This window comes from Corynebacterium mendelii (assembly GCF_017307055.1).
Taxonomy (GTDB): domain Bacteria; phylum Actinomycetota; class Actinomycetes; order Mycobacteriales; family Mycobacteriaceae; genus Corynebacterium; species Corynebacterium mendelii.
The window spans coordinates 289,894-332,652 of the sequence record NZ_JAFLEQ010000003.1 but is presented as its reverse complement, the minus strand read 5'-3'; the positions used below and the strand labels follow the sequence as shown (position 1 = coordinate 332,652).

The 42,759-nt window shown below is 63.4% G+C and carries 25 protein-coding genes and 1 pseudogene; 6 read left to right on the top strand and 20 right to left on the bottom strand.

Annotation, left to right across the window (positions count from 1 at the left end):
• The 4 genes and pseudogenes from JZY06_RS12115 to rimP form a co-directional block, all read right to left on the bottom strand.
• Positions 1-575, bottom strand: a 575-nt coding sequence (locus JZY06_RS12115; protein WP_330617052.1) for a translation initiation factor IF-2 N-terminal domain-containing protein, incomplete at its 3' end; no start/stop codon positions are given.
• Positions 576-934: 359 nt separating this feature from the next.
• Complete coding sequence (locus tag JZY06_RS01285) at positions 935-1,258, bottom strand: YlxR family protein (RefSeq protein ID WP_207117764.1); 324 nt, start codon at positions 1,256-1,258, stop codon at positions 935-937.
• A gap of 803 nt (positions 1,259-2,061) precedes the next feature.
• Positions 2,062-3,090: pseudogene (gene nusA / locus JZY06_RS01280) on the bottom strand (transcription termination factor NusA); the annotation flags it as partial.
• A 38-nt stretch (positions 3,091-3,128) separates the two neighbouring features.
• Positions 3,129-3,764 carry a ribosome maturation factor RimP gene (gene rimP, locus JZY06_RS01275; protein ID WP_207117758.1) on the bottom strand — a complete coding sequence of 212 codons (636 nt, stop codon included), beginning with the start codon at positions 3,762-3,764 and terminating at the stop codon, positions 3,129-3,131.
• Positions 3,765-3,882: 118 nt separating this feature from the next.
• Between rimP and JZY06_RS01270 the strand changes: the two genes are divergently transcribed.
• From JZY06_RS01270 to JZY06_RS01260, 3 genes are all read left to right on the top strand, one after another.
• Positions 3,883-4,923, top strand: a complete 1,041-nt coding sequence (locus JZY06_RS01270) for a hypothetical protein (RefSeq protein ID WP_207117755.1) — start codon at positions 3,883-3,885, stop codon at positions 4,921-4,923.
• A 915-nt stretch (positions 4,924-5,838) separates the two neighbouring features.
• Positions 5,839-7,167, top strand: coding sequence for an FTR1 family iron permease (locus JZY06_RS01265; protein ID WP_207117753.1), 1,329 nt, complete (start codon positions 5,839-5,841; stop codon positions 7,165-7,167).
• A 120-nt stretch (positions 7,168-7,287) separates the two neighbouring features.
• A complete protein-coding gene (locus tag JZY06_RS01260; RefSeq protein ID WP_207117750.1) occupies positions 7,288-8,160 on the top strand; it encodes an iron transporter in 873 nt (290 codons plus the stop codon).
• 346 nt (positions 8,161-8,506) lie between these two features.
• Here the strand turns inward: JZY06_RS01260 and nagB are convergent, their stop codons facing one another.
• From nagB to JZY06_RS01245, 3 genes are all read right to left on the bottom strand, one after another.
• On the bottom strand, positions 8,507-9,286 hold the full coding sequence (gene nagB, locus JZY06_RS01255; RefSeq protein WP_207117747.1) for a glucosamine-6-phosphate deaminase: 780 nt from the start codon (positions 9,284-9,286) through the stop codon (positions 8,507-8,509).
• Between the two features lie 177 nt (positions 9,287-9,463).
• On the bottom strand, positions 9,464-10,435 hold the full coding sequence (locus tag JZY06_RS01250) for an ROK family protein (RefSeq protein WP_207117745.1): 972 nt from the start codon (positions 10,433-10,435) through the stop codon (positions 9,464-9,466).
• A 306-nt stretch (positions 10,436-10,741) separates the two neighbouring features.
• Positions 10,742-12,511, bottom strand: a complete 1,770-nt coding sequence (locus tag JZY06_RS01245) for a proline--tRNA ligase (RefSeq protein ID WP_207117742.1) — start codon at positions 12,509-12,511, stop codon at positions 10,742-10,744.
• Positions 12,512-12,606: 95 nt separating this feature from the next.
• Here JZY06_RS01245 and yaaA point away from each other — a divergent pair, with 95 nt between their 5' ends.
• Entirely contained in the window at positions 12,607-13,356 is a 750-nt protein-coding gene (gene yaaA / locus JZY06_RS01240; protein ID WP_207117740.1) for a peroxide stress protein YaaA, read from the top strand.
• 41 nt (positions 13,357-13,397) lie between these two features.
• Here the strand turns inward: yaaA and JZY06_RS01235 are convergent, their stop codons facing one another.
• The 4 genes from JZY06_RS01235 to cobA form a co-directional block, all read right to left on the bottom strand.
• A complete protein-coding gene (locus JZY06_RS01235) occupies positions 13,398-15,731 on the bottom strand; it encodes an ATP-binding cassette domain-containing protein (RefSeq protein WP_207117737.1) in 2,334 nt (777 codons plus the stop codon).
• Between the two features lie 2 nt (positions 15,732-15,733).
• Entirely contained in the window at positions 15,734-16,414 is a 681-nt protein-coding gene (locus JZY06_RS01230; RefSeq protein WP_207117733.1) for an ECF transporter S component, read from the bottom strand.
• Positions 16,415-16,691: 277 nt separating this feature from the next.
• Complete coding sequence (locus JZY06_RS01225; RefSeq protein WP_330617001.1) at positions 16,692-18,299, bottom strand: MFS transporter; 1,608 nt, start codon at positions 18,297-18,299, stop codon at positions 16,692-16,694.
• Positions 18,296-19,054, bottom strand: coding sequence for a uroporphyrinogen-III C-methyltransferase (cobA, locus tag JZY06_RS01220; RefSeq protein ID WP_207118295.1), 759 nt, complete (start codon positions 19,052-19,054; stop codon positions 18,296-18,298). The genes JZY06_RS01225 and cobA overlap by 4 nt, the downstream gene beginning before the upstream one ends.
• Positions 19,055-19,387: 333 nt before the next feature.
• On the opposite strand from cobA, the gene JZY06_RS01215 reads away from it, so the two are divergent.
• Both JZY06_RS01215 and JZY06_RS01210 read left to right on the top strand, forming a co-directional pair.
• A complete protein-coding gene (locus JZY06_RS01215) occupies positions 19,388-20,398 on the top strand; it encodes an FtsX-like permease family protein (RefSeq protein ID WP_207117730.1) in 1,011 nt (336 codons plus the stop codon).
• A gap of 66 nt (positions 20,399-20,464) precedes the next feature.
• Positions 20,465-21,202 (top strand): ABC transporter ATP-binding protein, encoded by a 738-nt coding sequence (locus tag JZY06_RS01210; protein ID WP_207117727.1) that lies wholly within the window; start codon positions 20,465-20,467, stop codon positions 21,200-21,202.
• A 117-nt stretch (positions 21,203-21,319) separates the two neighbouring features.
• On the opposite strand, the gene JZY06_RS01205 is transcribed toward JZY06_RS01210, so the two are convergent.
• The 9 genes from JZY06_RS01205 to JZY06_RS01165 form a co-directional block, all read right to left on the bottom strand.
• The gene (locus JZY06_RS01205) at positions 21,320-22,882 is read right to left on the bottom strand and encodes a hypothetical protein (RefSeq protein WP_207117724.1); all 1,563 of its coding nucleotides are present in this window, start codon (positions 22,880-22,882) and stop codon (positions 21,320-21,322) included.
• A gap of 320 nt (positions 22,883-23,202) precedes the next feature.
• A complete protein-coding gene (locus tag JZY06_RS01200; RefSeq protein ID WP_207117720.1) occupies positions 23,203-24,591 on the bottom strand; it encodes a cobyrinate a,c-diamide synthase in 1,389 nt (462 codons plus the stop codon).
• Positions 24,585-25,205 carry a cob(I)yrinic acid a,c-diamide adenosyltransferase gene (gene cobO, locus JZY06_RS01195; RefSeq protein ID WP_207117717.1) on the bottom strand — a complete coding sequence of 207 codons (621 nt, stop codon included), beginning with the start codon at positions 25,203-25,205 and terminating at the stop codon, positions 24,585-24,587. Before cobO ends, JZY06_RS01200 begins: the two co-directional genes overlap by 7 nt.
• Before the next feature lie 309 nt (positions 25,206-25,514).
• The gene (locus tag JZY06_RS01190; RefSeq protein WP_207117715.1) at positions 25,515-28,097 is read right to left on the bottom strand and encodes an HtaA domain-containing protein; all 2,583 of its coding nucleotides are present in this window, start codon (positions 28,095-28,097) and stop codon (positions 25,515-25,517) included.
• A 367-nt stretch (positions 28,098-28,464) separates the two neighbouring features.
• A complete protein-coding gene (locus JZY06_RS01185; RefSeq protein ID WP_207117713.1) occupies positions 28,465-34,302 on the bottom strand; it encodes a Rib/alpha-like domain-containing protein in 5,838 nt (1,945 codons plus the stop codon).
• A gap of 587 nt (positions 34,303-34,889) precedes the next feature.
• Entirely contained in the window at positions 34,890-37,790 is a 2,901-nt protein-coding gene (locus JZY06_RS01180) for a hypothetical protein (protein ID WP_207117711.1), read from the bottom strand.
• A gap of 66 nt (positions 37,791-37,856) precedes the next feature.
• Positions 37,857-39,308: a Rib/alpha-like domain-containing protein gene (locus JZY06_RS01175; protein ID WP_207117709.1), complete on the bottom strand. Its 1,452-nt coding sequence runs from the start codon at positions 39,306-39,308 to the stop codon at positions 37,857-37,859.
• A 91-nt stretch (positions 39,309-39,399) separates the two neighbouring features.
• Positions 39,400-41,850: an HtaA domain-containing protein gene (locus tag JZY06_RS01170; protein ID WP_207117707.1), complete on the bottom strand. Its 2,451-nt coding sequence runs from the start codon at positions 41,848-41,850 to the stop codon at positions 39,400-39,402.
• 337 nt (positions 41,851-42,187) lie between these two features.
• On the bottom strand, positions 42,188-42,759 hold a 572-nt coding region (locus JZY06_RS01165), incomplete at its 5' end, for a vWA domain-containing protein (protein WP_242516424.1).

Below are 42,759 nucleotides of genomic sequence, written 5' to 3'. Positions count from 1 at the left end.
GGGTTGTTGGCCACGCGCGGGGCGCGGGCGCCCGGCTTGGGGCCGGGTTTGGCCATCGGCCGGGGCGGCCGGTTGGCATCGGAAGCGTGATCGGCGGACTTGTCGCCGTCTTTTTTCGCTCCGGCGGCAGCGGCCGGGCTGGGTGCGGATGCTGCCGCACCGGGCTTCGGGGCGGCAGTGCCGCCAGACGGGGCCGGCTGGGCGGTTGCCGCAGCCGGGGCTGCCGGGGCTGCCGGAGTCGGCGCGGCCGGGGCCTCGTCGGCTTTTTCCGCCTGTTTTTTGGCGGTGGCCGGGGTCGGTGCTGCCGCACCGGGTTTCGGGGCCTGCTTTTTCGCGGCCGGTTTGGCGGCGGGTGCCTCCTGCGCGGGGGCGTCTTTTTTGCCGCCTTTGTCCTCGGCGGCGGGTCCTATCCCCTTTTCGCCGTAGTAGGCAACCATCTTCTTCACGACGGGCGGCTGCACCGTCGAGGAAGCGGTTTTAACGAATTCTCCCTGCTCTTTCAGCGAGGCGAGAAGTTCCTTGCTCGTAATTCCGAGTTTTTTCGCAAGCTCGTGAACACGTAACTTTCCGGGCACTGTACTCCTTGGTTTTTTCTTGCCCGGCTTCACTGCCCTCCGGCGGAAGCCACCACAGCCCCACCGCTTTTGTGAATCTTTCACAAAAGCCGGTGCTGGATGGGTGGTCGGTCCCCTGACTGTCCCGGGGCGCGGTGCATGCGTGCATGTACCGCGGCTGGTTCCGTCGACAGCCCCGCCGCAGGGACCTTAAAAAGTCTTGTTCTAGGTTTCTAAGGCTTGTCCGGGCACCGCACTGGGTGGCCGGACCTGCTGCAGGATGGTGGGGACTTCTCCGCCGGCGGGGATCGCCGGGGTTGGTCTGTTGCCGTTCATCGCTGATGCTTCATCGTGCGCTCATCAGTTGTCGGTCATCCTTTTCACTTATTGTTCATTTCGTGTCCGCACACCGTGGTGTCCCTCGATTCGAGGTACGCCAGCACGGCGGACGCATCCACCGGGGTGGATACCTTGAACGCGCGGTTGAATGCACGTTTTTTCACTGCCAGCCCGTAGGCCTGTGCGCTTGGGGTCAACCAGGCTCCCCGGCCGGGGAGCCGGTGATCCGGATCGGGAACCACCACAGTGACAGTACCGTTGGCGGCACTGGCAGCGGTGTCAACGACCACGCGGACCAGCTTGTGGCTTCCTGTTTTGCGTCGGGACGCAATACAGGTGCGCTCAGGCACATGACTTGATGCCATTGGCCTCACCACCCAAGCTTCCGGATGCGGCGACAGATGGTGAAAAGCCCGCACGCGGCGGCGATCATCTGTCTAGCGGTGCTGGACACATCTGTGCGCCGGGCTGACCCGACACACAAATCAACGGTACCGCATCACGCGGTACCGGCCAGCCCGATATTACGCCATTACCGGCGAAAATGCGAAATAGCACCAACGGGCACCGTCGGCCGTCCCCGGCTGCGGCCGCCGCCGAATCACACCGGTGAATTTTCCGTCACCCCACCGCCCCGGCACGACGTGGGGAAAGTCGGGTTCACGGCAGGCCCTGCCGCAGGCTGTGGCCCCGGGCGCAGCCGGGAAGTCCGTGGACGGCTGCGCCCGGTGACACCACAGCGGGGTTGCTCGTTGTGCCAGTGCGGCCTTTGTGCATTCAGCCTGACGGCAGGGCCTGCCGCACCGTCCGCGTCGCCGCAGTTGAGAAATAAGGGGGATTGCCTCCCCCACGGTGCGGGCGACACAGTATCAGGCCCCGGATCGCGCCGGTGATGCCGGGGCGCACAGCAGGCCACCGCTCCCGGCCCGACCGGGCGCAAGACCCTGTCACGGACTTTTTCACGGTGTTGCCCGGGTGCCCGTTACCGGGCCTGGTCCGGATTGTCTTCTGCTGCGGGGTTGTCGGCATCCGCGGGGCTTGCGGCAGCGGCACCGGCGGCAGGGGCCGGGGTCTCGGCCGGTGCAGCCGGAGCAGCCGGTGCAGCCGGGGCGGCCGGTGCAGCCGGAGTTGCCGGTGCAGCCGGGGCGGCCGGGGTGTCGGCCTGTTTTTCGGCATCGGAGTGGATGTCGATCTTCCAGCCGGTCAGCCTGGCGGCCAGGCGGGCGTTTTGTCCTTCCCGGCCGATGGCCAGCGACAGCTGGTAGTCGGGCACGGTGACCCGGGCTTTTTGCTCTTCGGCGTCGATGACCTCAACGGTGACGACTTTCGACGGGGCGAGCGCATTGCCGACGAAGGTGGCCGGATCCTCGTTGTAGTCGATGATGTCGATTTTCTCCCCGGCCAGCTCGTTCATGATATTGGTCACCCGCTGGCCGCGCGGTCCGATGCAGGCGCCTTTGGCGTTGAGTCCCTTGGTGGTGGCGGCCACGGCCACCTTCGAGCGGTGCCCGGCCTCCCGGGCGATACCGACAACCTGGACGTGGCCGTCGGCGACTTCGGGGACCTCGAGTTCAAACAGTTTGCGGACCAGTTCCGGGTGGGTGCGGGAGACCTGGATCTGCAGTCCACGGTGCCCGCGGCCCACGCCGACGACGTAGCATTTCACACGCTGGCCGTGGGTGAGTTTTTCCCCGGGGATTTGTTCGGCGGGAAGCAGAACCGCATCCTGGCCGTCAGTTTCGGTGCCGATGCGCACCACAATGATGCCGCGTTCGTTGGCCCTGGCGTCAGCCTGCACCAATCCGGTGACGACGGTGCTTTCATAGGCGGAGTATTCGCCGTAGGCCCGCTCTGTCTCGGCTTCCCGGAGCTTGCGCAGGATCGCTTCCCGCACCGCATAGGCGCCGATGCGGGAAAAGTTCACCGGGGTGACGTCTTCCTCGTCCGGCCGGGGGCCGGCCGGGGTGTCGGCGACCGGGTTGTCCTGCCCGGGCACCGGTGCGGGTGATTCGAGCACCGTCACCGAGCCGGACTGCTTGTCGATGACCACCCGCACCCGGGTGTCTTCCCCGGCATGGTCACCGTGGCTGTCCAGGAATGCCTGGCGCAGGGCGTGCGCGATGGTGTCGAGCATCTCGTCGGTGGGGATACCTTTTTCGTCCTCGATGCTTTTCAGTGCGGCAACGTCGATGTTCACGTGTGTGTTCCTTGGGATCAAACGCCCGTGTGGGTTTTTTACTTGTCGGCCCCGAGAGCGTCGAAGTCGAGGCGGGCCAGTTCGGCTTCGGTCTCGCACGCGGGGTTGAACTCAACTTGTACCACCGCGCGGGACTGCGCGCTAAGCCGGTTCAACGAGAAGTGTTCCACATTTGTCCCGGCGGCGCCCACCGGGGAGGCCTGGGAAGCGGAACCGGATTTGTTTTTCTTTTTTTTCTTTCCTTTTCCCCCGCCTGCCGGGCGGGGGTTGATCAGCACGACTTGGTCGCCGTCGTCACTGGTCGCCCCGATACGGGCCAGCGTGTCGGGCATCCCGTCCACCCCGCGGATTTCCACCAGCCGCCCCCTGTTGCGGCGCCAGTGGCGGGCACGGGTCAGCGGGGTGTCCACACCCGGGGTGGACACGGTCAGCTGGTAGGCCTGGGAGCCGAAGTCGAGCCGGCCGGCTTTTTCGGCATCGTCGAGGACCTCCGACAGCAGGCGGGACAGCGCCTCGAGGGCATCGAGATCCGGCGGGGTGTCACCGTCGATGGTGATCTCCACCGCGGAATGGGGACCGGCTTTTTTCACCGTCACCGATTCCGTGTCGAAGCCGTGCTGCTCAACCGTCGGGCCAAGAGTCTCGGCAATATCTTGTTCACTGGGGAAAGCCATGGTCGCCCATCATAGCCACGGCAGCCCTTCGGGCAGGAACCGCCACCGTGGCCGCCGGCCACCGGCACGGCCCGGCCGCCCACACCTGCGGTGCCGGACCTCGGCTATGATCCCGGGCGTGAACAGACGACAATTCCTCACGCTGTGCGCGGCCGCCGTTGTCGCGGCCCCCGCCGCCGGCCTGGCCGGCTGTTCATTCACCACTTCCCCCACCCCGGATTCCACCCTGGCGCAGCTGGCCTCCGCCGCCCGCCGCCGGGCCATGCTCGCACAACCCCACGACCCGCCGCTGGCGGAGCTGCTCGACGGCCAGGCCGGGGCACTGGCGGAAGAAATATCCCGGCTGTGCGGGCACACCGCGGACGGCGCACCGGTGGACACCTGCAACAGTGACGCGATTGCCGCGGCCACGGATCCGGGCGCCGGAACCGCGGCCGACAACGACGGCACCCCCTCCCCGGCCGCGGCCGGCGCGGATCCCGTCCCCCCGGCAGCCGACGCGGACGGGGAGGCCCTTGCCGGGTTCACCGACGTGCTGGCCGCAGCCCAGCAGGAAGCACTCATCGCCGCGGTGGCAACAGTCAACCAGGAATCGGTGATCGTGCTCGCCCGCCAGCACGCCGCCCTGGCAGCCGCGCGCGGCTGGTCGGGCCCGGCCGGGCCGGCCCTGTCGGCCGCCGACCGGGACCACGGGGCGGCGCCCCGTCAGGTCCCCCCCGTCCCACCGGAGGGCATCGACCGCGTCCGGGAGAGCCTGACCCGCCAGTTTGGAACCGACTACGCCCTGGGGGTGGCACTGGCCTGGGCCGATGACAGCCTGTACCCCCTAATCAGCGGCGCCATCGCCGAACACCGGGTCGACACCGCCAACCTCCGGGCGGTGATGGACGCCGGGGAAACCGGCACCGGGGAAGACATTCCCACGCCGCGCCCCGGTTATCTTCTGCCGGAACTGACCATCACCAGCAGTGAGCAGGCCGCTGACGCGGCCGGAGAACTGGAAGCCAACCAGGCGGCATTTCTGCAGGCCCAGGCAGCCGGATCGGCTGACGGCGGGCTGCGCCAGCTGTTTGTGCTGTCAGCGTCCCGGGCGGCCGTGCGGGCCGAACAGTTCCTCCGCGCCAGCCCGCACACCCCGGCCACCGCGGTCTACAAGTAGCACACCCCACCCCCGGCGCAGGCAGTGCCGCCCGGGTGGGATCAGCACCCCGGCAGGGACAACCCCGGGGACAATACCGGCGGCCCCGGGGAGGAAAACAGGCGCCGCCGCCACCTGGCCGACCCACGGGGAAGCCCCGCCTCCCACCCCATTCGGGGGCACATTTTCGTCACGGAAAAAGCGTCCCGGCACGGGACGGAAACTCCGTTAAACGCACTGATCACCAATAACTCCACTGTTGGAAATCAGTGGCATTTCGCCACCATCACACCCACTGCTTCAGATCACCGTTCGGTAACAATCCGGCCCCACCCCTTTTACGTTGCCGCGTAGTTTGCCGCCTTGCGGCAGGCGGGCATCCAACATGCCAGTTCGCAGTGCCACGGCAAGCAATACAGCCACTCGCCGCCGCTGTCGCGTTCCGCTTTTGCCTCCCCTTCCCGCACCCCACCCGGGCAGCCAGTCTGTGTCAACAGCTATCAAACCGTTACCGGCACCGCCGCCCCGCACACACCCCGGCACGCCGGAATCCACCGGAACACCGGACACAGCAAACCCCCAGTTCGTCGACATTCGTGAACGAGTTTCCTTATTGAAAACGCACCCTCGAAAAACGTCAGTAGCTCTTTCACCGCACTCCATCTTTAGGTTGACCCGTCACCTTCACAAGGATTGACTTACCTTTCAGCGGCCACTGATGCCGCGGTGGCCGGTTGCCGGAAAAGACACCGTCCCGGCTGCCGGTTGCCCGCATCAGGTGGCCGTTGCGCCGTGACCGGATTCCGGCGCCCCTTTTCAACCGGAAAGAAAGAAGGATCTGCTCCCATGGTCACCGGCCGACGAATTCCACATGTGGGCCACCGAGTGGCGGGATTGGCCGCGGCAGTATTTCTGCTTATGGTTTTCGCCCCCTGCATGACCGCCTCTGCGCAGCAGGCCCCCACCACCACCCCGGTGCGGGTGGAAAAGGATCTGCCGGTGTGCACCAAGGGCGTGAGCAACCCGGACGGGTCGACACGGACCTACCAGGACTACGCACTGTGCATGGCCGCGGAAATCAACAAGGCCATCGACAGTTTCGGCGCCGGCAACTACGAACAGGCCGTGGAAGACATCAACGAGGCTTATTTCGGCTGGTACGAAAACGCCCTGGAACCGCCGTCGATGACTCTTCCCGGCAACCGGAAGGTGAAAATGGAGGGCCGCTTCACCCGCGTCAAACTCGCCATCCGCAACAACCCCTCTGATCCGTCAATCCCGGACAAACTCGATCTGATCAAAACGGCCGTCGCCCGCGACGCCATGGTGCTTGACGGGGCCCTGCCGGACAGTTCCCCGGAATCCGCCGGGAAAAAACTGCTCACGGAGAAGAAAAAAGAGCCGGTCGACGAATCGAAGATGAACTCGGTTGATTTCATTACCGCGTTCACCCTGCTGCTGCGTGAAGGCCTGGAGGCACTGCTGGTGGTCACCGCCATCATCTTGTATCTGGTCACGTCCGGAAATAGGAAACTCTGCAAGGCCGTCTATCTCGGGGTTGCGGCAGCGGTGGTCTTGTCCTTCGTGCTGGCGTGGGGCATGCAGAAAATCGTCGGGGGCGCCGGAGCCGCCTCGGAGATGATCGAGGGCTTCACCATGTTCATCGCGGTGGCCATGCTGTTTTACGTCTCGAACTGGATGCTGGGCAAAACCTCCGGGCAGAACTGGCAGCACTACATCCAGGGCATGGTGACAACCTCGGTGTCTTCCGGGGCCGCGAAAGCCCTCGTGTTCGCCGCCTTTTTGGCGGTGATCCGGGAAGGCGCTGAACTGGTGCTGTTCTACACCGCGGCGTTTGCGGGTGGGGGACACAATCCTTTGTGGATTGGCCTCGGCTTCGGCGCCGGCATTGTCGTGCTGGCGGTCATCTTCGTCATCTTCCGCTACGGCGGTGCCCGGATGCCGGTGCGCCCGATCTTTATGGGCACCTCGATTCTGCTGTTCATCATGTGCATCAGCTTCGTCGGAAAAGGTGTGCAGGAGTTGAAGGAAGCAAGCTTCATTCTCGGCGACACGAACCTGCCGTGGATGAAGTACTACTTCCCCGAGTTGGGCATCTACCCGCAAGCCGAAACCATCCTGCCGCAGCTGATCCTGCTTGTTGCCAGTGTGTGGATCATTGTCCACCACACCATGTCCAACCGGTCCGCCAGCCGGGACCGGGACACCGCCGGGCAGAAGAACCCAACGGCAACCCCCGTCTGATACCGGCAAACGGTGGATCAACCGGCCTTCTCAGTCACAGACCCCATAACTTCATACACACCATCGGTGCATCCCAGCCGGGAAACATCCGAGAAACAAACACACAAGGAGATATCTTCCATGACCATCAAACGCACTGTGCTCGCACTGACCGCCGCTTCCACCATGGCTCTGGTGGGGCTTTCCGCCTGCGCCGAAAACAACGGCGACACCGAATCCGCGACGACCACTGCCGCAGCACAAACCTCTTCTCCGGCCACCGAAGCCGATACAACGATGACCGGGGAAACCACCAGCGACAAGGCCGCGCCCGCCGAGGACGCACCCGAAGGGGCGGCCGGCGTCAACGCCCGCCCCGATGAATGCGGCCTGCAGGAGCAGCAGGGTCCGGAGGCTTCCTTCGGCCCCTTCGACGTGTCCATCCACTACTTCCAGCCCGGCGAGATGCTGCCCAACCCGGATGCGGATATGACCATGGCGTCCTACGCCGATTCCCAGATGCACCTGGAGGTGGACACCAAGGTCAACGAATTCGGCACGAACTGGGGCTGGTCAGTGGATGAAACCCCGGCTGATTTGCGTATGTTCTACAAGCTGGAGGATCCGGAAGGCAAACAAGTCGCCGCCGGCATGATGATGGAAATGAACGCCATCGACGGCTCCCACTACGGCACCAACCTGGTCAACGACACCATCACCGGCCCCGGCGAGTACACCATGACCCTGACGGTCTACCCGCCGAAGAACTACTCCCTGCACGGCGACTACATCACCGGTGTTCCGGCCGAAGGCTGGTTCAAACCGCTGACAGTGGTCATGCCGTGGAAGCTCACCCAGGACAACCTCGACATCGTCAAGGAAAACAAGCGGGAGAATCCGATGACGGTCCCGGACAACTGCAAGGACTACCCGGTCAAGCAGTTTTCTGACCCGACCGCGGAAGCAGCCATGAAAAAGGCCGAGGCTGAAGCCCCGCTGCCGATGATGGGATAATCGGCACCCCGCGGCTGCCGCAAGGGCATACGCCCGGCACCCCTTCTCCGCGCTGTCACACACGGCCGGACAAGGGGTGCCGGTGTGCGCGCAGCCCGCACCCGCCCCACCACGTATGCCAACCGCAACGCCCCGCCCGATCGCTGACGGGAGCCGAAAAAGCAGATCCGCTTGCGGACACCGACGGTAATGTCCGGTTGTTTCCGGGCGGAGGTTCTTCGACTTTTTCCCCGCTACAACCGACAATTCCCGGCCGCGGCAGCGGAGGGGAACAACGCCCCGTTTTTCCTGCTGCCAGCGCCCGGGAGCATCGTGGTCCGGTCGTTGCCACCTGGTGGCGGGAAGACTAAATCTCCTGCCAGTCCGGTTTGTTGTCGTAGGCGTAGCGGTAGTACTTGGTCAGCTTGAGTTTGCTGGCCGCCGCCTCATCACAGATGACGGTGGCATGCTGGTGGAACTGCAGCACACTGGCCGGGCACACGGCTGCGACCGGGCCTTCGACCGTCATGGCCACGGCATCGGCTTTGCCTTCACCGGTGGCAAGAAGCAGCAGGTGCCGGGCTTCGCTGATGGTGCCCAGCCCCTGGGTGAGCACATGGTGCGGCACCTTTGATTCGTCGCCGTCGAAAAACCGGGCATTATCGGCGATGGTCTGCGGGTGCAGGGTCTTCAACCGGGTGCGCGACGTCAGTGAGGAACCCGGTTCGTTGAATCCGATATGCCCGTCGGTGCCGATGCCCAGCAGCTGAATGTCCACCCCGCCGGCCTCGTTGATCATTGAGTCGTAGGCGATGCCGGCGTCGGTCGGATTATCGGCCAGACCGTCCGGGGAGAACACCTTGTCGTCGTCGATGTCGATTTTCGAGGTGAAGTTATCGCGGATGAAGCGGTAGTAGGACTGCTCGTGGGTGCGCGGCAGTCCGACGTATTCATCGAGTAGGAACGCGGTGCACCCGGCGAATGACAGCCCGGACTCGCGGTGCCGGCGGATCAGTTCGTTGTAGAGTGCCAGCGGTGTCGAGCCGGTGGCAAGCCCCAGGGTGTGTCCTTTTTTGATGTGGCTTTCGAAAACATCGGCGGCAAGTGTGCCCACGTCTTCGGCTGTGTCACGGATAATGACCTCCATCGTCGGGTCAGTGTCCTTTCTGTGGTGAGTATGTCTGTCACGCCCGGGTGCTGTGCCGTGGTCGGTGTCCAACCCCCGGGACAGGGTCTGTTATGTGGTTGTCACGGTGAGCAGGTGCGGTCATCCGGCCCGGACGGTGGCCCGGGCCTGCGGTGGACGGGGCCACCGCAGGCCGGATTATTTCGGTGATGTGTGTTCCAGCGCGGTCCCGGCCAGGCAAGCGGCACCGATCAGCGGGGCGTCGGTTCCGAATTCGGTGGTGGTGACAACCATGTCGTCCATGCCGTCGAGCAGATCGGCCCGGAATGCTTTTTCCAGCGGAGCGATGATCGGTTCCCCGATGGTGGCCACCCCGCCGCCGATGACGACCGCGGACACATCCAGTGCGTTGACGTATCCGGCCAGGCCGCGGCCGGTGCATTCCATCGACTCCGCGATGACGTCTTTGGCGGTCTGGTCCCCGTCATACCAGCGGCGCATCACTTCCCGCAGATCGACTGACGGATCGGTGATGCCTTTCCGCTGGCGGTAGCGTTTGGCCAGGGCGGGCCCGGATCCGGCGTTTTCGATGATGTCGCAGTTACCTTCCGGCTGGGGGCACGCCAGGTAGGCGATCTCCCCGCGGGAGTGGTGCGGGGAGGGATCGAGTGCACCGTTACGCACCACTGCCCCGCCGATTCCGGTTCCGATGGAGACAAACAGCACATCGGCAAAGCCCTTTCCCGCCCCGTAGACGGCTTCCCCCAGGCCCATGACCCTGACATCGTTGTGCACCGCCGCGGGCAGGCCGGTGATTGTGGTCATCGCCGCTTTGACATTGGTTCCCGCCCAGCCGGGCATGGTTTGCCCCACATTGACCACCATGCCGGTATCGGGATTGATCACCCCGGGAGATCCCAGGCCGACGGCTGCAGGCGTGTAACCGGCTTGTTCGGCTGAGGCAATCAGCTCGGCGAGCACCTTCGACAACTGTTCGATCACCGTTGCCGGGCCGTCCATGGCCAGCGTGGGCTGCTGGGTGCGGCCGTGGACAACCGTGGGTTGTTCGGGGTCGATGTATCCTCCGGCGATCTTGGTTCCCCCGAGATCCACCGCCAGCATGCACGCACGCTCCACTGTCATTTCCCACTCCCCTGTCTGTTGTGACACACGTTGGTTGAGTTTTTTCAAAAATACCGGTTTCCCCACCGGCAACGGTTTTCCCACCGCCACCGGACAGCCGGGTGTTTCCGGGGTGTCCGCCCACCCCCACCCGGGCACGGCGGACGGGGCGCACACTGTTGAATGTAGCAGTCTGCGCGACAATATGCCACGAATTGATCAGACAACTTCACTTTTGCCTGGAACCGGAAAAGCCACCTCAGATGACAGGCGCCGGTGGTCGCGGGAACACCGGCACCCATCCACCCAAGGTGACTTGTCAGACAGGTGCTTGACCGGGGGTTAAAAACTCACCTAGCTGCGGGCTTTCCGGACGGCCGCGGTGATGGTGTCGACTGCCGCGGTGTAGTCGATCTCCGACTGCTCGCCGCCGCGGCGACGCAATTCCACTGTGCCGTCGGCGAAACCGCGGCCGACCACCACCACAAACGGCATGCCCAGCAGTTCGGAATCCTTGAACTTCACCCCGGGGCTGACTTTCGGCCGGTCATCGAGCAGCACATCAAGCCCTGCCGCCGACAGGTCGGCGGCCAGCTCTTCGGCGGCCTGCCGGGCTGCATCATCTTTGTTGGCGATGACAACATGCACCGTAAAGGGGGCGACGGCAACCGGCCAGTTCAGTCCCTTGTCGTCCAGGGTCTGTTCGGCGATGACACCGACCAGGCGGGAGACACCGATGCCGTAGGATCCCATGGTCGGCGTGGCCAGTTTGCCGCTTTCGTCGAGAATCTTCAGTTCCATGGCTTCGGAGTATTTCCGGCCCAGCTGGAAGATGTGGCCGATTTCGATGCCACGTTTGAGTGTCAGCGTGCCATGGCCGTCGGGGGCGGTGTCGCCTTCCTTGATTTCGGCGGCCTCGATGACACCGTCCGGGGTGAAATCCCTGCCGCAGACCATATTGACCGCATGGTGGCCGGGCTTGTTGGCGCCGGTGATCCAGCAGGTGCCGTCAACCACCCGCGGATCGGCGTAGACCTTCAGCCCGTTTTTGGTGAACGCATCCGGGCCAACATAGCCTTTGACCAGGAAATCGTGTGCTTTGAAGTCTTTGTCCTCGGCCATCTCCGCCACCGCCGGTTCCAGGGCGGCTTCCAGACGTTTGAAATCGACTTCCCGGTCACCGGGCACCAGCACCCCGACCAGCTCGGTTTTTTTCTTCTCCCCCGGGTAGGTGACTTTCAGGACAATGCACTTTAAGGTGTCGGCGGCGGTGACCTTGTGGCCGTTGATGGTCACATCCTCGCGCCCGGCCCAGTCCACCAGTGCCTCAATGGTGGTGCAGTCCGGGGTTTCGCGGACCTCCGCCTCCGGCTGGCCTTCAATGGGCCGGGGTGTGCCGGGCTCGGTGACCACGGCTTCCGCGTTGGCGGCGAACTGGCCGTCGGTGGACATGACGAATGTGTCTTCACCGGCCGGCGAGACAGCCAGGAATTCCTCGGAGCGGGATCCGCCCATGGCGCCGGCCATGGCTTTGCAGATCGCGTAGTTGACACCCAGGCGGTTGAAAATCTTCTGGTAGGCCCGGCGGTGTTTGTCGTAGGCGTCATCCAGCCCGGAGTCAGCCATGTCAAAGGAGTAGGAATCCTTCATGATGAACTCGCGGCCGCGCAAAATACCGGCCCGGGGGCGTTCTTCGTCACGGTATTTGGTCTGGATCTGAAACAGCACCAGCGGCAGATCCTTGTACGAGTTGTACATGTCCTTGACCAGGAGGGTGAACATTTCCTCGTGGGTGGGGCCGAGCAGACAGTCGTTGCCCTTGCGGTCTTTGAGTTTGAACAGAAGATCGCCGTATTCGTCCCACCGGTTCGACTGCTCGTAGGGTTCGCGGGGAAGCAGGGCGGGCAGGCAAATCTCCTGGGCGCCGATGGCCTCCATTTCCTCGCGGACCACTTTTTCGATGTTGCGCAAAACCTTCAGCCCCAGCGGCAGCCAGGTGTAGATGCCGGGGGCGGTGCGCCGGACGTAGCCGGCCCGGACAAGAAGTTTGTGGCTGGCGACTTCAGCGTCGGCCGGGTCATCGCGCAGGGTGCGCAGGAACATTTCGGACATGCGGGTAATCATGGGTGTCAATATACCCGCGTGCCGTGGTCCAGCTTGTGTCAGCCAACTGTTACCGGCACCGCATCACAGCCACCGGTCGATTAACCTTGTATCCCATGCTCATTGTGCTTCCCCCCTCAGAGACCAAAGCGGCCGGCGGCTCCGGCGCCCCGATCGATTGGCAGTCGCTGTCGTTTCCGGAATTGAACCCCACCAGAAAATCCATTCTCGCCGATCTGCTGGCCCTGGAACCGTCGGCCATGCAGCAGGCACTCAAACTGTCGGACAAGATGACGGCCGAGGTGGAAGCCAACCACAACATTCCCGATGCCCCCACCTGCCCGGCAATCGAACGCTATACCGGGGTGCTTTACGACGCGCTGGATGCCGCCAGTCTCACTGACACCGCCCGCGCCAGATTGGCTGTGGGGTCGGCATTGTTCGGGGTGGTGCGCGCCGGTGACATGATCCCCCGCTACCGGTTGTCGGGCGGGTCGAAAATCCCCGGCGCCGGGTATCCGACACCACCGACAATGAAAGCCCGCTGGGCGACAACATTGACCGCCGTCATCGACCGGCTGGTGGCCGAGGAAGGACCCGTCGTGGATATGCGCTCCGGGGCCTACCGCAACCTGGGTCCCGCCACGGGGGCCATCGATGTGCGGGTGGAATCAGTGCAGCCGGACGGCTCCCGCAAGGTGGTCAGCCACCACAACAAGCACTACAAGGGTGTCGCCGCCAGAAAGCTGGCGCTGGCCGAGGGTGAACCGGAAACAATAGACGATATCGCAGCAGTCATCGAAGACGCCGACACCATGGTTGAGGTGTCCTCCCCGACTGCTTTGACGATGATTGTGCAGCGCTAGCCGGACCAAGACAGTTCACCTGCCAGTGGCGGCGGGTCTTGTCACACCACCGCCATCCAGGCTGCCGCGGCCGCCAACCAGATAACGGCAACCACCACGGTGTCTGTGGCACGCCAATGCTCCCGGACCAGCTCCGTGCGGGTGGGGTAGGCGCCGAACGCGCGCGCATCCATCGACAACGAAACGCGTTCAGCGTGGCGTATCGCACTGATGACCAACGGCACGGCAGACGATATCCAGCGCACTGCCGGGGCGAATACGCCTGCTTTTTCTCCCACTCCCCGGAGTCTGCGCGCCTGCTGCAAAGTGGTGAACTCCTGGCCGAGTCTGGTGGTAAACACCAGGGCCGCGATACCGGCCATACCGATCCGGTACGGCAGATGGAAAATCCGGGTGACCTCCCGAATCAGCCCATAGGGGTTGACCGCTATCCCGGAGGCGATGAACAGCCCCACCAGGGCCGCGGCCATGACACCGAAGGAAGTGCTGCGCCCATCATCGGGGATGAGGAAAGGCACCGCTTCGGAGTTGTACTGCCCGAGGGTGCTCAACACCAGCACCACCAGGCCCAGCAACGCAATCGAGCCGGTGATTTTCCTGGCACTGGCGCGGCTGACCGCGATGGCTGCCGCGCACACGATGACGATGGCGAGATTGGTCCGGTAATCTTTCGGCCCCACCACCAGTACCAGCAGGGGAAGGATGGCGATCGCCAGGGCCAGCGGGTGGAGTTTCTGCATGAAACCGCGCGGTGGGTCTTCCAGCCGCACATCATCCCCGACATCGCTGTCAGCGGCAACGCTTCCGTCGACCCGGGTGGTATCCGGCGCCGCAGCGGGATGCTCGACTCCCGGGAGGGCGATGATCCTGTCGGCCAGCCGGGCGGCTAGCTCCAGGTCGTGGGTGGCCAGCACAATGATTTTGCCCTCCCCCGCCAACTGCCGGATGAAGCTTTCCAGCTCGACGGTGTTGGCCCAATCCTGCCCGTAGGTCGGTTCGTCCAGACACACCAGGGTCGACGGGTGGGCGGCCATGGTGGCCACCGACAGCCGCCGGGACTGTCCGCCCGACAGGGTCAGCGGGTGGTGGTCTTTGACCGCTTCCAAATGGAAGTGCTCGACAATCTCGCTGGTGCGGGTATCCGGGGTGCCTCCGAAGGCGATTTCCTTTTCCACCGTGACGGTGACGTACTGGTGTTCGGGATTCTGGTAGACGTATCCGGCGCGGTGCGCCCTGTCGGTGACGTCGATACCGGACAGGGTTGCTGTGCCGCTGGTTTTCTTTTTGGGCACCAGTCCCGCCAGGCCCGCCAACAGGGTGGTTTTCCCCGCCCCGTTGGGGCCGATGACGGCGATGACCTCACCCGGTGAAAAGCTGGCGGTGACAGCCGGGCACCGGCCGGAAACAGCGAAGCTGTCCAGAACAAGCTGACCGTTGTTTCGGTGTGCGGGGGCGGGTGCTTGCTCCCGCTGCCAGGTGCCGTCGGGTTTTTTGCGGTGGCAGACCACCTCATCGGCCCCACACCAGTCAGACAGGTCCGGCAGGCTGATTCCGGCCTGCCGGCAGGTCACCGCGGCATCGGGTGCGGGATGATCTCCCAAGCCGCGCACCGCACGGGGAATCCACACCCCCGAGCGGACAAGCGTGCCCCGATGACCCAGATACACCTCCCGCACGCTGCCTTCGGCGATCACCGCACCATCACTGTCAAGGGCGATGACACGGTCGACCCAGTCGAGCAGGGGATCCAGGTCATGGTCGATAACCACCACCGCCATGCCCTGGTGTTTCAGCGGTTCAATCAACCGGTAGAACGAGGCCGTGCCGGTCGCGTCGATCATCGACGTTGGTTCGTCGAGAATCAGCAGATCCGGTTTCACCGCCAGCGCACAGGCCAAGGCGAGCCGTTGCCGCTGCCCGCCGGACAGCTTCCAGGGATGGTCATCCCAGTGGTGGTCAAGCCCCACCTGCTCCAGCGCCCACCGCGCCCTGGAGACCACTTCCCGCGGTGGAAGGCACAGATTCTGCAGGGCGAAACACACCTCCCGCCCGACCTGCGGCATCACCACCGTGCTGTCGGGGTTTTGCCCCACATACGCAACCGTGGTGGCAATATCAGCCGCCGGGGCATCGGCTATTTCGGTGCCGTGAAGCAGAACATGTCCGGCATACGCGGCCGGCAGCGAATGGGGTATCAAACCGCACAAGGTGTGGATCAGTGACGATTTGCCGCATCCGGACGGACCGACAATGGCGGTCACCTGTCCGGACAACTGGGTCAGGCTGACCCCCTCAAGCACCCATGCCTGGCTGCCGGAATACTGCACGGACACATCCTCGGCTTCCAGCAGCGGGACAGTGCTGTGCGCTGCCACGGCTACTTCTTCGTCTGTGCGGCGCTTGCCGCCCACGCCGGATCGTTGTTGACCGCCACCCCTGCTTTATTGACGGCTTTTTTCAGCAGCTGGGTCAGCAGCACACCCACCGAGGTGGAGGCAACAGCCACCACAAACATGCCGGCGATTTTCACCGCCGTCGGATCCGGCAGCATACTGGCGGCCATCATCACCACATTCAACGCCCCGAAAACCGCGCCACAGATCATGAACATCAGCGTCGACCAGAAGCGGTAGAGGGTCACAGCCATGGCAATGCCGACAAACACCGCGCCCAAAACATTGCCCGCCAGCGCCCCGGGGCCGCTGGGGGTGGTGAAGGCGGAGATCACACCCATAATGAAACCTGCGATGATCATCGCTCCCGGGCGGCGCACAATCACCGCCGGAAGCAGGTAGGGAATCAACCACACCCCCATAAAGGCGCAGTTGAGCCAGACGAACAGGGTCGGGTTCAACACCCCGGGGCCGAACAGGTAGCTCAGCGGAATGACAAACAGGCAGCCCACCACACCCAGGGCGGCGGTGACCAGCAGATTACGTGTGCCCAGCACCGAATCCTTGATCCCCGAGCGGCTCGAGGTGTGAAGCGTTTTTTCCTTTTTCCCCGGGCCGCCTCCCGGGGCCGATGAGGTGACTGGGGCGGGGTTGGTGTGGGTCACGGACACGTACCTCTTTCCTTGACTAACGAAAACAATCCTCGGTTGAGTGTAGGCTCACCTGACCCGAAATCAACTCCGTGTGGCTAGCACCACAACAGATACCGAACACTGTTCTAGTCTGTGCAGGTCACGTCCCCCAGGGGTGTGCAGCTGCACAAATAATTCCCCCCGAATGGATCCATCCGCGCCGGTTGCCGCAGGCCCCAACCGGTGCCCCCGGACCCCGCCGTGGCCGCCGCTGGTGTGGGGTGGGCGGGTGGTGACGGTGGCGGCACCGTCAGTTGTCCGGCCCGCTGTTTTGCGTCCCATCTGCAACGGAGTCCTGCGGGGTGCCGCCGGTGGTAGCGGGTTCCCGGCCGGCGAACACATCGGCCTGCGCGGAGGCTTGTTCGGCTTTTTTGCCTTCCGCGATATCGGTGACGGTGAAGCTGACCAACAACAGGCTGACCACCACGATCAGGCCGGCCAGCCCGGCACAGACAAGAAGTGAGCCGGTATATCCCGCCCCCAGCGCATCACGCGCGGCAGCCGACAGATCCGTCCGGTCAAGCCCGTCCAACGACATTCCGGCCCGGTGCAGAAGATCCTTCGACCGCCACTGGGCCACGGCCGTCACCGCCGCCAGCCCGAGAGGTCCGCCAAGGGTCTGGCACACCAGTGAGGTGGCCGTCAGCGGCCCGACACTTCCCGGTTCCACCCCGGCAACCACCGACAGGGTCAGCGGAATGAGGGTCAGTCCCACCCCGAACCCGATCACCAGAATCGAGCCGAGCAAATCCGGCCAGTAGCCGGCGGTTGAGTCTAATCCGGCTCCGTGAATGAAACCGGCCGCCAGCACCAGCCCGCCCGCGGCAATGATCCACTTCGGGCGCAGCTTTTCGGCCAGCAGGCCCGCCACCCAGCTGCCCGCCCCCAACGCGAAGGCGAAGGGAATGAAAGCCAGGCCTGCCTCAAGCGGGGTGTAGCCGAGCACTTCCTGCACAAACAGCGCCACCTGCACGGTCATGGCCATGAGCAAAGCGCCGGCGGCCAGCAGGCACACAAACACCGCCCGCCGGGCGCGACTGGCGAACATCGTCAGCGGCAGCACCGGGTTTTTGGCGGTTTTCTGGCCGTGGAAAAACCATCCCAGAACCACCAATCCCAACACCAGGGAGGCACCGATCAGCGGGGTGAAACCGGTCCCGCCCTCGGCCATGCCGAACACCAGAAGCGTCGACGCCCCGGTGGCCAGGACCGCGCCTGTGACATCCAGGCTGACGCGCTCGAAGGCGGGCGTTTTGGCCAGTACTTTCGCGCCCGCGGCCACAATTGCGATACCGATGGGAACATTGATCAGGAATATCCACCGCCAACTGACCTGGGTGAGCGCCCCGCCGAAGACAAGCCCCAGCACACTGCCCAGCCCGGTCATCATGGCGAAGACGGAAAAAGCCTGGTTCCTGGGCTTGCCGGGGGCGAAAGTGACCACAATCAGGGCCATCGCCGTCGGGGAGGCCACCGCCGCCCCGGTGCCCTGGATGATCCGGGCCACCAGCAGCATCCACGGGCTGGTGGACAGCCCGCACAAAAGCGAGGCGGCGGTGAACATGCCGACACCGGTGAGAAAAACCCGTCTGCGGCCGAACACATCGCCCAACCGTCCACCGAGCAACAGCAGCCCGCCGAAGGCCAGGGCGTAGGTGGTCACCACCCAGCTGCGCAGCGAATCACTCAAATCCAGCTCCACCTGGATCCGGGCCAGCGCCAGGTTCACGACCGTACCGTCAAGCACGACCATCAGCTGCAGCGCAGACAACACCGCCAGCGGCCAGCCGAGAGCCGAACCGGTCACCGAATAATGCAGTTGCTGTGCCCTGGGTCCTGTTCCGCGTGCGGTGCTCACAGGCCGGCCACCTCCCCGATGACGATGACCGCCGGGGGTTTGACACCATTGTCGGTGATTGTTTTTCCGAGACTGCCGAGAGTGCAGCGGAAAGTCTTCTGTTCCGGCAGCGTTCCCTCCTGGATGACGGCTGCCGGGGTGGCGGCATTCCGCCCCCCGGCCATCAGGGCATCGGCGATTGTGCCGGAGTTTTTCACTCCCATAATGATCACCAGCGTGCCCTTCGACGAGGCCAGCGAATCCCAGTCGGTCAGGCTCATCTCGTGGCCGGGGGCCAGATGCCCGGACAGCACCGTAAACGAGTGGTTGATCCCCCGCATGGTCACCGGGATTCCGGCGGCCGCGGGAACACTGATGGCACTGGTGACCCCGGGAACCACCTCGCAGGCGATGCCGGCGTCGGCCAGTGCCTGAAGTTCCTCGTAGCCGCGGCCGAACACATAAGGGTCCCCGCCTTTGAGACGAACCACATTTTTTCCGGCCAGGGCATTGTCAACCAGGATGCCGTTGATTTTTTCCTGCGCCATCTGCCGGCCGTAGGGCAGCTTGGAGGCGTCGATGACTTCCTTCGCCGCCACATCACACAATTTGTCCAGCTGCGCGGTGGGCCCCAGATGATCGGCCACAATCACATCGGCCGCTTTCAGGGCGTTCATTCCGCGGACGGTGATCAAATCCCAGGCACCGGGTCCACCGCCGACCAGCCACACCTTCGGCGGACTGGTGGCGGGCTGGCTGACGGTGGCCGGGCGCATGTGGGGCCGTCGTGGTGCTGCGGAATCCATAGCTTCCCACTGTAGCGGGTGGACAAGCAGGGGTTTACATCACTCAACCCTTCGTTTGATTAGGCACGCGTCTAAATGTCTTTTTCACCGCACCCCAGAAGGTAGCCCACCTTTTCGCCCACTTCGACGATGTTGCCGGTGATCTCCGGCGGCAGACTTTTACTGTGACCGCACCACTGTGGCGGCAGCCCCGGCCCGCGGCAGACGCACCTGCGGTCTGTCCCTGCCACTGCCGCGCAGTCGGCCGGTCCGGGGAAGCTCCCCGGCAAAGACCACTCAACAAAGACACAGACACACACGCCCATGTTTCTCGCTCTCAAAGACATCCGCGCCGCCAAAGCCCGTTTCGCCTTGATCACCGTCACCGTCGCCATGATGGCGCTGCTGGTCAGTTTCCTATCCGGGTTGACCGGTGGACTGACACATCAGACCATCAGTTCTTTATCCGCTCTCGGCGGGCGGGCCGCCATTTTGGAGGGGACTTCCTCCCCGAGCCTCGACCGGTCACGGCTGTCGACTGCCGTCACCGACGACCTGATCGCCGCCAACCCGCAATCAACCGCGGTCAGTTTCAGCCGTACCCGGGTTGGCGGTGCGGACCTGGCGGTGGTTTCGGTGGCCGCGGGGCACAACGGACCCGCCGATCACGCCACGTACATGCCGGCTGCCGGTGAAGCCGCGGTGAGTTCCGCCGCACAGACCGCCACCGGACTTTCGGTCGGCGACACACTCACCATCCGCGGACAGCAACTGACGGTTGCGGCCATCACCGGGGATGACTGGTTCAACCACTCCCCCGTTATCTGGACCCACCTGGAACCGGGAACGGAAGCCGCCGCGGTCATCACAGCCGCAGCCGATCCGGCGATAACCGGTGACACCCAGACCGTGGCCGCCGGTGAGCTGCCCGCCACTCTGGCGGCCCACCAGGCCGAATCGACATCCCTCGGAATAATCAGCGCCATGCTGCTGATGATCACCGCCCTGGTCACCGGAGCATTTTTCCTGGTGTGGACCGTCCAGCGCACAGGTGACATCGCCACCCTGAAAGCACTGGGGGCCACCACCTCATCGCTGATCGCCGACTCCCTCGGCCAGGCCACGGTCATTCTTGCCACCGGTATCGGGGCCGGACTGGCTGTCACCGTTGCCACCGCCACCGCCATCGGCGACAGCCTGCCGTTCGTATTGAACGGGTCAACCACAGTCCTTCCCGCCGTCACCATGTTCGCCCTCGGCTTGGCCGGCGCTGCGGCGGCACTGCTTTTTCTGCGCACCACCAGCCCGCTGACAGCCCTCGGAGGCAACCGCTGACACCCCGGCCCCGAACTTTACTGCCCCGTCAATCACACGACCCGATGAGAAAGTTGTTGAGCAACAATGACCACCACCCCCACCACCCCGGCGTTGACGATGCGCGATGTTGTGCTGACATTCCCTGACGGAGACGACCGCATCACCGCCGTCGACCACGCCACTTTCACTGTCAACCGCGGTGAACTGATCGCCGTGACCGGGCCGTCCGGATCCGGGAAATCATCACTTCTGGCGGTGGCCTCGACCTTGATCAGACCCGATTCCGGGTCGATTGTTCTCGGCGGCACGCAGCTGGCCGGAATCAGCGGCCGCCAGGCCGCCGCCATCCGCCGGGAGCGTCTGGGCATTGTGTTCCAGCAGCCGAATCTGCTCGGGTCACTGACCGCCATCGAACAGTTGGAGATGACCCGTCACCTGGTCGGCTGGTGGAAACACCGGCCGAGCCGGAAAGACACCCGCAACCGCGCCCGGGATCTGCTTGGGCGGCTGGATGTGGCCGATGCCGCCAACCGGACAGTGTCTGCGCTCTCCGGTGGACAACGCCAGCGGGTCAACATTGCCCGCGCACTGATGCATTCGCCGGAACTGCTGGTGGTTGACGAACCCACCAGTGCCCTTGATTCAACACGCTCCCAGGCGGTCATGGATCTTCTGCTCGAGCTGGTGCGGGAGGAAAACGTCGGTACCCTGCTGGTCACCCACGACCGGGATGCGGCCGCCCGCGCCGACCGGGAACTGGTCATGACCGATGGTGTGCTCGACACCCCCCGCCATGACGCACTTGCCGTTGCCGCCGGGTAGGAACCACCCGCCCACCCCGCGGAAATTGCTGCACCGACCGGCGGCGGGGGTGTGGACGACACCGGGTGTCACCTGCCCTGCCACACCTTTCGGCCCCGGTCCCGGTGGTAGCCGTTACTAACCGACAACCAGGGCAAATCCCGGCAATCCACCCTGCATGAACATGAAGGAACCGCCGGCCAGAGCAGCCAGCAGAGCAACCAGTCCGATGATCATGGACATGCCGCCGCCGGAACCATCCGCTTCATTGACGGTGTGGGGATTGGGCACAACCACCGGGTGTTTGTTCGGGTTGGTCGGCTTGGTGGTGGTGCCGCCGGTGTCAGTGTTCGCATCACCGCCGGCCCCTGCCGGATCGACAGGGATGACAAGCTTTTCAGTTTCCGTGTTCCCGCCCACCCGTACCGATACTGTGATCTCGTGGATGCCCGGCGATGTCGGGGTGAAAGTCACCTCGCCGGTTATGTCATCGATGCTGGCGCCCTGCGGGACCGGGTCCTGCAGCGCGAAACGTGCAAGCGATGGAATCGGCTTTTTCGACGTGGGCTTGAAAACCGCTGTCTCACCAACCCGCGCCGCAAACCCCCGGTCGTTGTCTGTAACGGTTCCATCCCCGTCGGAGAGAGGGTAAAACACCGGCGGCAGCTCGCCCACGGGGGCTGTGATGGTGATCGTCGCTTCTTCAGTGCTCTGCTGCTGGTTCGGAAAAATCGCCACCACGTGGTAGTTGACTACTCCGCCCCTGTTTGTGTTGCCGGTAATCCGTCCCGTGTCCTGGTCGATTTTTATCCCGAGGTCCGGGTCGCCGGTTAAATCGGTTGTCAAACCACCGTTTCTGTCCCTGAGCCAGAACAGGGTCCCCGGGGGGAAACTGGTCGGCTTTTTGGTTGAACCAACAGTAATGACCGGATCGATGACCAGCGGGGTGCCCCAGCCAATAACAGTGTCGGGGTAGGTCAATTCGTAATAGCCGGCCGTGTCGGCCGCTTTTCGATAGATGACCGGTTCAACGGCTGTAGCCGATTGTGTCCCGAGTTTGTCCACCGCACCCCTGGGCTTGAAGGTCATGTCCATCGTTCCGGCCGCAGCGCCTTCATCCAGTTCCAGGTATGTGGCTCCTTTCTGCGCCAGGCTCACCCCCACCCCGCGCAATGTCACCAGTTCGTCCCTTCCCTGACGGGCTGTGCCCCGTTGCGCACCAGTGGTATCCAGGTCCAGAAGAGGAACAATCTCGTTCGTCCGGTTTCCATCCGCGGAGAGACGGTAGGCGGTCACGGATCCTTTGCCGGTCTTTTCGTTGATGAACACGCGCAACTGGGTAAAGCCGAACGATTTGCCCCCCACCGCCAGCTCAACATCGCCGTCCAGCCACAGTTGGTGGTACCCCCCACTGCTGCGGGTTGTTTTGCCCATCTTGAATGACACGGTCGCCCCCTGCTGGCGGTCCCGTTCTTTAACGCCGAGGAAACCTTTCCTGTCATCTGGTGCGGTCCAGTCAAGCCCCACCACAGACTCGGAATCGATGACAGGTATCTGTGCGCTGTCGGCGGCAGCGGCCACCGGCAGTGACACCGGGCCTGCCGCAGGCGCCGATACCCCGGCAACTGTCGCGGCAACAGTCAGCGCTGCCGCCAGCAGGGTTGTCCTGCGGCGGGTTGCTGTCCGGGTGTGTGTGCCCACGGTAATCCTCACTAACGTTTCCTTCGCGTCGTCGGCGGCACGGCAGTGGTTGTGACTGGCCGTGATGTCCACCGCCTCCCCGGGGCCTGCTGAACAACCTGCCCGGGGTGGTGGGGACCCATCTTAACCGTAACGTGAACAAGCCCCGGCCCGGCCTCACCTGGTGCCGGTCGACCATTGCGGGGCGGGCGGGTTTGTTCACCGGTATCCCCGGGAGTGTATTCGACCGGCCGGTGGCAGCTGCCACCACCCTGTCGGCCGGATGAGGCACTGCTTGCGGCCGGACAGGGATGGTTCTTTTCCCGGTGTGCCGGTGTGGTCTAGCCCGCGACGGGTTGTCCGCGCCCCGCCCGGTGGGCGGCGGCGACGAAACGTTCGATCGCCGTGCCGGTCGCCGCCGGGTGACAGTGCAGGTAGGAGGCGTGCACCAGGGGTGAGACAAATCCTTCCCTGACCGGTGCCCCGTCCCAGCCCCGCCAGCCCCAGGCGGGTGAAAACCCGTCGGCCACAGGTGATGACAGGCAGGTGTGGTGGAATTCGTGGCCGACGACCCGCTCCCCGGTGCGGTAGAGCACACTGTCTTCCAACGCCACCGCTTCCCGGTAGCCGAGACTCAACCGGGATCCCATCTGCCCGGTGGTGGGAATAACCCCCAGCATCGGATGGCCGTCAAGACACTCCAGAAGCCACAACAGGCCCGCGCATTCACCGTGGACCGGCGCCCCGTCGGCGATGAACTTCCTTATGGCGTGCCGGAGATCATCGCGGGCGGCCAAATCGGCGGCATGTTCTTCCGGGAAGCCGCCGGGAATGATCAGCCCGTCGCAGTCGGGGAAATCATCGTGCAGCGGATCGAAAACCGCCACCGATGCCCCGGCGGCGGTGAGCAGTTCGGTGTGTTCGGCGTAGGCGAAGGTGAAGGCGTCACCGCCGGCAAGCGCAACAGTGCACGGTCCCTGACTTTCGACCTGCGCCGCCGGATCCCAGGCCGGTCCGTCGCAGGTGGTTGCCGCCAGCTGGATGATCCGGTCGATATCGACATGCTGCTCGACCAGATCAGCCATGTGCTGCACAGCTGCCGCCGCCGCATCGCCGTGTTCGGCGGCGGTGACAAGACCCAGGTGCCTGGAGGGCACGGCAATGCTGTCCATCCGCCCGATGGAGCCGACAACCTCAATGCCCGCGGCCTCAATGGATTTTCGGCAGACCGCCTCATGCCGGTCGGTGCCCGCTTTGTTGATGATCACCCCGGCCACCCGGACACCGGCCACAGCGGTGGCAAACCCCCGCACCATCGCCCCGGCAGATTGGCTCATGCCGCGCACATCGACCACCAGAATCACCGGCAGCCCCAGCTGTTTGGCGATCTCGGCGGTCGAACCCGGCGCGCACACCGGATCAGCGCCTTCGGTGATCCGGCCGTCGAACAGTCCCATGACTCCCTCGACCACGGCGATGTCGCAGCCGGCGCAGCCGTGGGCGTAGAGCGGTCCCATGGTGTCTGCGCCGCACATGACAGAATCGAGGTTGCGGCCCGGCCGGCCGGCGGCCATGGTGTGGTAGCCGGGGTCGATGTAGTCGGGTCCGATTTTGAAGGGGGCGACCTCCATACGGCGGGCAAGCGCGGCGATCAGGCCGGTGGCGATGGTGGTTTTGCCTGTCCCGGAGGCCGGTGCGGCGATACAGATGCCGGGGGCGGCTGCTACCACTCGATGCCTTTCTGGCCTTTGCGTCCCTGGTCGAAGGGGTGCTTGATCTTGGTCATCTCGGTGACCAGGTCGCTGACTTCAACAATCGCCGGGTCGGCGTTGCGGCCGGTGATGACCACATGCTGGGTGCCGGGCCGGTGGGCCAGGACGTCGGCGACTTCCCTGGCGTCGATCCAGCCCCATGTGACCGGATAGGTGAATTCGTCGAGCAGGTAGAAGTCGTGTTGCTCGGCCGCCAGGCGGCGTTTGACTTCTTCCCAGCCGGCTGTGGCGGCTGCGGCGTGCTGGTCTTCGGTGCCTTTGCGCCACGACCAGGACCAGCCCTGCCCCATTTTGTGCCATTCCACATCGCCGCCCTGGCCGGTGGTGTCGTGGATTTTTTTCAGGGTGGCGAAGACGTCTTCTTCCCCGGCGTGCCATTTGTCGGATTTGACGAACTGGAAGACACAGATATCCAGTCCGGCGTTCCAGGCCCGCAGGGCCATGCCCATGGCGGCGGTGGTTTTGCCTTTTCCTTCGCCGGTGTGGACGGCGGTGACGGGCAGCTGGCGGCGCTCGCGGGTGGACAGTCCGTCGTCGGGAATGCTGTCGGGGTCAATACGGCCGTGGGCCATGGGGCCTCCAAAGGTGGTGGGTGTGTCCGGTGACAGCTGGTGTGTTCCGGGATGGGTGTGTGAAAAAAAGCAGGTGGGAAGCGGTGGTGGGGGTTGTCGCTTGCTGGTGGGTTCCAGAACAAGTCTACAAAACCGCTGCCGGTGTGCCCTGTGCGGGCGGTTGCCTGCACCGGATCCGGCCCCGGCCGCGGGTTGTTTGTTTTTGTCTTTTTCCGGGTCCTACTCATGCGCGCCACCCCGCCAGGTGGGAGTTTTCCCGGAATCTTCGGGGGTCGTCAACCTGACGGGGTGGTGGTGTGCGGCGGGGTGTTACCGGGCCTGCGTAAGGTGCGGCATCAGCAGCATCCTCAGCGGGCCGAAGTGCAGTGCCCAGTGCACGATGGACAGATAGACTGCGGCCAGTCCGAGGGAGGCGATGATGCCGGTGAGAGCGCCCATGTCGCCGGTTGTCGTCCACTCGGGCAGCCCGTCGGTGCCGCTGGAGTTCACCGACGGGGGTGTGGCCGACCCGGTTTTTGTCTCCGGCTTTTGTGTGCCGGCGCCGTCTCCGGTGTCTTGTTGACCGGTGTTGCTGTCGGTTGGTCCGGTGTTCTCGGCCGGGGCGGCCGCGGTGAAGGAGTAGACATAGACCGCCGAGTCGCCCCCGACGCTCACTTTGACCGGAATGATGACTTCACCCGGTTTAGTCACCGCATAGCGGATCGTTCCGGTGCCCGCCTCAATGGTGACTCCTGCCGGTGCTTTCTCCCCCAGGGTGAACACGGCACCGGCGGGAAGCGGATTGCCGTTGACGGTGACTTTCGGGGTGAACGACAGTGTCTGTCCCGGTACCGCTATCACGGTGTCCCCGTTGTCGCCCACCGGCGGATAGAACACCAGCCCTTTGTCCGGGTTGACGATCACCGGGGCATCGCCCAGTTTCACCGGCTCCACCTGCGGGTCGGGGGCATTATCGCCGGTGGGTTGTTTCACCACGTTGAGCACAATTTTTTCGGTGTCGGTCTCCCGCTGGCCGAGAATCATGTAGCCCCCGTCGACCGCGACGGCGGAATGCTGCGCGGTGTTGTTGAGGTTTTTCATGAACTGCAGTTTGACGGTGTTCTCATCTGCCGGGGGTGTCAGGTCAGCGCTGAACATCCCGGCATGGGCTGTGTTTTCACCGGCGCCGACGACGAAGAAGGAATCCCCGACCGGTTCAATCGACGACAGTGAGGTCCATGCCAGCGGCAGATATGTCAGGTGCTCCCGGCTGAAGGTGCCGTTGGTGTAGGAGTAGACACCGACCCGGCGGGCTTTTTTGTCCTCGGCGGTGTTGGAGTAGTTGGAGGCGAACTGCCCGTTGTAGACCACGACTTTGCCGGAGCCGACCGCGGTGAACCGGTAGCTGTGGGATTTGTCGTAGAACTGGTCCCTCATGGCGTCTACTACCGCGGCTGTGGTGGCTTGGCCGGGGGTGATGTGCACCGGCACGCCGCCGGTTGTGCGGCCGCCCGCATTGACGGTGCGGTCGAACACCGACAACCAGGTGCCATCGCCCAGGCCGCGCAGCGACTGGGTGTTGGGGTAGTAGACATCACCGTAGGTGGCGTCGTAGTACTCGCCTTCGGCGAACGTGCCGTAGAGCTTGTCGCCGGAGGGAAGCGGCACTGTGGTCGCCGCCGATCCGTCGACCGGGTGCTGGGTCAGTGTCCACGACACGGTCTTGGTGCCGTCGTCAGTGGCCGCGCTCCGGCGGATCACGCCGATCATGCCGGTGGTGTTGTCCACCCCGATCGTGACGACTGCTTCGCCGTCACCGAACAGTTCTTCGGCACAGGTGCCGACCGGACCGGCGATTTTTTCGGGTTCACCGATACCGGCGTCGGTGACCGGTGTCTTGTAGACGGTGCACTGGTCATCACCGACGAAATAGAGGGTGTCGGTGGCTGTGGAAAACGCCACCAGGTCTTTTCCGCCCAGCACCGGATAGTCATGCGGCTCGGCGACGATGTCACCGTCGGAGTCAACAATGGCCGCCCAGCCGGTGATGACGGTTCCATCCGCGGTTGGTTCATGGCGGGTACCGGTGATCAGCACTGTGCCGTTGGAACGGTTCCACAGGTTTGTTCCCCCGTGGTACTGCAGATCCTCGTGGAGAACCGGCACCACGGTGTAGCCGGTCTGCTCCCCGAGGCGGAAATCGGTGGCGGGGAAAGAAAACGCGGGGCTGTCGATGACCTGCCCGGGCGAGTAGGCCAGCATCTGTGTCGCCCCGAATTCAGTTAGTGCGGCCCGCAGCCCGGTGACGGTGGCCACCCCGTCGGTGTTGTTGTAGGCGACCGAATCACCGGTGAGGTCGGCGAATTTTTCCTTCACCGGCCCCACCCAGGTGCCTGGCGCCCCGGTGACCATTTTTTCCGGGACGAAGTTGTGGACGGTCACCCACAGGCTGCCGGTCATGGTCTCCGGGTTGAAGACGATTGTCGGATCCATGATCGTCAGATCCATCAGGCAGTCGCCGCGTTTCGGGTTGGCGGCGTCCTCACAGTATTTCTGGAAGTTGACGGTACCGGCGTAGTTGGCGGTGATCACCCCGTCGGCGCCGGTGGACACCGTCTTCAGCGGCCAGTACAACACATCGGAGTCGGTGACGTCGTTGTGTTCGACTTCCAGGCCGGAAAAGGCGTGGCTGACTTTCCCGCCGACATAGCGGACGAAGGATTCTTTGATGGACCATCTCAGAGCCGGGGTGCCCTGGGGATAGTTTTGCTGCTGCCCGGCGCGCGGTATCAAACCGAGCTGCGAGGACTCATCGGCTTGGGCGGCCGGAATCTGGGTGCCGGCAAACATCAGGGAGACGGTGCAGGCCGCGGTGACGGCACGGTGGGCGAGGGAGAAACGTTTGGGTGACACGGTGTGTATGACAGTTCTTTCTTGTTGGGGAAGTAAAACCGCAGGGATCCTGCGGCGGCGGGGACGGGTTGTGGGGTTTAACACCCCGCCCGACAGGTCGTTCGATAGCCTCTCCCGCAGGCGGGTTTTCCCCGGGAAACCCGGGGTCGGTGGTGTGCCGCTGCCTCCCCCTTTAAACAACCGGTCAGGTTAAAAAAAGGGGCGGGAAAAACATCACGGTAAGCCGGGGGGTTGTCATCCCCGTACAGACGTAGGGCGGCGGCGAAGTTTTTTAAAAAAATAGGTGCAGTTGTGTCAGGCGGCCACGCGTCGGCGGTGGTGGGGTTTTTCACGGCTGTTGTGCTGCACCACCGCCTGCGGGCGGCTTCTAGCGGGTGCCCGGGGCGGGCAGTGTCAGGACTGTCGGGGCGATGTACCACAGCCCGGTGACGATCGTGATCAGGGGAAGCAGCAGCCATAGCAGCGGGCTGGTCATCAGCGCCTGCAGCAGGCCGGTGGGCGGGAGCTGTTGCTGTGTGTTTTCTTGGTTCTCTGTGTCGTCTGTGCCGTTATCGGCCGGGGTGGTGGTTGTGCCGCCGGGTTGCTTGTCGGCGGCTTTCACCCCGAAGACCACTGTGGTGCTGACGGTGCGTTGGCCGATAACCACGACCACCGGAATCGACACCGAGCCTTCTGCCACCGGGGTGTAGGTGACCTGTCCGGTGACCGGGTTGATGGTGGCGCCACTCGGGGCGCTATCGCCCAGGGTGAACAGCGCGTTCGGCGGCAGCGGGGAGTTGTCGCTGGAGATAAGCATCGGGGTGACCGAGACCGGTTGCCCGACAGTGCCGGTTCCCTGATCCAGACCACTGACAACAACCCCGTCGGCGGAGCCGTCGGTTGCCGCTTGCATTGTCCAGTTCACTTCCGGCGGTGCCGGGATATCGGAGGACACGGCGAAGGTGACCAGGGTTTCGCCCTTGGTGCCGTCTTCGAACACAACCAGGAAATAGCCGGTGACTGATTGTCCTGCAGCCGATACCGGCGGGGTGTAGGTGACGGTGAAGTCGTCGCCGAGCACCATGCCTTCCGGCAGGGCGCGTTCCGGATCATCGGCCGGGTAGGCCACGATCTCGGTGTCTGCGGGAAGAGCAATCGGATTGAATGTGGCATCCAGGGTCATATCGGCCACAGGTTCCACGGAAGCGGGTTGACCGACAGTGGCAGAAACTGCCGAGGAATCCCCGAAGAACACCGCCAGGCGCTCATTCATCGGTACCGATTCGGGATCGATTTCACTGACCGGGCGGAACACGGTGAACGTGGCTGTGGCCACATCGGTAGAGCCGTCGGAGTAGGTGACAGTCACCGGAATGTAGACGATGGTTGCTCTTTCCCCGTCGGGAACATCGGAGGAATCTTTCGGGGCGAAGGTGATCTGTCCACTACTGGCATCCAGGGTCACATCGTCGCGGTTGGTCACCAGGCTGTAGCCGGTGACAGCCGGGTAGTCATCTTTGTCGACATCCTCGTGGTATTCGGCGTCACCGGTGGCGAACACCACCTGTTTGGTGGCCGATTTCGCGCCCGTGGGGCCCAAATCGATGGTGCCACCGCCGGTGTTTTTGCCGGTGTAGTAGACGAAGTACTTCTCCGCGGTCGGCTGCTGTTGTTTTTCGGTCACTTTCATCGCGGCGACAGCACTGGTCACCGACTTGTCGGGGAAGGTCACCTTGACGTGGGCGAACAGGGTGCTTCCGGCCTGGTCCTCGGAAGGGGTGAAAGTCACTGAACCGTCGGTGGGATTGACGGTCACATTCGGCGGCAGGGCTTTTGTGCTGTCAGCCGGGTAGGCCTCGAAGACGGTACCGGCGGGAATCGCCTCGGTCTCGTATTCACCGGTTGCAATCTTGTCCATTGTCGGCAGGGCTGCCACCGGGGTTCCGGCGGGACCTTCAAGGATTTTCGATTCGGCGTACTGGACCGAATACGTTGTCGCGGTGGTGGAGTTGGCTGTGCTGTCATCACCACGGACAAGGGTGAACAGCACCGCATCAATGCTCTCGGAGCCGTCATCAAAGGTGGCGGTCACTGTCACCGACACCAGTTTTTTGTCCTGGTCGGCGGAGAGTTCTTTGTCGCTAACGGGGCTGAACGTGACCACACCGGTTTTGTCGTCGATTGACACATCCGCGCGGATGTCGGTGCCGGTGAGGCGGTAGCCCGTCACAGTGGGGAATTCGTCTTCCCGCAACGGGTTCACGGTGCCGTCGGCGGCTTTTTTGTCGAAGCCGGGTTTCTTTGTCGCGCTCTCCCCCGGTTTCGCAAACCCACCGGTGCCGTCATCGCTGAAGGTGTAGTGCAGTTCAATGCTGTCGGCTGTGGTGGTCTTTTTCTCTTTCACCGTAAAAGCCGCGATTGCCTTGCCCACCGAGGAGTCGGGGAAGGTGACCTCAACTTCGGCGAATACTGTGCCGGGCTGTTGGTTGGCCGGTGCGGTGTAGGTCAAGGAGCCGTCATCGGCCAATTCCATGCCGGCGGGCAGTTCTTTGCCGGAGCCCGCCGGGAAAGCTGCAAACGTGGTGCCGTTTTCGACCGGGAGAGTTTCATACTCGCTGGTGGCCACCACATCGAGGGTGGGGGCGGCCAGGGTGACGGGAGTGGAGGGGAACGCCTCGGTCACCCCGGCGTAGTTGACCGAGTAGATGATGTTGTCTTTGTCCTCAACCGGCTGTTTTTCACCCCGCAGAAGGGTGAAACCGGTGCTGGTGGAGCTTTCCGAGCCGTCGGCGTAGGTGACGGTGACCGGTACGCTGAAGTACATGAAATCATCGCCGTCAGGAATCGGCTCGTCGGTGGTGGGGGCGAAAGTGATCACACCGCTGTCGCTATCGATCGACAGGTCGCTGCGGGCATCCGGGGTATCCAGCCGGTATCCGGTGATCTCGGGGAAGGACGCGGCCGGCAGGTCGGTGTATTCGCCCGCTTTCATGAAAATCGGCTTCTTGGTGGCGGTGTCACCGGGTTTGGCGGCACCACCTTTGGCGTCGTCGCCAAAGGTGTAGCGGAAACTGTAGAGCGTGTTGGTTGTCGGCTCCTCTTTCTCCGCGGCTTTCACTTTGAAACTCACCGGGGTTTGTTCCGTTGTGGAATCACCGTAGGTGACCTGCACGGTTGCCTCCACAGTGGAATCAGCCTGGGCTTCGACCGGGGTGAGGGTGACAGTGCCGTCAGCATCCACCGTCATGCCGTCGACCTGGCTTGAAAGCGCATAAGTGACGTTTTCCGGTGTGGCCTGGGCGCCGTCGGCGGTGAAGCTGATCTGTGAACTGGCGCTGCCGCCGACAGTGGCTTCCATCCCCTGCACATAGCTGGGGGTGTAGCGCTCGTTGTCTTTTGTATCGGCGGCTACCGCGAAACTCACCGGGGCGGACGCGGAGGAGCCGTCGGCGTAGGTGGCGGTCACCTGTGCGGTGACAGTGGTGCCACTGTGTGCGTCGGTGGCGGTGAAGGTGACCACACCATCATCGGCTACCGCCATACCGTCCACCGGCTCTTTGAGCGCGAAAGTGGTGTTATCCGGTACCGCGGTGGCAGCACCTTCTGCCGTAAAGGTCACCGGAGCTTGCGCGGCGGTGTCTTTCTCTGCGGTCACGTCCTGCGGGTAGCTGAAGCTGTAGACGGTGTTGTCTTTCGGGGTGGCCGTTTCCGGCACCCACTGCAGTTTGACCAGCGCACCGGCAGAGGGCCAGCCGTCGTTGACGGTCAGCACCGCATACAAGTCATTGCCGTCTTTGACCAGGGAATTTCCGGTGGAAGAGTAGTATCTGATCTCCGGGTAGGAATCCAGTTTGCCGGTGCCGACCATATTGAAGGTGCCGGTCTTTTTACCGGTGGTGATGTCGATCACATGGATGTCGCCGGTCTTCCAGTCGAACACATAGGCGTTGTCGCCACGGGTGACCACACCGCCGATACCGCCCACCATGTCAGAGACATCCCCGTTGACGGCGGTGGGCACCAGCTTTCCGTCCATGTACTTGGAGATGTAGAGCAACGGTGCGGCGGAACCCGAGTCGTTGGTGGCCCGGTTGTTGAACATTGCCACGTATCCGCTGGCCGGATTCGAGTACATGGTTTTCACGTAGTTGTTCGGGTTTTCCGCAGGCGCGGTGTAGCCCTTGATTTCGGTGATTTCCGCACCATCGGCGGTGGGCACAATATGCACCGCGCCAACGGCGGTTGTCGGATTCTCTTCGGATTGGCCGTCCTGCAGGCTGTTGCCCCACAGGATGTAGCTTCCATCAGCCATGGCCAGAAGATGGTTGGGGAATCCCGTGCTGCCGCCGCCGAGGGCGTTTTTGTTGACGTCCTCCCGGCCGAACAGGTCCTGGTAGCCGGGGAAATCAACGGTTTTCTTCATTCCGTCTGCGTCAACAATGAGCACATGCCCGTGGCGGGTACCGTCGGCCCATCCGCCGGTGTCGTGGACGTACGTAACCGCCAGCTGACCGGTTGGCTGCAGCGCCAGGCCGGTGATCTGGTAGTTGAAATCACTGTCGGCCGGCGCGGTCAATTCGGCGATGACTGTCTCCTCACCAATGGTGGTGTCACCGATGACACGCTTGCTGATGGTGGTGCCTTCGGTGGTGTAGAGCGTCGAGGTGGCCTTGTCGAAGACCGCCCTGTCGAATTCGGCGACCTTGTCATCGGCGATCTTGGTGGCGGCCAGGTTCTTGTCGAGGAAGAACTCGTCGGTGCTCCAGGAACCAGTGCCGGCGAACAGACCATCGGCGAGAACGCCGAGGGTGTATTTGTCGGAAGGTTCCAGATCCTCGGTATCGGGACTGCGGCTGATCCAGCTCAACTCGGCCGGGGAGGTGTCTTCGGTGACCGGCGACTGGGTGCCGGTATCAGGCGACTGGACCGGGGGCATGGCCAGTTTGATCATCTGGCCGCTGTCCCTCCAGCTGGTTTTTTCAGCCGGGGCAACAACGTAGAGATCATCGCCGTATATGGCCAGCTTGTTGGTGACGGTGGTGTGGTTGGAGTCTTCCGGGATGGTCACCTCATCGGCGGAGTTCAGATCGAAGGTTGCCTCCCGGGTGCCGGTGGCCAGATCGAAGGTGTGGATGAGACTGTCGGAGACTGTGTAGACGTATGCTTTGCCGCCACGGGTGACGATACCGCCGATGTTTTTGCCGTCAAGGTCTGCCACCTCGCCGTTCAAAGCGGTGGGGGTCAGCTCACCGTCGGCGTAGTGCATGACAAACAGGCGGTTCACCCGACCCATGGTGGGATCGGTGGCGTAGTAGTTCCAGAAGGCGACAGAGCCGTCGTCGGTGTTGGTGTAGAAGGAACCGACGCCGTTGCCGGAATTCTCACTGGCCGGCTGAGCAATCTGGTCACCCTGCTGGAAGGCTGAAACTTCCGTGGCTGTGCCAGTGACGGTGATGTGCAGCGGCTGGTTGGCGTCGCGGTTGTCTTCGCCGCGGCCGCTGCCGATGTTGTTGCTGTAAAAGATGAAGCTGCCGTCGGAAAGCGCCTTGAGACGGTTGACCGATCCGCCGTAGTCACCCAGCGCCGCTTTACCGACTTTTTTGCCCGGGTACAGCGTCGCCAGATCCGGGAAGTCGGTGACTGTTTTTTCACCGTCCGCACCAATGACCATTACATGCCCGGTGCGCACGGAATCGCTGATGGTTCCTTCATCGGTGTACCAGGTCACCGCAATGGATCCGTCGGTACCGACCGCCACACCGCTGACATACGGCTCCCCGCCCGGAAGCACTGCCAGTTCAGTTCCCTGTTCGGATAACCCGGAATCCGTGACCGCGTAGCGGTAGACCTTGCCGGACAAGACGGTGACGACACTGCCGCCGCCCGCTTCAGCGGCGACGAAACCGCGGTCGTAGATATTCTCGTCCTTGATTTCGGCGCCAACCAGGTCGTAGCTCCACCGGAACAGCGACGGCGACCAGGATGAACCGCCGGGAAGCAGAATTCCCTGCGGGGTGGTGACCATCACCCGGTTGCCATCGCCCAAATCAGTGGAGGCATCGGAGACTTTGACGAAACTCAGCCCGCCAGTCGAGGTGGTACTGCCGGAAGTGGCCAAGGTGTCGGCCGCGGAAGCGGGAGCCACCACAGCAATGGGGGTCAGCGTCATGGCCAGGGATGCCATCACGGCAATGCCGGTGCGGCGGATACGGCGGGAAGAACTCATGTGTTGTTGTCAGCCTTAAGGTAGGGGTTTTCACGTCCGGCCCCTCCGACTGAGCGTGTGAGAACAGTTGGGGAAACCTTGTGCGTCACACGGTCGGCGAACTGCCGGAAAACAACGTGTGATCTTTTCAAATGAGTATACCTTTAATGAGTCTGAGTTCCTAGCAAACGACCGGGTTTTGTTTGGGTCGCCTTGCCTGTATCTGATATTCCCGCCCCGCACCACCCATCCCACCGGGGCCACACCAGAACAACCACCCTCCCCACCCCGGCAGCGCTGACATTTACCCTGTTAGAGCACTATCTGCCAGAACCCCACCTGCATCCTGAGGGGGATGGGTCAGCCACTTACTTCACCCTCTGCCGAACCGTCCGTGCGCAGCACCGGTTTCCGTTTCCGCATGGGTTCATAAGGGTCGCCACGCTTGTGCATCACACTAAAGCTGTTTTTTATTTGGGGACATCAAATGGGGGTAGCACAAATGCCGAACAGCGATGGCAGCCCGGTGTGATCCAGGCTGCCACCGCCGTCCGGCGGTGGGTGCAGGTGCAGCCGCACGTCGGCTTGCGGCGTTGTCGACGGGGTTGCTAGCGGGGCACCCCCGGCAGTGTGCGGAACAATCCGAATGTGCCTGCCAGCAGAGCCAGCAGGGTCAACAAAGGCAGCAGGACTGTCAGCGGACCGATCTTGGTGACATCCGGACCACCGCCGGTCGTCGACGATCCCAACGAGCTGCCCTGCATCCGTACTCCCCTGTCATCGGAGATCACCGAGCTTCCCTGGACGGAGAACCCGCCGGGCGTGGCAGTGTCCCGCCTGCCGGTGGTGGTGCCATCGGTGTTGTCCGTCGACTGTGTGCCGGCGGGTTTTTTCTCCTCCTGATCGTCTCTTTCCGGGGTGTTTGTGTCACTCTCCGGCGCTTGGGGCGCCTGGGCGTAGACCGTGGCGGTGGTGGTAGCGCGTGTTTGCCCGCCGACCGCCAGGGAGATGGTGAAGCTGTATTTGCCCGGTTGCGCCGGGGTGAAGCTGACAGCACCATTGTGGACATTGATGGTGGCCCCGTCAGGGGCATCATCCAGGCGGAAGGTCGCGCCATCGGGGATCACCGGGGTGCCGCCGACGGTGACCACAGGAGCGAACGTCATCGTCGTTGCGACCACGGCTTTGCCGTCCACTGTGCCCGCGGCCCGGCTGATGTCCGTGGAAAGCTCAAAGGTGTCGCCACTGGTGCCGCCGTCTGTGTCACCGTCGTTGTCTTGTCCGCTGTCCTCGTCTTTGTCCCGGTCTTCCCCACTGTCGCCGGTGGAGTCGTCTTTGACGGTAAATCGTGCGTCACCGGTGTAGATCCTCTCGCTTCCGGGCATGATCGCCCTGACGAGAAGGGAGATGTCGCCGGGGGTTTCCGGGGTGATGGTCAACACACCGGTGTTCCCATCCATCGACACCCCCTGGGGCAGCGTCGGGAACATCGGGGTGAACATCGTGCCCGCCGGGGCAGTGAGCTTTTTCCCGGTGGCCGGATCAATGAATTCCGGTGGGACGGTGAAGGTCTCCCCCACTGTCGCTGTGCCGGTGTAGGTGTAGTGGAAGACATAGTCGTTGCCGGGGACCGCCTCTGTGTCACTGTCTGTGCCGCCGGTACCGGATTCGGAGATGGTGAACACGTAGCCGGACTCCACGTACTGGTTCCTCGACGGAATCACCAGGCGAACCAGCCCTCTGGTCTCCCCGGCGCGGGCGTTGACCCAGGTCAGCTCGCCTGTCTCCCGGTTGATCGTCAGTCCGTCGGGTGCCGGGCCGTAAAGAATGTAGAAAGCATCGGCGGGTTTTTCCGGCTGTTCGGAACTGTCCAGATCCACCAGGTCGACCGCTTGGGTGACAGTCGTTGACGCGGTACCCGTGATTGTGCCGTAGGACGGGATCGGGGCGGCTGCGGGTGTCATGCCCCCGGTCGGATCGGTGGGGGTGGCTTCCGCGACGGTGAAGACGTAACCGGCCTCGGTGTATTTGTTTTCGGAGGGGATCAGCATCCGTACCGTGCCCTGGACCTCACCGGCGGCTTCCGGGGTAAAAGACACTTCCCCGGTTGCGGCATCAATGCTCATGCCTGCCGGTACCGGTGCGTTGAGGCTGAATACGGCATCGTCGGGCTTTGCTTTCGGGCTGAAATCGGTGCCCAGAATCTTTGGGGTTTTCCTGCTCGTCTCACCAACCGTCGCCTGGTTTGACCCGTAACTCAGGGTGTAGTCGAAGCTGAGTGAAGGTTTTGCGGTGTTTTCGGAGTCGTCTTTCGGGGATGCTTTGACGATGAGCAGTGTCTCGTCTTCTTCGGCGCTTTTTGCGGCGGCGACATAGTAGTTGTCGCCGATACGCACCAGCGGTCTGCGGTGGCGCTGGTTGAAGTGGTGGAAGTCCTTGAACGGGGTGGATTCTTCCTTGATTTCCAGGGTGTCCGCGTCCACGAAGGCCAGGGCCCCGTCCTGCGAGCCGACCGCGAGTTCGGTGCCGTCAGCGGTGAAGGTCACCCCGGTGATCTGCAGCAGACCGTCGATCCTGCCGTAAGAACGTGTGGTCAGCCCCCGGTCGGCATAGGTGTAGACACCAATGTCCTGCGGATCCGGGTAGTCGCCTGAATCATTGCCGACGTGGGAGAAAAACACCACATTGTTGCCTTCGGTGATCATTTCCCGGGCCGCCCCCTGGGTGGGGCTTTGCTGGAACTGCTCGCCGGCTTCGATGATGGTGATGGACTTGTCCGACGGATCAAGGCTCAACGGCGGCTGGCTGGGCGATCCCCACCCGTTGGAGGCTTCAGCCCACCACAGGAACGTGCCGTCCGGCATGGCGGACAATGATTCGCCGAATCCGTTGCGGTTGTAGGTTCCCCACGGCGACAGGAAGGTCGAGTCGTCGTCCTCATCACTGACACCCGGATACAATTCGCTGCGCTTGGGCAGTTGCCATACCGACTGCTCTTCCCCGGTGGCCAGGTCGTAGACGAAAAACTGTGCGTTGGCTTTGTTGTCGGTGGTCATCACGCCGAGCTTGCTCGCGTCGGTGGTCACCGCAATACCGCTGACATGGTCCTGTGCGCCACCGGCGGTGGCGAAATTCGAGACACTGCCGGTGGTGGTGTCCACCTTCACGATATTGTTGCCGCCGGTGACCATGTAGATGTCGGTGCCGGCCGCTTCAGCCGAGGTTTCCGGATCAGTGCCCGATTCTTCGGCGGACACCCGTTCCAGGGTCTCACCGTCGGCGGTGAACACACCGTGTTTGGTCACCAGTGTCACGTTGCCGTTGGACAGGGCGAACAGTCTCGCCGATGCCAGATAGGTGGGTTCAACCTGTTTGGTGTCAACCGTTGCCGTCTGCACGTAACCGGCGTCTTCGGCCGCACCAACCGGGACGACCGGACTGATTGCCAGGGTGAGGGCTGTCACTGCCGCGATACCTATTGTCGGGATGCGGCGGGAGTGTTTGTTCATGGAGGGGGTCCTTTAAAAAATTGTTTGTGTATCAGTAACGACTGGTTTGTTGGGTGTCCGGTTCGGCTACCGGTGCCGGAAAAACGGTGCGGGGTCGGCCCCCGGAACACCACCGGCGGCGAAGACCGCCACCAGGGAGCCGAGGATGCCCAGCCCCATGGCTGCGATAAAAGCGATGACGGTCGTCAACACTGCGGTGGTGGTTTTCCCGGCAACCGGTTCATCGGCGGTGTTGTCGTTGTGCGCCGGAGTCTGGGGCCGGGAGGTGCTGTCTGTGGTGGTGGCGTCCGGCGTGGTACCGGTCGTCGGTTGCGGCGTCTCGGTGGTGGGGGTGGATGTCGGTGACGTCGCCGGACCCGGATCCGGGGTGGGATCGCTCCCGGGGGCTTGGCCGGTGGCACTGACCCGGAAGGTGGCTGTCGTCTGGCTGGTGGTTGTGTCCAGCCAGTGGATCGTCACCGGGATTTCGACGGTGGTGCCCAGTGCCGATTCCGGGGCTTTGTAGCTGATCCGCCCGGAACCGAAGTCGACACTCATGCCCTCCGGGATATCGCCTGTGACATCCACGTGGGACAACTGCGGCATGGAGACGAACCGCCCCTTGCGGTAGCCGGGGTTGGATCCGCGAAGCGATGCCCGGGCGGTGATCCCCGGCTTCGCCTGCACGGTTGTCCCCTTGTTGTAGGCCACGGTCCACAATTCGTTGGCCGGACCGGGGTAATCGCCGATGGTGACCGCCGACAGTGATTCATCCACAGTCGACGGCAGCAAAACGGCGTCATCTTCCGGGAAGCTGAACTCCAGCGGGGAGAGCTTTTCGCCCAGTCCCTCACGGGGATGGCCGGCGGTGAGTTTTTTGGTGGTTTCAATCGGCGCCAGCCCCAGGTGGCTGATGGTGGTCACACCGTTGGTGGTGCGGGTGGTTGCCGGGGTGTCGACAACCTTGTTCTCCAGCATGTTGAAGGTGCCGAAGACAAAGCGTTCCGGCCCGTACCAGGTGGGGTTGAAACGGGTCACCCCGTGGAAAATGTAGGTGACCGTCCCCTCCCCGGTGGTGTTGTCCCAGGAGATGACCGGGTCTTTGAGGGTGAAGTCGAGAAGACAGTTTTTGCGGATGCGTTTTCCGTTGATCTCATCGGAGATCGTGCACATCTGCAGTGCTGTGGCGGTTCCCCGGTAATACAGGGTGGTTTTTCCGTCCTTGACCTCTTTGCCGGAAAACGCCCACACCGCATGGCGGTAGGTGTCGTTGAGATAGTCCAGTTGCGCCCCGTCGAACACCATGTTGAAGCCACCGTGATCGGCGTTGACGAAGGTGTTCATGACATTCCAGGACACAGCCGGGGTGCCGACCGGGTAGGCGGTGTTATCGTCCGGGCCGCCGGTGTCGGTGAGACCGAACGTCGGATCGGGGGTTCCCACAGGTTCGGCACTGCTGGCCGGAAGGCCCGCCAGTGACAGGGAAATGGTGGCGGTGACAGCCAGACACAGTCTGGTCAATCGTCGTTGGTTGTGCATGGGGGTGGTTGTCCGTTCATGGGGAAGTGCGTTTGGTGGCTAAAGAAAAGTTCATGGGGATCATCGACCGGCGGGCGGACGAGCGGGCCGGTTACGGCACAAGGGGCGAAAGCGCGGGAAGAGACGGCAATCCGCCCGTAACAGCCGGGAAAAATCCCGCCAGACCTGCCGCGAGAATCCCCATCACGACGGTGAGCAGACTGATCACGGCTACCAGCGCTGCCTGGCCGCTAACCGGTATGCCGCCGGTGCCGTCGGAAACAGTGTGACCGCCACCGGTGTGGGTGTGCGCGCTGTGTCCGTTACCGGTTTCGGTGCCGCCGGGAGTCGTCGGCGCACCGTCACCGGTTCCGCTGGTCGACCCGGTTCCGGGATTCGAATCACTGCTGGAGCCGGTGTCGGTGTCGGTGTCGGTGTTTGTGCCGGTGCCGGAGTCGGTGCCGTCGTCTGTGTCTGTCTGTGTGTCGTCACCGTTGCCGGTACCGGTGTCGGTTGCCGGGGGAAACATCGCTCTGGTGCCGGTGGTGATCAACGAGCCGTCGGCTTTGTTGCCCCCGGTGGTGGCTGCACCGGGGCTGTTGTGGTCACGCAAGCGGTGGACACCGCCGAAGTCGCCTTCAATACCGTCTTTGTTCAGGTTCAGCTGCTCGAGCAGGTACACCTGTCCGTTGCTGATGACCAGGCTGCTGTTGGAATTGGCCTGGGTGCCTTTGGTTCCCTCACCGATACCGACGGTTTGGGTGACCTCATAGGTGGCGGGATCAACCACATTGACCACCCCGGAGGTGGCCCCGACCACCAGCATGCGCCCCTGTGCGTCAAAGCCCGCCCCGGCTATGGCACCGACCGGTCCGCCGGTGGAGTTGGGTTTGCCGTCAACGGTGGAGTTGTCCAGTCCGGACACAGTGTGGACGGTGGAGAACATCCCGTTGCCGTCATAGTGGAGTACAGCGATTTTTCCCAGGTCGCCGTCGTAGCTGTTCCAGATTGCTATGGTGTCACCGCCGTTGCCGTCAGGGGTGACGGACACGCTTTTCAGGGCGTCGTTTTCCGTGCCGAGGGCATCGGTTTCAATCACCGTGGCGGTGACGGGCTGCTCCGGGGTGATGTGTACCGGGGCGGCACCCCTTTTCCCGTCGGCGGTGCCGTCAAGCCGACCGGTGGGATGGTCACGGACATACAGCCAGGTTCCGTCACTTAAAGCCCGCAGGCCCCCGTTGGTGTGGCCGAAGGGCGAACCGTAGGTTTCATCGCTGTAGTAGTCCAGGTAGTCCTCGGCGACTTGGTGCAGGTCCCTGCCCGCGGGAAGATCGACGGTCCGGGCTGCGCCGGTGGCAGGATCGAAAGTGGTGAACCGGGCACCGTAGCGGGCCCCGGCGTCACGTGCCCCCAGCGAGGTGATGCCGATGACTTCCGAAGCCGGGTTGTAGGCGATATCGGTGATGGTGCGGCCGTCGTCAAGGGTGACCACGGTGGTGGGTCTGTCACTGATTTGCACGTCGTTGTCCATGGTCCGGGCAACAACAGTGGTGCCGGTGGCCGTGTAAACAACATCATTGGCGGTATCCAGCGCCGCCGCGAGACGGGCATCAACATCCACATCGACCGGATACCCCATGCGGTCAAAATCCCGCCGGATCACCCGGGCACGGCCCGTTGCCCCAAAGCCGGCGACGTTGCCGACATAGACGACAGAACCGTCACTGCGCGGGAACAGGTCGGCTGATCCGCCCCAAGTGGCGATGCCGGCCATATGCCCGGTGGGGGTGTAGCCGTTGGGTTTGGGTAATTGTTTGTCGCCTTTGTAGGTGAAAAACAGGCTGGCCATCGCCGAACCGACATCAATGAACCCGCCCATGGCCTGGGCCCCGGCGGTATCCAGCAGCGACGGCGCCCCGGAGACGGTCACCAGCCCGTCCTCGAAGGAAGTGGCGGCAGCACCTTCCTCGAATTTCGCGAAAACCACACGCTCAGGACCCATCCAGGTGCCATCGGAGTAGCGTTTGCTCAGCACGGTCACGCTCAACTCGCCGCGCCCGGTGAGCGGATTGAACTTCACCCACGGTTCGCTGAGCGTGATATCCAGTGAACAATTGCCGCGGAATTTCGCGGCCATCTCACCGGTGGCGGCCGGATCGGGGTTCTCCCCCGCCCGGGCAAAATCACAGTAGGACAGCATGGAGACAGTCCCGGTGTAGTGCACCACCACTTCATCCTCGGACTCCCGCACGGTGTCCACCCACGGCCACACGATGGTGGCCGGCGGATCGTCGGGGTCGAGGACTTTGTTCACACCTTGTTCGGCACCGTCGAAAAAATGGGTCGGCCGGTCGCCGAGATACTCGAAAAACCGGTCCCTAAGATTCCACAGCAGGGCCGGCTGGCCGGGTTCGAAGTGCTGTTTTTTGTCCGGCTGCGCCACCAGTCCCAGTGTGTTGTCCACCGAGGCGGTGGCCACCGGGACATGGGCGAGGGGAAGAACAAGGCCGATGGCGGCGGTGACAGCCACCAGGCGGCGGCGGATATGAAGTGACGGGGGCACGGAAAAAATACGGTCTTTCTGCTTGTGATCACCCGGCAGAGACCGGCGGACACGGCCCCTGCGGGCAAGGATGGCGCAAACACCGGGGAAACCCGTGGCCGGGATGCCGGATCTCACCGGGCATCCACCTCGAGCACTAACTTATGTTCGCCTCACTTAACATACCCGATAAACAGGCCCAATGGTCATTTCTTGCGGAAAGAAAGACAAAAACCCGCACGTAAATAACTTCATACATCCCTACAAAGGGACCTTGGGGGTGGTACCTTTCGGAGAAAGCAGAGGAAATGCAGCCCACTGCCCACCCCCGGACCGTCTGCCACCCCGCGGTAGGTGACTATATGGTGTTGATCACCCCGGAGACTGATTCCGCGGAAATCTCCGGCAGGGTGACACACGCCGCCTGCAATTGTTCGGCCAGCTTGCGCGCCAGCCCCAGCCGCACCCGCCGTGACTGCTCGCAGTCGATGACCAGGCAACCGGCCAGTTTCCGCTGGGCGATCACCGCACTGGCCTTGGCCACGCCGGCCATGCCCTGTGTTCCGGTGGCCCGCCCGTCAGTCAATGCCACCAGCAGCGCCCGTCTGGTCGGGTCTTTGCGGTGTTCCCGCTCAATGACCTCATGGGCCAGCATGAGTCCTTCGCCCAAGGGGGTGCGGCCACCGGTGGGGGCACCATCAAGGCGGCGCATCGCCACTTCCGTGGAGCCTGTCGGCGGGAGCACCAATTCGGGTGTGCTGCCCCTGACGGTGATCACCGCCACTTTGTCGCGGCGCTGGTAGGCATCCCGCAGCATCGACATCACCGCCCCGGTCACCGCCTGCAGCCGGTCTTTGCCGGCCATCGACCCGGAGGAATCGACCACGAAAACAATCAGGTTCGATTCCATCCCGCGGCGAAGCGATCCGC

Coding starts and splice junctions, on each gene's coding strand:
- JZY06_RS01285 (WP_207117764.1), bottom strand. CDS start 1,258: ATGGCATCAAGTCATGTGCCTGAGCGCACCTGTATTGCGTCCCGACGC.
- rimP (WP_207117758.1), bottom strand. CDS start 3,764: ATGGCTTTCCCCAGTGAACAAGATATTGCCGAGACTCTTGGCCCGACG.
- JZY06_RS01265 (WP_207117753.1), top strand. CDS start 5,839: ATGACCGCCTCTGCGCAGCAGGCCCCCACCACCACCCCGGTGCGGGTG.
- JZY06_RS01260 (WP_207117750.1), top strand. CDS start 7,288: ATGACCATCAAACGCACTGTGCTCGCACTGACCGCCGCTTCCACCATG.
- nagB (WP_207117747.1), bottom strand. CDS start 9,286: ATGGAGGTCATTATCCGTGACACAGCCGAAGACGTGGGCACACTTGCC.
- JZY06_RS01245 (WP_207117742.1), bottom strand. CDS start 12,511: ATGATTACCCGCATGTCCGAAATGTTCCTGCGCACCCTGCGCGATGAC.
- yaaA (WP_207117740.1), top strand. CDS start 12,607: ATGCTCATTGTGCTTCCCCCCTCAGAGACCAAAGCGGCCGGCGGCTCC.
- cobA (WP_207118295.1), bottom strand. CDS start 19,054: ATGCGCCCGGCCACCGTCAGCCAGCCCGCCACCAGTCCGCCGAAGGTG.
- JZY06_RS01215 (WP_207117730.1), top strand. CDS start 19,388: ATGTTTCTCGCTCTCAAAGACATCCGCGCCGCCAAAGCCCGTTTCGCC.
- JZY06_RS01210 (WP_207117727.1), top strand. CDS start 20,465: ATGACCACCACCCCCACCACCCCGGCGTTGACGATGCGCGATGTTGTG.
- cobO (WP_207117717.1), bottom strand. CDS start 25,205: ATGGCCCACGGCCGTATTGACCCCGACAGCATTCCCGACGACGGACTG.
- JZY06_RS01185 (WP_207117713.1), bottom strand. CDS start 34,302: ATGAGTTCTTCCCGCCGTATCCGCCGCACCGGCATTGCCGTGATGGCA.
- JZY06_RS01180 (WP_207117711.1), bottom strand. CDS start 37,790: ATGAACAAACACTCCCGCCGCATCCCGACAATAGGTATCGCGGCAGTG.
- JZY06_RS01175 (WP_207117709.1), bottom strand. CDS start 39,308: ATGCACAACCAACGACGATTGACCAGACTGTGTCTGGCTGTCACCGCC.